This window comes from Anaerophaga thermohalophila str. Valhall, from assembly GCF_000250735.1.
Taxonomy (GTDB): domain Bacteria; phylum Bacteroidota; class Bacteroidia; order Bacteroidales; family Marinilabiliaceae; genus Anaerophaga; species Anaerophaga thermohalophila_A.
The window spans coordinates 1-47,126 of sequence record NZ_AHZV01000331.1 but is presented as its reverse complement, the minus strand read 5'-3'; the positions used below and the strand labels follow the sequence as shown (position 1 = coordinate 47,126).

Below are 47,126 nucleotides of genomic sequence, written 5' to 3'. Positions count from 1 at the left end.
TTAAGCTGCCCCGGAACGAAATCAGTAATATTGAGAATTTTGTCATCCGGAATGAACCGGCAAATCTGGATTTTGCCGACTTGTTGATGGCCAGGGATGATGACCCCGGATTTCAGAACGCGAGATTTATTCATACCCCCGGGTTGCATGGCGCTATTATCATTCTCAGGGTCAAAAGCGCTGATCTCTATTTTATGAGATATACAGGTAACCAGGAGATTTTTCTTAACGGGCTGGTCATCAACACAAGAAGAATTTATCTTTTCCCCAACGGAAGCTTCATCCGGGTTCCCAAGGGTAAACCCATCTATTTTACCGATGTTGTAGGTCATTTCATGACCGATACTAATGTCCCGCGCATTACGTATGAAGTTAAAGATGTAGAATTCCGGTTCAAAACCGGTGATATTGGTGTCCGGGATATTCAGATGGCCGAAGAGCAGGGAAAGCTCATCGGAATTATGGGGGCCAGCGGTGCCGGAAAAACAACTTTGCTCAATGTTTTGTCAGGAATAGAGGCGCCCACAAAAGGACAGGTGCTGATCAACGGGTATGATTTGCATCGCGATACAGAGGAGCTTGAAGGGGTTATTGGTGTTATTCCCCAGGATGACTTATTGATTGAGGAACTGACCGTTTACGAAAACCTCTATTATAATGCCAAGCTGTGTTTCAAGGATAAGGATGAAGAGGAAATAAAGCATCTTGTCGATGAAACGCTGAAAAGTCTGGGCCTCTATGATCGCAGACATCTCAAAGTGGGATCGCCGTTAAATAAAATGATCAGCGGAGGACAACGCAAAAGGCTCAATATTGCCCTCGAGCTGATTCGCGAACCCGCCATATTGTTTGTTGATGAACCTACATCCGGGCTGTCGTCCCGCGATTCGGAAAACGTTATGAATCTTCTTCGCGAACTCTCGTTGAAGGGGAAACTTATTTTCGTGGTCATCCACCAGCCGTCATCGGATATTTTCAAGATGTTCGACAAAATGTACATTCTCGATACCGGTGGATACCCCGTGTATTACGGTAATCCGAGTGAATCGCTCATTTATTTCAAACGCCTTGATGCTCAAATAAACAGTGATGTCGGCGAGTGTCCCACTTGTGGCAACCTCAATCCGGAGTTGATTTTCAATATTATCGATTCGAATGTAATCGATGAATATGGTAATTACACCGATCAACGAAAAATTTCGCCCGAAGAGTGGCATCAACTGTTCAAAAAAAACATCCAGATACCGGAGGTTGAGACTGTTCATGACACACCTCCCCGGACTCTGAACATTCCATCGTGGTTGAACCAGTTCAGGATATATACTTTGCGCGATTTCTTCTCCAAGATCAGCAATACACAATATATTCTGCTGAACCTTCTGGAAGCGCCTTTGCTGGGGTTTATCCTCTCCTATCTGGTAAGATACATTGCCGATCCTGCCTCTAATAACTATATCTTCCGGGAGAATGAAAACATACCGCCTTATATTTTCATGGGCGTTGTTGTTGCGTTGTTTTTCGGACTGATCATCAGTGCTGAGGAGATATTTAAGGATGCTAAGATATTGAAACGGGAGGCATTTCTTAACCTGAGCCGATCCAGTTATCTGATGTCTAAAATACTTATCCTGTTTACGATTTCAGCCATTCAGATGGTATTGTTTGTTTTTGTTGCCAATGCTGTACTGGGCATAAAAGATATGTATTTTGAGTTTTGGATTGCCTTGGTTTCTATCTCTGCTTTTGCCAATATACTCGGACTTATCATTTCGGCATCATTCAACTCGATTGTTACTATTTATATACTTATCCCCTTGCTGATGATTCCACAGATGGTGCTCGGTGGTGCCATGTTTACATTTGATAAACTCAATAAAGATTTTACAAGTCCCGATGTGGTCCCGGCCATTGCCGAATTTATGCCATCACGTTGGATTTATGAAGGATTAATGGTGCATCAGTATAAACACAATAATTTCAAGAAAAATATATTTGAGGTGGAGATGCGCGAAAGTGTGGCAGACTTTAAACAGGTTTATTATATTCCCGAGTTGAGAGATATAATAGCCGAAACAGAACGTTATGTTAATGGCGAAGAGAATATTTCCCGTGAACAATACGAAAGTAATGTCCGGCTTATCTATAATGAAGTATCTAAGGAGTTGAAACGGGTTCCTTCGGTAAATTTCGATAAGCTTGACAAAATTATGCCCCAGGGTTTTTCAACACAACTGGCCAACGAAATTAATGATTATCTCGACCGGCTTTTGGAATATTATCAGAATGAGTTCTACAAAGCCAATACCATTAAAGAGCAGTTTCTATCGGCAAATATTGAGGCCGATCTTGAAAAATTTGAAAGAATCCGTGACAATTATTTTAATGAGAGCATCAATGATATCGTTAGAAAAGTATTTGATAAAAATAAGATACTTCGAGAAGATGATCACCTCATACAAATGGTTGATCCTATTTATCAAAAGCCTGAACCATCGCATTTTTTCGATTTCAGAACACATTTCTTCGCCCCGTCGAAACATTTTGCCGGCCATTATTTTGAAACATTGTGGTTTAATATAGCTATGGTATGGGTGTTGACGATAGGGCTCTACATTGTCCTGTATTTTGATCTGCTCAAAAAAGGACTTAATTTTGCGGGCAATATGAAATGGATTAAAAGAAAAGATAAGTAACCTTTTTTAAATCATAACAGTATAAAAAGAACGAAACGAAGTTCCGGTTATTTGGAACGAATTCCCGGATAAACCGGGGCAGATTATCAGGCCAATAATTTAGATAAATAAGTGTGGTATAAAATGCATATTTTTGTTAAAATCAAGGCGTTTTAAATTTTCGTGCCGGAGTTAACTCAGTTGTTAATGAGGATTTAAAAATTTAAAACACAACGAGTTTGGCAACAAAAATGCTTTTTAGACCGGACTCATAAATTAAAATCAAAAAACAATATGCTATGATCAGGAAATTAATAATTGCATTGGTTATAATTATTTCTGCCAATATGTTTTTTTCATGTGCAGGAGGTTCAGATAAAAAAGAAAAAGCTCAGGAAGATGAGTTAATGTTGCCCGATTCTTTAAAAGGTGACGCTCCGCTGAAGCTTTCCGAAGAGATTATCGGAGATGTTATTCAGAACATTTCATCTCCGGTAGAAATGGCCAATTTGATTAAATCGACCGGCGTCGACTTTTCACAACAAATCCTGAACAACCCTGAGAATATTTCAAATTACAGCACCAGCTTTAAGCGGGCATTGAATTTAGGCGTTTACAGTGCCGACCTGGGTTACATCAATTCGTACGATAAGAGTAATATTGTCGTATCTTATTTGCTCGCTGTCAAAAGCCTGGCCGATGGTATCAGAGTCGGGCAATTCTTTGATTTTGAAGGCCTGAAGCGTATGGCAACCAATTCCTCTAATTTGGACTCGCTGATGCAAATATCGGTTACCAGCTTTAACCAGATGGATTCCTATTTACGGAATCAGAACCGGAGTAACGTAAGCGCCTTAATTATTACCGGAGCATGGGTTGAAGGACTTTATATTGCAAGTGATGTCATTGAAAAGACCAATGATGAAGAGTTGATTTCGCGGCTTGGAGAGCAAAAGGAAATTGTTGATATACTCTATATAATCCTGAAAAATTATGAACAAAACAACAATTTCAAAGAGCTGATCAGCTATATCGAAGATTTGAAGAAACTATATAAAAACGTGAAGATAACCAGGGAAGTCGGTGAGCCAAAAACAATTGAACAAGACGGAATGCTTGTTATTGTCCAGGATGAGATAAGTCACGTCGAAGTTTCACCCGAAGACCTTGGCACAATAATTGAAAAAATTAAGGATATACGTTCCTATATAGTTAGCTAATAGGGTGATTACATTGTTTTGGTGTTTTAGACAAACAGGATTAAAGAAACCGGCCATTAACAAGTTTCATTTAAGATGAAAATAAGGAGGATTTTAGTGGCCTTTGAAAATAAAATTTAGAAAGATGAAAAAAATATTTTTTTCCTTCCTTTTCATGTTTGCACTGGGTTTGGCAGGACTTTACGGACAATGTGATCATGACGCCCTGTTAAAATAGGCTCTTAATGAAATGGGAAGCGGACAGTATATCAAAGATTTCATTGTTGATCTTAAGAAGGAAAACAACGACGGGAAAACAGGTACCGTAAAATACTCTGTTATCCTGAACAGCCGTAGCCAGTATAAATTTAATGTGGTGGACGGAAGCAGAAACTCCGAGAAAGTACTGATGGAACTTTATGATGGGGATAAGCTGATGGTGAGTAATAAAGCTCAGGGTAAAATGTATAAAGCTTTTGGTTTTATTTGCCGTTCAACAAAAGTTTATAGTCTTGTTTTCTCATTCCCTAATGGGAGCGAGGGCTGTGCAAGGGCAGTCCTCTCGCTTCAGAAACAATTTCAGACAGGAGAACAGGGATTTTGATTTTTATTTCGAAAAAAGTCGCTTTAGAAAACGAGATCAGGGTTTCAGAAAAAAAACGCCGGGGTTCAGAAAACGATCCGGCGTTTTTTACGTATTAAAGCAACCATTTTCTAAAATTTTCGTCTAAATATAAAGTTTTAGGTTGAATTCAAAATCTTTTTGGCTATGAGTATTAAGAGAATTTCTGTTGATCTGCCGGAACGTTTTCTGGCGGCTCAGGTCGTGTTACTGTTTACTGTCATCCTACTGTTTGTATTGTAGGTAATCCGCATTTTAGTGCAGTTTTTAATGTTTGAGTAGAATGTTTTTCTACTCTTTTTTTTGTCAAAATACATTCTTAATCCCGTTAAAGTTGGTTCTGAATTCGGTGGGGGTACAATTCTGTTTCTTTTTAAACGTACGGTTAAAATTTGAAATATTGTTAAAGCCGCATTCGTAGCATATTTCCGATATACTCCTGTTGCTTTCAATTAACATGCGCGTTGCATAACCAAGACGGATTTCATTGACAAAGTCAACAAACGATTTTCCGGTCCTCTGCTTGATCATCCTGCTAAATGAAACGACCGACATGTTCAGCAACTTCGCGGCATCTTCAAGCATAATTCTTTTGTTATAGTTTTCTCTTACGAAATTGTATATTTTTTCGATCTTGTCACTATTATAAAAATCATCCTGGTTTTGAAACGAAATATTGGTCAATAATCGTTGTTCTCTTGAAATAGCCAGATCATACAGCAACGATTGAAATTCCAGATACGAATCAAATCCTCTCTTTTTACTGATGTTTCTCAGCCTTTCAGCCGCCATAAGTGTAGTATGCCGTGAAAAGAGTATCCCGCGGTTTGCATTGTGAAGCAAATCTTTCAGCGGTTTTAAAATATTCTTCTGTAGCAGATGTTGCTGGAACAAGTCACGGGGAAACTGTAAAGTAATTTCGTGAAGAAGCTCTTCTCCCGTATTCCTGTAGTTTTCCCATCCATGATATAGATTAGGACCTACCATGACCAACTCCATGTCATCAATCTCTCCTATATGGTCGCCCACCACCCTTCTTGCTCCTTTTGCATTGGAAATAAAATTGATTTCATATTCCGGATGGAAATGAATCGGGAAGTTAAAGAGGTTCCGTTGACGATCAAAGACCAGAAAACAATCATCTTCCTGAAGGGGTGTTATCTCGCGGTGTATTTGGTTTTTCATGAATTTATAATTGGTTTAAGTTATCGGTATGATGGAATATGTCTATCGTTTAACTTATAATCTTCAGGTTTAAAGGACTGAATGAAATACTGCATTGAAATATAATAGTCCCCCCGAACAATTTTGTCTGCTTTTGAGAATTTTGATCAAATAAAAACAAAATTAGCTAAAATGATAAGATCGTACAATATATAAAGAGAATTAGATGTAGCGAAAATCAATCTCCTGAATCTTTAAACTGTTTGGTTATTTGGGTTCGACCTCATTTGACACATTATTTTTTCATTTTTAAATTGTAGATTAATGATAAGATACCATATAAATAATGAAAATTTTTTATCTGCCTTTTAGGGATTAAAAACTTTGAAAGTTAAGATAGCTGCAAAAAAAAGAAAAAAATACTGAATTATATAAAAAAAAGCAAAAATAGTATTAGGTTGATTTTCCTATTGGAAATATCTTTGAAAATCAATGAAAGAGTTAAAAATACACTAATTAGAGAAGTTGAGCATTAGGATAAATCAGAAATAAATGAATAGAAAGTGTTCTTTATACTCAAAATAAATTAGAAGCCTTTTTGGTTTCTTATCTTTTTTATATATTTGAAAATTAAAAAATGTTTAAAAGATAATTACTTTGTAAATTTAAATTTTAACTCTATGGCTATGAAAAAAAGAGTGCTATTTCTATTAATTGGCTTGTGTTTTAGCATTGCCTCATTTGCGCAGGTGCAGGTGAATGGTAGTGTGACAGACACACAAGGCGAACCCGTTCCAGGAGTTACTGTCTTGGAGCAAGGAACGCAAAACGGAGTCATTACTGATGTAGATGGTAATTACAACATCGAAGTTACTGGTGAAGAATCTGTTTTGGTATTTTCATTCGTTGGAATGGAAACCCAGGAGATCGTAGTTGGTGACCAAAGAGAGATTAATGTTGTTATGCAAGAGACTTTCACTGACCTTGATGAGGTTGTTGTGATTGGGTATGGTGTTCAACAAAAAAAGCTAAACACAGGAGCAACAGTTCAGGTTAAATCGGATCAGATTGTCAAGCAAAGCACAGTCTCACCTATGACTGCAATGCAAGGATTAACACCCGGGGTGAGCATTATTAAGGAGACAGGTGAACCCGGAAGTGGATTTAAAGTAAACATTCGAGGTATGGGTACTACCGGTGATTCTGAACCCTTGGTTGTAATAGACGGTGTTCCTGGTGGAAACCTTGATTATCTTTCTCCTGCAGATATCGAGTCCATTGATGTACTTAAGGATGCAGCGTCAGCTGCTATTTATGGATCAAGGGCGGCAAATGGTGTTATCCTGGTTACTACCAAAACCGGATCAAGAGGTTTGTCAAAAGGTGCCAAAAAGGCAACTATAACTTATGATGGCTCGTATGGAGTTCAAAATTTGTATAAAAAGTTACCTGTTGCCACTGCCCAGGAATATGCCGTACTTCTTAATGAAGCACGCGTCAACAGTCAGCAGCCATTGTTAGACTTTGCATCACTTGTCCCCGATTGGGAAAGGATTGAAAGTGGAGAATGGAAAGGAACCGACTGGTTAGAGCATCTGACAGTCGAAGATGCTCCAATTCAGAATCATGCGCTTAATATTTTTGGTGGTGGTGAAAATTCCACATACTCTTTAGGACTTTCATACACTGACCAGGAAGGTATTTTTGGTGGTCCTGTTAATTCTCAATACGAACGTTACTCATTTAGATTGAATAGTGATTATGCTCTGCTCAGAGATGCGTCTGACAGTTTTGATGTTTTGAAAGTTGGTGAAACATTGCGTTATTCCTATTCAAAGCGAAGTGGTATTGGAACCGGAAATCAATACTTAAATGATGTTTTTAGTTGTACTGTTGCAAGTCCGTTTTTGCCAATGTACGATGAAAATGGGGAGTATCATGATGCAATTCCATGGAATCCCCAGGAAGCCAATCCCATCGCTTCAATGATCTATCAGCGTGGTCAGAATGAGTCCAAGAGCTACAATTTGAACGGGAGTGTTTATTTAGAGGTACAACCTATTAAAGGACTTAAATACCGGAGTCAATTTGGATATAATATGAATGCCGGTTCATACCGTAGTTATACACCCACTTATTCCCTTAGTGCTACAGTTTTTAGAGAGCATGATCAGGTATCTCATAATTTGGACGCCGGTTATAGTTGGACCTGGGAAAATACGGTGAATTATGATTTTGATATCAACGTACAGCACTCATTCAACGTCTTAGCAGGGATGTCTGCTGAGAAGTGGGGGCTTGGCGAGCATATAGAAGGAACAAATATTGATGCTCTCCTTTCAGGATTTAAATATGCCTGGTTAAAAAATACTCCAGTCATTAATGATGACGGAACTACAAGTATGTCAAGTTCACCGTGGGGAGAAGGAGGCATATTGTCTTATTTTGGACGTGTTTCTTATGACTATCTTGAAAGGTATATGCTCACATTAATAATGCGTGCCGATGGTTCTTCTAATTTTCCTGAGGAAAATCGATGGGGATACTTTCCTTCTGTTTCTGTAGGATGGGTCTTAACCGAAGAACCTTTTATGGGAGGACTTGATGGAACTTTAGACTTTATGAAGTTAAGGGCTAGTTGGGGCCAGAATGGTAACCAGTCCATTGACGCGTTCCAGTACTTATCAACGATTTCTTATGAGAATGTCATTTATTTCTTTGGACCAGACAAAACAAATGTTTCAATTGGAGGGTACCCAAGTATTTTACCAAACCCGGATATAACCTGGGAAACTTCGGAACAGCTTAATATTGGAGTTGATTTAAGATTGTTAAGAAGTCGACTGGGCGTAACATTTGACTGGTACACGAAGACAACTAAGGACTGGTTGGTAAGAGCCGATAATCTCGCTTCCTTCGGAACCGGAGCTCCTTTTATTAATGGTGGTGATGTTGAGAATAAAGGGGTAGAATTAGCCTTAAACTGGACCGACAGAATAAGTGATTTTAGCTATGATATAGGATTGAATTTTGCCTATAACCAAAATGAAGTTACAAGAATTGCCAATTCTGAAGGGATAATTTATGGGCCTGGTAACATTCTTGGGCAAGGTACAAATGAAGTATTTAGAGCACAGGAAGGATATCCGATTGGCTATTTCCGTGGATATGAAACTCTTGGCGTTTTCCAGAATGAAGAAGAAATTCAGAATTATACCAATTCAGAAGGAGACATTATTCAGCCCAATGCCGTTCCCGGAGATTTAATTTTTGCCGATACAAATGATGATGGAACCATTAGTGATGAAGATAAGAAGATGATTGGAGATCCAAACCCGGATTATATTGTAGGTCTTAATATGAATTTTGCTTACAAAGGCTTTGATCTCAGCGTTGTCGGGAATGGTGCTTTTGGACATCAAATTGCACGCAGTTACAGGCGATGGAATGATTCTCCGACAAACAATTTTACAACAGATATTTTTGACAGATGGCATGGAGAGGGCTCTTCAAATAAATATCCAAGGTTAACATACGGGGCTCATCCAAACTGGCAGTATGTATCTGATATCTTCATTGAGGATGCAGATTACTTCCGGATAAGCAATATTACTTTTGGATATGATTTTACCCGCATTGCTCCGAATTTGCCATTTGAGCAGGCCCGATTATTTGTAACAGGGCAAAATGTATATACTTTCACTAATTATTTTGGAATGGATCCGGAAATCGGAACAAGTACGAATGATGATTATCCCTGGGCCAAGGGTATAGATATCGGATATTACCCGTCTCCTCGTACTGTTTTAGTTGGTGTTAGTGTTAAATTCTAAAACAATGAAGATCATGAGAAAATTAATTTATATATCAGTAGCAGTTTTAGGTGTTTTGCTACATAGCTGTTCCGATAGTTTTCTTGATACGGAACCTTTGACTCAGAAAACCAATACAACCTTTTATGAGAGTGAACAAGATATGAAGCAGGCTTTAACAGCCGGATATTTTGTATTGGTTGATTGTCCTCAAGATTGGATTCTTTTTAACTACCCGTTTGTAATAGCCGAAATTTTGAGTGATGACCGTCTGGGAGGAATGGGCGATAATGACCCTGCTGTCAGAGCCATGGATGAATTTAAAGTGTCCGGGCCAAGCATGTTTGAAGGTATGTGGAAAAAGTATTATCAGGGTATTTTTAGAATGAATATGTTAATTGAAAACCTTGATAAGGCTACATATTCCTCTGAGGAATCCAAAAATCAGATTATAGGTGAGGCTTATTTTTTGAGAGGTTTGTTTTATTTTGAGCTGGTAAGGATGTTTGAGAATATTCCGCTTGTTTTGGAATCAGCTCCGGTTAATGAACCGCAGGCCGATCCGAAAGAGGTTTATGCTCAGATTGCATCAGACCTCAAAAAAGCCATTGAAACTTTTCCCTCAACAACAAGAGGTGAGTTGGGCCGCGCGAATAAATGGATTGCAGAAGCATTAATGGCTCGAGTATTTTTGTTTTATACTGGGTTTTATGAACAGCCAGAACTACCTCTTGCAGGAGAGGAAGCTGGTTCTGTATCTAAAAATCAGGTTGTTACCTGGCTTGAAGATGTGATTGACAATAGTGGTTACGAGTTGATGCCCGACTTTCGAAATCTATGGCCTTATGCATTGGCTACCTCAGAAAATTCTGACGAACCGTTTAAATATGCTGAGGATAATAATTTGGATTGGTATGGCGAGGCAGGAGAAAACATAGAAAATATGTTTATGTTGAAATTTTCTACTTTCGCCGATTGGGGAACAAGTATTTATTACAGTAACCAAATGAACTTGCTCAACGGCTGGCGCAGCTATAGTTACAAAGGCGTATTTGGTGAAGGATGGGGAATGGGAACCGTCAATACCAAACTTTGGGATGAATGGCCCAATGATGATTTGAGAAAGAGAGCTTCAATACTGAATGTGAAGGATGATGGTGAAATTGCTATTCATGGCGTGGATAACTATGGTTATGGTGAAGATTTTCATGATAAGCAAATGGATGAAACCGGTTTGTGGCAAATGAAATATCGTCCGGTTAACTTGCATAATGATGGAGAATGGGCAAATTATAGTGTAACTCTTTATGGTGCTGAAAAGGATTTCCAGCTGGATAACATGCAGGATATAGTTTTGATTCGTTATGCTGATGTTTTATTGATGCACTCAGAACTGACAGAAACTGTAGAGGGTATTAATGAAGTTAGAGATCGTGTAGATTTAGAGCCGATAGGGTCCTATTCTCTTGAAGCACTGAAGAAAGAAAGACGCTATGAATTAGCCTTTGAGGGCGTGCGTTACCATGACGTTTTAAGATGGGCCGGACAAAGTAATCTTCAGGAAGTGAAAGAGGTAATCGAAAGTCAGGATGGTGTTTCGATTATAAATAATGGTGTTCAGACAGAAAAAAGTATGAATTTCCGAGTTGAAACAAGAGGATTTATACAAATTCCACAGAGGGAAATAAGTTTGTCTGATGGTGTTTTAGAACAGAACCCTGGCTGGGGACCCGATGCACCGGTTTACTAAGAAAAATGGTGTTAATTGTTATTTGAACAGAAAAATTTTGAGATATGAAAAAGGCAATTTTATATAGTTTTATTGGATTTTTTGTACTTGCTGTTGCATGCGATCCAATAGAAGACAGAGATGAATTAGGAAGGAAAGTTCCTGCCTCTGAGTTTGATTATTCCATAACCCAGGATCCGGAAAACGATTATCTCGTTACGCTCGAAAATAATACTCCGGATGTATTGTTTTCCTGGGATTATGCATGGGGCGTTACCACAAAGCAAAAAGCAACCGTCAGGATGTTGGTACCTGGAACCTACACTATTAAAATTACTGCAACCACTGATGGAGGTATCGTGTTCGATGAATATGAAATAACCGTGAATGATTCAGACCCTGAGGCGTTTCAAGAACCTGAATGGGAGATGTTGACCAATATGGCTGAAGGTAAGTCCTGGGCCTGGGATTTGAGTTTACCTGGAGCTGCGGGGAATGGTGGATACGCCGGATGCTTTGCTCCTTGCTGGTGGGTGCTGGATGCAAGTGGCCTTGAAGAGCAGGGTGTACTTAATGATTACATGACTTTTGATCTTAACGGTGGTCGTAATTTGAGGCGTGTTGCTGAAAGTTTGCCTGAACCAGGAGCTGTTACCGGTTCTTTCGATCTGAATATGACTGAAAATGTGCCGGATTGGAGTGTTGGGACGCTCACTACAAAGAATGTTACAGTTCCTTTTGGATGGGATATTAACAACAATAATTCTCCCTTCTATACGTATCATATTTTGAAGATTACTGACACTGAATTACATCTGGCAGCAAGCCAGCCTGGTGTCGGTGCCTGGGGAGAAGCTTGGTTTTATATGTTTGCACCTAAAGAAGATTAGAGATGAATCTTTTCTTAGCTTTTTTTTATTTAAGCCAAGTTTGAGGTGAGATAAATAAACAGCATTTCAATGAAAGAGGGTGTTATTTTGCATCCTCTTTCACTTTTTTTGAGCCGATGCAAAATATACAGTATGTACAAATTGAAGATTACAATAAGGATTATTATTATTATGCTTGTTTTTGCATGTAATAGGGAAAAGCTCTTTGTAATAAAAGGGAAAGTACATAATGCAGCATTTGAGGGAGAAAAGGTATATCTGGTTTCTTCTGATGCTCCGGTTACCAAAAATGTTGATTCAATAGAAGTAAAAGACGGCAGGTTTCAATTTGAGATACATTCCGATTCGCAAACGGCTAAGATTATCAGAATACCTCCGAAATATCCGGATATAGTTCAGGACTTAGTTGTAATACCCGAGGAAGGTACTATTGAAGTTGAACTTGCTCAAAGAAGCAAAGGAAAGGGCACGCCTTTAAATAATTGTATTCAAGCATGGAAGCAGAAAAAAGAAATGTATGATTCTATTCAATGGTCATTATATCGACAAATAAAAACCGCGTGTTTATCTGACTCGGAGAAAGATAGTATTGAAAGTTATATTAATGAAACAAAGGACTTGTTTATTGATGAAGTAATGTGCACTATCGACAGTAATCTTCATAACGGCATCGGATTGTTTTTATTTAAAATTTATTTTCATTCTTTTCCGGCTGAATTTAAAAACAAAGTGCTTTCTGAAACCGGTGATTTATACTTTAAAAAAGACAAACAGTTGGAGAAAATAATAAGACCTAACTGAATTCAGTATAGAATGACGAAGATGGGTGTTTATTTTTATAAGGTTCAAATATTTGTTGTGGCCGGTCTGTTTATTATTACAACCGGGCTGTTATTTGGAATTTTTCATATTGAGCAACTTGTTTATCGAGAACAATTACAATTATTTCAGGATAACAATTTTTTAGAAAAGCTAATTGTCCCTGGAGGATTATCCATTTTTGCCGGGGAGTTTTTTCTTCAATTTTTTAAGCTTCACATAGGGGCACTCTTTGTTACGGTGTTTTTTGTTACGATAATTATTATCTTTTTGTTCAGAATCTTTTCATTTGTAACTAACAAAAATACAGCCATCTTCTTTTCCTTGCTCCCCGCTGCGGGCTATGCATTATTGTTATTAGATAGATTTTTTTATTTTTCCGGATTAGTTGCCTTTTTATTGAGTATAATAGGAATCGATATTTACATCAGAGAGAAAAGAGGTTGGAGAAAGTTTATACTTGGATTATTACTGGTTGTATTCACTTATTGGTTTGCGGGAGGTGCTGTTTTTACTTTTAGCTTTTCTGTATTTTTACTCGAAATAGTTTCAGCCGACAGCCGTTCATCATTCCGTGGAAAGCTGTTTTTTGGCGTCTCATACATAGTATTGTCTTTTTTGCTTCCTGCCTTGCTACGAAATATTTTGTTCTATGAAAATGTTTTGCAGAGTTTTGTTTCAGAAGCCTTTTACAGAATCCCTGTTTTTCTTCCCGTTGAATTAATCCTTGCACTGCTGTCTGTTCCTCTTCTTATTTTCATTGCAGCTTTTTTTGAGTCGGCTAATATATCTTTTCCCCAAAGGATGGTTTATTTTTTAAGCTTGTTTATGATTATTCTGTTTGGGGGAATTTTCTATTGTCTTAATAATACCAACGAGGAGAGAATACGCAAGTTAGATAATCTTGTTTTTAATAAAAAATGGAATGAAATTGCCATACATGCCAGGAAGCAAGGTGTTCCAGATAGCAAAGAAGCCTCTGTGGCTGTAAATCTTTCTCTTGCAAAAGAGGGACGATTAACAACAGATTTTTTTAAGATTCAAGGTCTCCAGCCGGTTTTTGTAATTCCTTATGAAAGGAAAGGGATGACACCATTCATGGCAAGTGAACCATACTATTACCTTGGATTAAACAATTTTGCCAGGATGATGGCTATGGAAACACTTGAATCTACTGTTGATGCAAAGTTGCCGGTAAGAGCTGTGAAACGAATCTCTGAGACGTTTCTGATTTCCGGAAATGATAAATTAGCCCAAAAGTATCTCGGATTGTTAAGTGAAACCATGTTTTATTCAACCTGGTCAAAAAGACATTTATCACAAATTAGAGGAAACGAAAGTAAAACAGAATTTTTATCTCAGGAATTAAATGAAATACGTTCTCGTTTACCGGACGAAGACTTCTACTATAATGAAAAGCACTTCGAAGTGGCACTTTTGTATTTATTGCGCGCAAACAAACACAACAGAATGGCATATGAGTATTTAATGATGCATTATTTGTTAAATAAGAATTTTGACAGCTTTATTAATTTTTTGTCAATTTATTCCTTGTTTAAATATGAAGAAACCCCGCTTATTTTTCAGGAGGCAAAAGCTTATATTCAGACTTTAACTTCTGATGATGTTCCTTTACTGGATGTTGTAAATATCAGCAAAAATGTAGAGGAAAAGTTTAATATGTATATTAGTGAATTTAGAAAAGGTGGGAACAAAAGACCCGAAAGAATGAAAGATTTGTTTGGAGATACATATTGGTACTATCTTCATTTTGGCAGAAATGACAGCTGAGATGAAACAGGGGCCACAAAAGAGTGTATTAATGACGGTTATGGTGAATTTATGTTGGATTAATTAGTGTCTGTCCAGAAAGTACCATTTGCTGCATTACGCTCGTCGCCAAAATACTCATTTACTAAGGTAAACTCTGTTTTTGGCGGCTTCGCAAGCCTTGCAACCGGCACTTTCTGAACAGACACACATATTGTAAAAATTTATGCGAGTTTATAGACACGCACTAGTCATGAAGAGAGTTAATGGAACCATCGCTTTAAGTTTGGTTATTGCCATATCTTTTTTTGGCTGTAAAGAAGGAAAGCCTGATTTATCAAATGCTTTTGAAACTGGGATTCTTCCTAAAGTATTTCCTGAATATGATGGTGTCACGGTACCCTGGAATATTGCTCCGCTAAATTTTAAATATCTGGATAGCTGCCGGTACTTGTATGTAAATGTTTCTTCTTCCTACAGCGAAATGGATTATTTTTTCGATAGTAATAAGGTAAAGTTTTCAGAAAAAGATTGGACTAATTTTTTGAGTAACAGCAGAGAAGATTCTGTTTTCATTACTGTTTATTCTCGAAATGGCAGCAAGTGGACAAAGCATAATCCAATTCGTTTTTATGTGTCTGAACACAGGATTGATAAATTGTTGCTATATCGACGGATTATGCCGGGCTATCAGACATGGAACACAATGGGGGTTTACCAGCGGGAGTTGAGCAGTTTTAAGGAAAAATTGATTTTGGATAGTGAGGTAATGCCGGGAACATGCATGAATTGCCATAATTTCAGGGACAATAAGGCCGATTCATGGATGTTGCATTTAAGAGAAAATTATGGTGGCACCATCATCTTTTCAGATGGAGATTTGAAAAAAATCCAAACTAAAACGGATCATACTTTTGGCAGTGCCGGATTTCCGGCCTGGCATCCATCCGGAAATTATATCGCATTTTCAGTCAATCAGGTAACCCAGATCTTTCATGCTATAGGAGATGTACGAGCACATGCATTAGACATGAAATCAGATATGGTAATATATAATGTGGACAGAAATGAGTTTTTTACTTCTTCTGTTTTGAGTTCTCCAAATGCGTATGAAGCTTTTCCTTGTTTTTCACCAGATGGTGAGAGGCTGTATTTTGTAAGTTCTCCTTCTGGAAAACTACCTGAAGAGCAAGAGGAAATGAAATATAGTCTTTGTTCTGTTTCTTTCGATGAGTACAAAGGGATAATTGGAAACGACGTTGATACCATTATTTCAGCAAGAACTTTGGGTAAAAGTGTGTCTTTGCCTCGGGTATCACCTGATGGCAAGTACATAATGCTTACTACTTTGGACTATGGAAATTTCCCTGCATACAATCCTGAAGCTGATTTATATATCTATGATTTAACGAAGCGTGAATTAGTTGAACTGAAGGCTTTTAATAGTGATAATGTTGAAAGTTGGCACTCGTGGTCTTCTAACGGACATTGGGTTGTTTTTAGCAGCAGAAGACGTGATGGTCTTTTTATGGATGCCTGGATTGGATATGTTGATGAGAAGGGAGCTCCACAAAAGCCCTTTTTATTACCACAGAAAGATCCGGATTTTTACGATTCTTTTTTGTTTTCATTTAATGTTCCGGAATTTCTAAATGAGCCTTTTGAAATATCTCCTTATCAGATAGCAAATGTTGCAACAAAATCTAAAGGACAACAAGCTGAATTTGAAAACAGTCATTAAATGAAGTTGAAGAAACACAGACAAGAGTTAAATGTTATTGATAAAATGTTTGAGAAAAACGTCCCAGGGGTTATTGCGACATTAATCGTTTGGGCGTTCATTCATTTCTCATTTCAATATCATTTCTTTTTAAAAGAACAGATAGCTTTATTTGCCTTCGACTCTCATCATATAACAAGTTATTTCGGGAAACCGGCTTTTTTTGCACGATTTTTAGGAGATTTCTTCAGCCAGTTTTTTTATCTAAGGGGAATGGCAGCAATAATTGTGTCAGTAAGCTTTTTGCTGATTTTTTTACTGACAAAGAAGGTGATTCAAATATTCTCCGGGAAACCATTAAGTGGTTTTTATGCTGTTTTTCCCCCGGTTTTTGTTCTCCTCTTGATATTTAATGTAAATTCTGACCTTTCTTTTTTGATGTCTTATTTGTTGGCACTGCTTTTATTATGGGGATATTTTTTATTACCCTTAAAATGGTGGCGACCGGTATTGCCAATTATTCTTTATCCTGCATTGTATGTTACTTTGGGTGGAGTTGTTATTCTGATTGGTTTTTTGGTTTTACTTTATGAATGGAAGCCTTTATCGGAAGACAAAATTACTGGCTTCCAGCTTAATAAAGGAAGAAAGATTTTATCTTTTTTAGGGGTCATTTTTTCAGCAGTAGTTCCTCTGTTATTTCGGCAGTATTATACAATTTCTGTTTTTCAGGCATATTTCTTTCCTTTTCAGAACGAGCTTATTTCATTGTTTTGGATTATTATACCTTTCATTTCTTTGATTCTTTCTATCTTATTATTTGCGTTAAATAAAACATTTAAAAATAGGGCTTTACAACTGTTCATTGCCTCTGTGTTTATTGCAATTATTTCTTTTGGTTTTCATTCCAATGTGAATCTTAGGATTGAGAAGCTTCTTGCTCTTGACTCTGAATGGTATTTTGGGAATATTGACAAGATGTACGAGTTTGCAGAATATTATGATTACAAAAGTAGTGTAGGGGCTTATTATTGTAATTTGGCGCATTCAGCGAGGGGCGAACTTGCTGAAAAGTTCTTTAGCATCAATCAAACAGGTCCTAAAGGGTTGATTCTTCCTGTGAGTAATAAGGGCAGTTACTTGCCCATTATTTTTAGTTAATGAGGTGTATTTTCATATCGGTGATGTCAATGCTTCTCAACATTCAGCACTACAGGGAATGATCTTTGCCCCAAATAATTATAGTTCAAGATTGTTAAGAAGATTAGTGCAAATCAATATAATTAACGGGGAATATAAAGTTGCAGAAAAATATTTAAGAATTCTTGAAACCACTTTATTTCACAAGAAATGGGCAAAAAGATTGCTTGAAGTGCTGTATGACGAAAGCAGGATTGCCCAAATATCCTGGGTGAAAGAGAAAAGACCTTTGGTTCCATCAAGTGAAGATCTTCGTCGGCCTAATGAACATATTAAGGCTTTAAATTTGCTACTTGAGGAAAACCCAAAGAATCAGAAGGCATTACATTATAAATTGTGCTATCATCTTTTGAGTAAGGATGTTGAAGAATTTGCTTATACCTTTTTCGAATACAGGGATATATTGCTTCGAGGAAGAATACCGAGAGTTTATCAGGAAGCGTTAGTGGTCTATTATATTAATAATCCTGATCTTGAAATATGGTCTGAAATTCCTGTTGAGCCTGCAACTATCAGTAGATTTGCTGATTATAATAAGCAATTTGAACGATATGAGGGTGAAGGGTTAAAACTGAAAGCGAAATTTGAGGAAACTTATTGGTTTTATTATCATTATGCAGATGCAGAAGAAGATTAATGTGCATATTATTTCTATTTTGTTGAGTGGAATAGGGCTGATTTTGAGCTTTGGTTGTTCAGAACCGGATTTATCCGATGTTTCATATGTCGATCAAAAGCCTTTGATATACCCCGATTATACAGATATTGTAATTCCTCCAAATATAGCTCCGCTTAATTTTATGGTTCCAGATAGTATCGATAGGGTTGTTGTGACAATGAGGGGTACTGAAGACAAAATGAAAATTGAAGGAAAGCATAAAATTTTTTTCAGGATCGACCGATTTAATAAATTTTTAGAGGCACATAAAGGAGACACTCTGTGGATTGAGGTATCTACTTTGAACAGGAAGAAGTGGTCTAAATATTTGCCATTTTTTTGGTATGTTGCCAACGAACCGATTGATCAGTGGCTTAGCTACCGGCTTATTGAGCCAGGGTATGAGGTATGGAACAAGATCAATTTAAGTTTAAGGAATGTCAGTAACTTTGAAGAAAAAGTGTTAGCAGACAATAATCAGCTGGATGGAGCATGCATGAATTGTCATATCGGTAATCAAAAATTACCCGGTAAATCATTCTTTCATTTGCGGCATCCGGAGAGAGGGGGCACTATTATCAACGAAAATGGGGATTTACGGAAGATAGACACTTCCACAGAGGGAACAATTTCCTCGGGAGTGTATGGAAATTGGCACCCTGGTGGACGCTTTATCGCTTTTTCAACAAACATTATAATCCCTGAATTCTATTCTACTAATGATATGAGAATGGAAGTTTATGATACTACCTCTGATTTAGTCGTGCTGGATATACGAAAAAATGAAATCTTTTCGGGCAATTCTATTAGCAAACCGGGTCAATTCGAGACTTTCCCTGAATTTTCTGCAGATGGAGAAAGATTGTTCTTTTGTGTTGCCGATTCTGTAGTGTTACCTGAAGGTTATAAGTCTTTGAAATACAGTCTTTGTTCTGTTGACTTTTTTGAGGAGACTCGTTCATTTGGCGATTGTGTTGACACACTTTTTTCGGCAAAAAAACATGATAAAACAGTAAGTGAACCTCGGGTTTCTCCGGATGGACAATATTTATTGTTTACAGTTTTTGATTATGGAACATTTCCAATATGGCATCCGGAAGCCAGATTAAATTTAATTGATTTGAAGAATGGAGAAATTAATGAACTTCCGGAAATTAATAATAATAAAAAGTATTCAAACTCTTATCATTGTTGGGCATCTAACAGTCGCTGGATCGTTTTTGCAAGTAAACGGGATGACGGTCTTTACGGGAAACCCTATTTTGCATATATAGATAAAGAAGGGCAGGGACATAAACCTTTTGTTCTTCCCCAAAAAGATCCGGAATTTTATGACTATTTTTATAAATCTTTTAATATCCCTGAGCTTTTTTCGATACAACCAGGTTTCGAAGCTGAAGATATTGAAGATATTTTTTCAATGTCATCGGAGAAGGTAACTCCTGTCGGCATTGAATACAATGGGTCTGTTCAATGATTTTTCAGTCTTATTAGTGACTGTCTATAAAGTGGGAAAAGTTTCCTACTTATCATGTGTCTGTTCAGAAAGTGTCATTTACTAGGCTTGCGAAGTCCGAAAATACGGAGTTTACTAATCGTAAATGAGTAATTTTCGGACGAGCGTAACACAGTAAATGGCACTTTATGGACAGACACTTATTAGGGAGGATATTAAAACTATTATGATATGACGGTTCGTTTAAAAATGTGGATTTCTTTTTTTAAAACATATCACCGACAATGGTTTCTTTTGTTTTTTAGTTTATTAGTGATTGTTTTTTGGCAATTTGGTTATCCTTATTCTCTTTTTTTTCAGGAGCCGCTTCAGTTGTTTCTTTTTAGCCGGGATTATTTTTTTAATTCTATATCTACGGCTGGTGGATTGTCGGGATATTTAGGAGAGTTTTTCACACAATTTTACATTATTCCTTTTGGAGGACCTGTTATTATACTATTCTGGCTTTTGAGTTTGCAGCAACTTTTTTGGAAAATCTTAAAAAGATCGGTTCCCGGAGCAAGTCATTTTTACATACTAAGCTTTTTGCCCTCTATATGGTATTGTACAATATTAAGTGAAGAGTTTTATCTTTTGAGCGGACTTATTTCCGTTGTAATTGCTTTGACCGGAGTTTTGCTGTATACGGCTATCAGGGATTTCAGGATACGCTCAATTGTGGGACTGCTGATTGTTCTTTTAGTTTATTTTACTGCCGGGGGTAGTTATATTCTATTTGTGTTATTTACATTGTCGTTTGAATTTGTTAAAAGGGGAAGTAGTATAGGAATAAAGGGATGGTTATGGAGTTGCTTAGTCCTGGAAATTTTGCTTGCTGTATTTTTACCGGTCATTTATAGGTTACATTACGATCCGGTGCCTGTGCTTCAGGCATATATAACAGAACATTTTCATAAAATATCCACGGTTTTCCCATTTCCTGTTGTCTTGATTTGGATTTTGATAGCAATTTCATTGCCAATAGTTCTTTATTTTGACAAAAAAATTATAAACAGGGGAAGAAGAAATACTCTTTATATTATTCAGGTTGCTTTTTTATTGTTGGTTTTTTTAGGCGGGCATAGTTTGTTCGCTAATCCCAAAGCAGAATATATTAAAAAACTTGATTATCATGTTCGCCATAATAATTGGGAAGAAATAATAAGTCTATGTGAAAATCGCCTCCCCAGGAACGCGTTTGCGGTGAATTATTTAAATTTGGCCCTTGCAAAAACCAACCAATTAGGCGAGCGGTTATTTCATTTTGAGCAAATTGGGCCGGTCGGACTATTTCTTCCATATGAGAGGGAACAATTAAGCGCGATGATCGGGAATGAAACTTATTATCATATTGGATTAGTCAACGTCTCGCAGCAATATATTTTTGAGGCAACCGAGGCGATGCCGGACTTGAGAAAGTCCACCAGGTCATTGCAAAGATTGACGGATGTTGCAATTATCAATGGTGATTATGAATTGGCTAACAAATACATTCAGTTGCTCAAGAAAACATTTTTCTATAAAGACTGGGCTGAGCAAGCCGAAGACTATCTCTACAACGAAAGCAAAATTAATAATCATCCCGACTGGGGTGAAAAAAGAAGACTAAGGCCTATACAGGACTATTTTTTCTCAGTGGAGAATATGGATCAGATATTACTTGCTCTTTTGCGAGATCATCCGGATCACAAGATGGCTTTTGAGTATCTTATGTCTTATTATCTTGTAAGAAAAGATATCGAATCGTTTATGAAATATGTACATCTTGGGCATGAGATGAATTACAAGTATCTTCCGGTAGCTTTTCAGGAAGCAGTTTTGTATGTATTGGGACTTAAATCACAAGAGGCTGTGGAACAAAGTAATTTTCCTATTGAAGAGAGGACAAAGAACCGATTGTACGAATATGTGGATATTTATACCCGTTATCCCAATGCTCAGAAATTATTAGAAAAGGAGTTTTCTGATTCATTTTGGTATTACTATCATTATCGATGATAATTGAAATCATGACAACAAGGAGGGAGTAATTATGAGACGATTTTTTATAACAGCAGGATTTATACTGTTGATAGTGGCCTGTAGCCAAAAGCCTGAAAATGCTTTTCAAACTTCTGAATATCCTTCAATATTCCCGGACTATGTTAATGTAACTATTCCTGTTAATATAGCTCCGTTGAATTTTAAACTTACTGATCATTTCTCTGAGATATATGTCGAGGTTAGAGGAAAAAATAAAGTATTGGTTTCAGAAAGTAATAAATATGCTGATTTCGATAAAATCGAATGGGAAACATTGTTAGAGAGTAATGTTGGTCGTGCGATTGGGGTTAACGTTTTTGCGAAGAGCGACAGTGGATGGATTGCATTCAACCCCTTTTCTGTCTTTGTTAAAAAAGAACCAATTGACCCATATCTTGTCTACCGATTGATTGCTCCCGGGTATCAGGTGTGGAGCAGTATGGGAATTTATCAACGTTCACTTGAGGATTTCAGGCAAACAGAGGTGGTTACTAACAGACTTTTTCCTGGTGCTTGCATGAATTGTCATTCCTTCCGTGAACGAGATCATGAACAAATGATGTTTCATCTGCGTGGAAAGAACGGAGGAACTTTTATTACCAATGATTCCGGGGTGATTAAAATTAACTCAAAACCAGACCAGTTATATTCCGGGTTTCAATATCCTTATTGGCATCCGGGAGGTCGATATATCGCATTCTCTATTAACAAAACAGCTCAGGCTTTTCATGCAACTAAAGAAAAGAGAATTGAAGTTTTTGATTCAAAGTCTGATGTTGTTATTTATGATACTCGGGACAATAAGGTTATTACAGATAAAAAATTGATATCGAAGGACTGGTTTGAGACCTTTCCAACCTTTTCTCCTGATGGGAAGTATTTGTATTTTTGCTCATCAAAAGCAACAAAAATGCCTGCTGACTATCAGGATGTAAAATATAATCTTTGCAGAATTGAATTTGATCCAGCAACAGGGGAGTTAGGAACAAAAGTTGACACCCTGGTTCGTGTTTCCGACACTGACCAGAGTGTTACATTTCCAAGGATATCACCTAATGGGAAATTTTTAATGTTCACTCTTGCAGACTACGGCAATTTTTCAATTTGGCATAAAGAAGCCGACCTTTATCTTCTCAATCTTGAGACAGGGAGGTATAGACCACTTGAGCAAGTTAATAGCAATGATACCGAGAGTTATCACTCATGGTCTTCTAATTCAAATTGGGCGGTGTTTAGCAGCCGTAGAGTAAATGGGCTATATACAATGCCTTATTTTGCCTGGATAGGAAATGATGGAAAAGCGGGCAAACCATTCTTGCTTCCTCAAAAAGATCCGAATTTTTATTTGAATTCATTTTATTCTTTTAATATTCCCGAATTTGTTGATGATAATATCTCTTTGTCAGTAAAAGAAATTGAAGAAGCCTACAACATGGAAGGAATAAAAGTTCAATGATTGAGATTTGTTGAATGTAGTGTCCACAAAAGGGAAAAGGAAAGGGGAAAATTTTTGTTATTTAGAAGTAAACTTATTAGAAAGAGATTTTTAAGAATGAATCGAACCTATCAAATAATTACCCCTGCAGAAGAGCAGGATATAGAAGGAGAATGGCAAAGCTGCCTCGCCCAGCTCAGGGAAATGGGCAGAAGCAATAAATTATTCAAACTGGTGGTTTTTATTGATGCCGAAGAGGAAGAAAAGTATCTGCGCTATCGGACTATCATTATCAATGACATTATTGAGCAATTTAAAGATGAAGTCCCGGCACATACAGTTTTGGCCCAAAAACCGGAAAATGGATTTCATGTCACCATAGAAGCGGGAACAATGTCCTCTGGTGAGGTTGAAATAACTTTTAAGGAAGTGAATGATTTGTTCTATACTGTTGTCAGAGATTCATTCCATAAAGAGATTTGGGCATGTGGTATGGGAAGTAAAAATTTTTCTTCAGGGGATGTCAAAGAGGATTCTTCCGGAGCTTTTACCGATATGCTTCAAGTTCTCGAGAATGAGGGCATGAACATGGACAACGTTGTCCGTCAATGGAATTATATCGGACACATACTTCATATAGAGCGCAGGGGAGGAAAAGCAATACAAAACTACCAGGTATTTAATGAGGTAAGAAGTCAGTATTATAAGAAGTACAGGAATGGGAAAGATTTTCCTGCTGCCACTGGTATTGGAACATCGGCTCAAGGAGTATCTATCGATTTTTATGCAGTTGAAGAATATAAAGAAGTTATAAATGTCCCTGTTGATAATGAGCATCAACAGAATCCTTACGCTTATGGACAGGATGTTCTTGTAGGAGTAGCCTTGTCAAATCGTAACAAAAAAGAACCTCCGCAGTTTGAACGGGCCCGTCTGCTTGCCTTCCCCGGTAATACAACATTGTTTGTCTCAGGTACGGCATCTATTGTCGGCGAGAAAACTGTAGGAGTTAATGATTTGAAGAGACAAATTGATACAACCGTTAGGCATATCAAAACCCTTACAGATTCAAACAATATAAAAAAGCATGTTCCCGATTTTGTAACTACTTCAGCTAACTATCTGTTGCTCCGCATCTATGTTAAGTATGAAAAAGACTTCGCACTGGTTCGCAATATGTGTGAACAGATATATCCGGGAACACCCATGGTCTTTGTCAAAGCCGATGTTTGTCGTGATGATCTGCTGGTAGAAATTGAAGGAGAAGTAATGTTTGGGTTAAAACATTAGAAGGGGTGCTAAATATTTGGTTTTCTGGTATAGTGAATGAAGCACGCTAAAAATTATGCAATTGATCTATTTTAGTCACTACATGTTGTTTTAACATTATCATCATTTTTGACTGTTTGAGCCAAAGTGTATAATTTTTATTGTTAAAAAATATCAATATAACAAAAATACTTCCTCGGTGTTTCCTCCCTTATTTTACTTTATTTACAGCTTACTATGCCTGATATGAATTCGACTACTCCTTTGTAAGTTCGGTAACTTAGGTAACAACATATATTTCTCTTGTTAGACATTTTTTTCTGAAACATAGTTTCATTTCAATAATAAAGTCAAAATTTAACTACTCGTAAAGACAAACTATTTTGATTATTATTCCACCTATAGCGCGGTGATAATATGAATCCTACATTAATTCACTCATATCATTCATAATTTTTAATGATAAAATAGTATGTATAATTAAACCGAATTTTGTATTTGACTTCGTCTTGCTTTAATTTCTTTCTTTGTAGATCGTATTTCTTGTATCCCTCATCTTGTTTTAAATGATGCAATAACAATGTGTAGCTCTATTCTCTTTTATATTCACGCTTTTTCTTTTCAGGAATACAATTTATTAAATTTTGATAGAAAGTGATAAAATAATATTAGCAATTAAGTATTTGTTAACATACATTTGTATTTATATAAAAGTGTATTTTTCACAGCTAAACTCAGTTGAATTTTAATTTTTTACTTATGAGAAAAAATCTGCGGTTTTTTTTAGTGATGTTTTTTCTTGCCTTTCATTTTTTAACTTTTGGGCAGGAAAGAACCGTAACGGGTAACGTTACCGATGAAACCGGGGCGCCACTACCCGGTGTTTCCGTCCTTATTCAGGGGACTACATCCGGTACCATTACTGATATTGACGGAAATTACAGTATTACTCTTGAGGAAGGACATGATGTGTTAAGATTTTCCTTTATCGGGTTTAAAAACCAGTCCATTGAGGTGGGAACCCGGTCGGTTGTTGATGTTCAGATGGTACCTGAAACAAGGGCCATAGATGAAGTTGTGGTTGTTGGTTACGGTACAATGAAAAAAAGCGATGTTTCCACAGCCAGTGTTTCTGTGAGTGGGGATGACCTTGAAGAAACCATGTCGGCCAATCTTGATCAGGCCCTTCAGGGACGCGCTGCCGGCGTAACGGCTATTACTACTTCCGGCCAGCCAGGTGCATCTGTTTCTATCCGGATACGGGGGCAAAGCACTTTGAGCTCAGGTGCGGCAGAACCTCTCTATGTAGTAGATGGAGTACCTATCCAAAATGTTATTCAGGGTAGTCATGACGTTGGAATTGGCGACCGGCTTGGGAATGGTCCGGTTAGTACTTTTGGCGGCGGATTGTCAAGCATCAACCCCTCTGATATTGAATCCATGGAAATTTTAAAGGATGCTTCCGCAACCGCCATTTACGGTTCAAGAGGTGCCAATGGTGTAGTACTCATCACAACAAGGAGAGGGAAAACCGGTGAACCGAGGTTTAACTACAATTTTGAGTACGGGATTCAGGAACAAGCCAAACGGATCGACGTATTGAATTTGCGTGAATATGCAGAATACAGTAACAATATTGCTGCCGAAACTGACGGAAGGGAATCCCGTGAGGAATTGTTAGACCCCGGCTTGTTAGGTGAGGGGACAGATTGGCAGGAAGCTGTTTTTCAATCCGCTCCTATGCAGAAACATCAAATTAGTGCCAGTGGCGGAACAGAAAAGAGCCGGTATTTTATTTCCGGTAGTTATTTTGACCAGGAAGGTATAGTAGTTGGTAGTGGATACGATCGTTTCACCGGGCGTGTTAATCTTGATGTTGAATTGAAGGATTGGTGGGATGTCGGAACAAATTTAACTTTCGCACAGTCGGAGGATGACCTGGGGCTGAACAACAGTGACGAAGGAATCATTAACGTCGCTTTAAAGACTTCGCCCGATGTTCCTGTCTATAACGTAGATGGATCGTGGTCTGGTGATGAAAGAGAAGGATCGCCAGGCAAAATTAATCCAATCGCTAAAGCGCTTGATGAAGAAATAAGACTTGAAAGGACCAATTTTATCGGTAATATTTATAGTGATATTACTTTCATCGAAGGCCTTGACTTACGTACCGAGGCTTCTCTTAATATTGGCAACACGGATGCATATACGTTTCTTCCAACCTATCAGTACGGAAATGTCAGTAATACACAAAACAGTTCGCGCTGGCAATATAACAAAAACAGATACTGGGAGTTGAAGAACTATTTAACTTATAGCAGATCGTTCGGCAATCACAATCCAACAGTTATGGTTGGACAGGAAGTATCTGAATCTTCATGGGAATACCTGAGTGGAACAAGTAATGCCCTGCCTAGTAATGAAGTCCACTCGCCAAGTCTCGGCGAGAATAACACCATGACTGTTGGTTCAGGTTTTGGAAGCGGTTCTATGGCATCCTTTTTTACCCGCGCCAATTACAATTACAACAGAAAATACTATTTAACTTATACCTTCCGGTATGACGGCTCTTCAAATTTTGGTCCTGAAAACAGATGGGCGCCATTTCATGCAACATCTGCTATGTGGAGAGTTTCGGATGAGCCATTCTGGGATGGTATCAGCCCTATTGTAAACAGCTTTAAGATACGTGCAGGCTGGGGGCAGACAGGAAACGCGGATATCGGCGGTTACCAGTGGGGAGCATCGATTACAAAAATGCCTACCGGACTTGGAATGGGGTATCGGCAGAGTAATATTGCAAACCCCTATATCCAATGGGAAGAGCAGGAACAGTACAACCTTGGAATCGATTTTGGCCTGTTTAGAAACCGTATCGATGTTGTTATAGATCTTTATCACAAAACATCGACAGACATGTTGATGTCCATGCAGTTACCTTCCTATATGGGTACAAGGGGTAATGCTTCGTCACGCCTGAATCCTCCAATGGGAAACTTTGGAGAAATACGTAACAAAGGGGTTGAGATTACTTTTAACGCCGTTCCTGTTGCCCGGCCATTGTTCATGTGGGAGAGCAATATAACCTTTACAATGAATGATAACACATTGTTGGGCTTAACAGATTCTCCATCAGCCCATATTGAAGGATATGGACAATGGAGTGACGTTGTAACCCTTACCGAGATAGGGCAATCTCTTTATGGTTTTTATGGCTATAAGGTAGATGGTATTTTTACGAGTAAAGAAGACATTATTAACAGTCCACGTCAGGAAGCTTTTCCATCAGTTAACGAAGATACAGGCGAACTTATATGGGATCGCGCCACCACTACGTGGGTTGGCGATCTGAAATTTAAAGATATTTCAGGTCCCAATGGTAAACCTGACGGTGTCATTGATCAATACGACCGAACGTTTTTGGGGTCACCCTGGCCAACCTTTTCTTATGGCTGGAATAACACTTTCCGGTACAGGAATTTGGAGTTGACAGTTTTTATAAACGGAAATTATGGCAATAAGGTACTGAACTATATCGGAAGAAGTCTTACAAGTATGGACAATTTGTGGGACAACCAACTTTCAGAAGTTACCGAACGAACCATTCTTGGACCAATTGAGGATGTTGAAGGATGGTACAACGATATCGATAATGTTCAGATTGTTCAGATGGGGAAAGATAATATGCCAAGAGCCATCGCCGGAGATCCTAATGATAACACAAGAATTTCTGATCGGTACATTGAAGATGGTTCCTACCTGAGATTTAGAAACGTGTCGCTTTCTTATTCTGTCCCTAAAAGAATTATTAACCGATATGGTGTAGACAATCTGAAAGTCACTGCCGGGGTTCAGAACTTGTATACTATTACAAATTATTCCGGGTTTGATCCCGAAATTGGCGCCAGCCAGACAAGTGCGAACGTTTACGGACTTGACAACGGCCGTTACCCGGCACCTCGCATTTTTATGTTTGGATTGGACGTTGCGTTTTAGAAGATTTCTGAATAGGATCCCGATATTTTAAAAGTTACCCAAAAAACTACGGGTTATTGTTGATGAAGGTTCCTGTTGGATTAAAACAACAAAAATTGATTCGTATGAAGAATGTATTAAAATATAAAACAATTGGAGTCCTGGCAGTTTTACTTCTTACTGCTACATCCTGTGAAGATTTTTTGCACCGACCTACAGAGGACTCCTACACAATTGATAATTTTTATCAAACGGAAGAACAGTGCTTTCAGGCGGCCAACGTTCTGTATAACTCGCCATGGTATGATTTTCAAAGAGGTTTTCTATGGATCGGAGATCAGTTGGCCGGAAATATTTATACCGGAACTGAAACCATTTATCAGAATTTTAACCTGAACTCAACCAATGAGGATTTGGTGAATGCATCCAATTCTTTATGGCTGGTTAACGGACACTGCAATGCGGTTATAGAAAATATTGCTTCCAAATCTGGTTCCGGTGTCAGTCCGGAAGTAAAAAATACGGTTACTGGAGAAGCGATGACTTTTAAAGCGTTAGCTTACTTTTACCTGGCAAGAATATGGGGTGCAGTTCCGATAATTCACAGTAATACTGAAATAATTGGTGCCGGAACAGCGACAGACCTTCGAAGAAACAATCTTGAAGATGTATATGAGTACATTGAACGAACCCTTTTGAGGGCCATTGAGTTGTTGCCTGCCGATAACCGGGAAGGACGAATTAATAAGTATTCTGCAATGGGCCTGCTGGCTAAAGTCTATCTGACCAGATCCGGGCTCGGAATGAACGGAAGCAGGGACCAGCAGTATCTTGACCTTGCTAAACAATATGCTAAAACTGTAATTGATGAATATCCCGGTACGCTTGAGCCTGTATACAGTAACCTTTTCCGTATTAGTACCGGTAATTATAACTCAGAAAATCTGATTTCGTGGCGGTGGACTATTTCTAATACATGGACCTCTCAAAACTCCATTCAATCCGATGTAGCGCTTAACAATTTTACCGGTATTGCCGGTGATACATGGGGCTCATGGCGAGGTGTTACAATTGATTTGCAAAACCTGTTTGGAGAAGATGCTCTTAGTCCAACGCGCCAGAATGATGATACAAGACGAAAAGCAACCATGATGATGTGGAACGATCATTATGATTATTTCTGGCGGCATGTTGGTGGATTCACTGCAACGATGGATAATGACAATAATGTTGCAGGTGCTACTTTTGGTGTCCCGACAGGTGCGTTCATGGTAAAGCACATTGTAGGACATTATGAGGGCGATCATGCTGCTGAAAACGGCAACCTCGGACAACGTATGGCAACCGACCTGGCAACGCATATATTGCGATTAGCGGATGTTTATCTCATTTATGCTGAAGCTATTTTGGGGAATAACGAGTCGACTACTGATACTGAAGCGTTGAAATATTTTAATGCTGTGAGGCAAAGAGCTATACCAGATGCCGATCCTGTTACGAGTCTTACATTTGAAACAATATTCAATGAAAGGAGAAAAGAATTTGCAATAGAGGGCGACAACTGGTACGACTATGTCAGACTCTCATACTATAAGCCTGAATTAGCGCGCCAATGGATTAATCAACAGGAAAGGGGCAGTTACGAAGGAGATATTTATGGATATTACAAAGGTGAAGTCGATGCTTCAGAAATTGCCGTAAACTCATTTAAGGTCAATATTACACGCGATGACTTTACTTTGCCGTTCCCTGATATTGATTTGTCTATGAACCCCAATTTGAGTAAGGAGCCGGTACCGTTCGATTTTAGTACCATTCCTTATTAGAAAAACTCACAGGCTATTAGACCAAAGACATAGGTTATTCATGAATTGAGCATGTCGCAATATGAATATGTATAAAACCTTGTATGGGAGTTCCATTAGACCTTAAAAATCAATTTTTATTCTGATATAATTATTAGTGAATCAAATTAATGATTGGATACAGTGTGAAATTGAGTTATAAAATAAATAAAGACAACAACTTAGATAATATTGTGTTATGAATAATATAAAAGAGCCTTTAAAAAGAAGTACTGCATTTAAGCTTTTACTCCTTTTAATAGCCGTAATGTTGACCGGGACTGTTTTTCAGTCCTGCGAAGACAATTCGGACAACGGAACCGGTGATATGCCGGAGATTAAATATGTCCGGGTTACAGACCCGCTGGCCTCAGATTCCTTGTTGGTCAGTGCATATTTGGGAAGTACGATCGCCCTGGTTGGCGAAGACCTTGGTAATGTGGTAGAGATATGGTTTAATGACCAGAAAGCTGTACTCAATGTCAATTATATAACCAATGATGCCATTATTGTAACTATTCCGAATACCATTCCGGAAGAGGTTACGGATCAAATCAAACTCGTAACACGGGGAGGGTTGGAATATACATACGATTTCCAGGTTCAGGTGCCGGAGCCTCTTCTTACTTCTATGAAGTGTGAATATGTGCCTGCAGGCGGCGTGGCTATTATCCGTGGCAACTATTTTCTGGGTAGCGAAGAGAAGCCTTTGCAGGTATTTTTCCCGGGAAATATTGAGGCAGAAGTAGAAAGTTATACGCTTAAGGAGATTCGTGTTATTGTCCCCGAAGGAGTTGGTTCGGGTCCTGTTACCGTTAAATCGATGTATGGCTCAACGCGTTCTTCGTTTTACTTCCGCGACGATAGAAACGTCTTTCTTGATTTCGACACAATGTTTGGTGCCGGGTGGCGTTCGGGAAACACGCAAGGTAGTAATCCCGAAGGTGTTTCAGGTGATTATCTGGCACTTTCAGGCACTCTTACAGACTGGGGCTGGGTGGAAGACAATCTGGCCATGAACCTTTGGGGAACCTGGATTAATAATCCGCTTCAGAAGAACCCCTTATTTGAACTGGGGGATAATAGTCTTTCCGATATGGCATTAAAGTTTGAAGTTAACGTGGTTAATCCCTGGGCAGTGGGTTATCTGCAATGTATTTTTACACCACAGGATGTTCCTGACGTTAACGGAGGTAACAGCTATTACAGTGATGCCGGTCTTGGACGTGCTTTGTGGCGACCATGGTTCGAACAGCAGGATAATTTTCAGACTGAGGGATGGATAACCGTTTCTATCCCAATGACTGAATTTAGGTTTTCTCATGATGCTTCTGTCAATGACCTCTCATTGACATATCCAGATGATTTTGGCGGCTTTACCTTCTTTGTATGGGGCCCTGCATTAGAAGCTGACCTGGAACAAGATTTGTTCTTTGCCATTGATAATGTAAGAGTAGTGCCAAAATAGTTCATAATTTATTAATCTGATCGTTATGCAAACAAAATTCAATAAATATATACGGTATTCATTCAGTGCACTGATGCTTATTGTACTGGGTGCCGGTATGCTTTTCATATCATGTGAAGACGATGATGATGAAGGCAATGATAAAGTTGAACTCTTCAGCTATGGGCCAATGCCTATAGCCAGAGGAGCAGAACTAAGGTTCATCGGTGACAATCTTGATAAAGTAACGGCTATAATTATTCCTGACGGCATTGAAATTGATGCCTCGGAATTTACAACCCGCACAACCGAGTTAATAACACTTACCGTGCCACAAAATGCCGAAGAGGGATTGGTTGTATTGAAAACACCCCAGGGTGATATAACAACTAAAACACCTATAGGCTATTCAGAACCCATCTCTATTGATGAATTCACTCCGGCAACCATTCGGCCTGGCGAAGTTCTCACCATAAATGGAGATTACCTTAATCTGGTGAAAGAGGTGATCTTCACCGACCGTGTAGTGGCCGATACGTCATTTTTCGAATCACAGAGCCGTAAAGAGCTGAAAGTAACGGTTCCTGAAGCCGCTCAAACCGGTATTATTGGTGTTTCAAACGGGGAAGAGGAGCCGGTAATTGTTTATTCCGAAAGTGAGTTGAACATTACTTTGCCTGTATTTGATGAGATTTCGCCTAATCCGGTTAAGGCTGGCAGTGAACTCACTATTTCCGGTTCCGATCTTGATCTTGTTGTATCTTTGAAGCTTGGAGGAGATATCGAGATCGGCTCTGATGATTTTGTTAGCCAGAGTGCTGACCAAATAGTTATTTCTGTTCCTTTAAATACCCGGGATGGAAATATTGTGTTACTTCCTCTCTCCGGCGTTGAAGTAATTTCCGGAACAGAACTTCAAATGCTTCTTCCGACCATCAATTCGATTGTGCCGCTAACATTAAAAAACGGTGAAGATATAACGGTTACCGGTGAAAATCTTGATCTTATTTCTTCTGTCGTATTTGAAGGAGGTTTTGAAGGAGTCATTGCTGAAGGAGGGACACCTGCCGAAATTACTGTTACTACTCCCGATGGGGCTCTTTCAGGTGCAGTTGTTTTCAATACTCTTGCACAGAAATCAGTAACAGGCGATGAGCTTAACTTTCTTGCCCCTTCTCTGACATCGTTTAGTCCTTCAGAAATAAAACCAAATAATTTGCTAACCATTACCGGCGAAAATCTGGATTTGGTAGATAAGGTGATTTTTTCGGGCGGTGTTGAAGGAGAAATTACCAGTCAAACAGAAACCGAAATAATCGTTACTGTGAAAGTAGGTTCTGAAACAGGTGTCATTACTCTTGTCGCTATTAACGGCGTTGAGGTTGAATCTTCCGGACCGGTTACAATCCTTTCCAATCTTCCGGACGTGACCGGTTACGAGGAAAGCAAGGCAACACCTGGTCAGATTCTGACTATTCTGGGCTCGAATCTTGATTTAATAAAGGAACTTGTTTTTCCGGGCGAAATTAAGGCAACTGCCTATGGTGAGAAAACCGACACCCGCGTCGAGGTTTATGTGCCCGAAGATGTCCCCACAGGGAACGGCCAGATTCGCGTTATTACTTATGAAGGCGAAGAAGGCCTTTTACCCGAAATTTTCTTTGGAGGTGTCGATCCGGTTCTTTATCCCGGTCTTGTCTTTAATGATTTTGACGAAGAAGGACATAGTCTGGATTGGGACAATTGGAGCGGTATCAGTGCATTGATGGATGATGGTAATGGCGTATCGGGCAAATACCTGAAGGGTGCAGCCCAGCTTGGTGCATGGGACTGGAAATGGGTATGGGGATGTAATCATAATGATGTCTTTCCAAAGCCCGAAGTGGATGCTGATAATCATGTCGTCAAGATTGATGTAAAGATCGAAGGGGCTATTAGTGATGATTCAAATAATTTCCAGTTAAAACTTGCTGGCAAGGATTCCCAATGGTTTAAACTCGGCATCCAAAATGATGACGGAACCTGGGGTACCGGAGACGGTTGGGTTACTGTAACCTATAATCTTAATGATATAGGAATCACTGGTGATATCACCAACAGCGGTGATTGGGGACTCATTACTCAACCTCCCGCCGGTTTGGATTTCACCAGGATTAGTCTGGATAATTTCAGATTTGAGCCGGTTCCGTAAAGAATGATTCTTGTGTATTTCAAGAAGGTTTCTAAAAAGACTAATTTTTACTCTGTGGGACTCTGTGCCAACTCCGTGTATCTCTGTGAAACAATGAATTGCACAGAGTATCACAAAGTACGCACAGAGTATCACAAAGTACGCACAGAGTATCACAGAGTTTTTACACAGTCGCTATTCTTTAACTAACTCAAATAATGGAAGTATGATAAAAAGAATATGCATACTTTTTTGGGCATTTCCTCTTTTTGTGTATTGTTCGAATGATTCGGAAGAAAAGAAACCTCCACCTGTTGTAGAGTCAACATCGCCTGTCGACGGGGCCGTGGATGTAAATGTTTCGGCAGAAGTTTCTGTTACTTTTGACGAGGTTGTGGAATTGGTCGAGAATCACGGTATTTCTGTAAATAGTAAACAGGTTGCGGCAGATGCTTCCTTCAAAAAAATATTGATAGATGCAGCTCTCGAATATGGAACTCAATACGAGGTGACAGTTCCGGCAGGGGCCGTCGTCAACACTTTTGGGATTCCTTCAGAGCATGACATTACATTTTCCTTTACTACCCGGCCTCCTGTCGAAATCACCTCCGACCTTGTTGTTTCCAATCCCACTCCTGAAGCCAAAAATGTCTACAACTTCCTGAAAGAGAATTATGGTTCAAAAATTATTTCAGGAGCTATTGCCAATGTAAGCTGGAATATAAATGAAGCAGAATGGGTGTATTCACATACCGGCAAGTATCCCGCAATGAACACATACGATTATATTCACCTGAATTGGGCACCTGATAACTGGATCGATTACTCCGATACACAGGTTGTTGAAGATTGGTGGGCCAACAATGGATTGGTAGGTGCCTGCTGGCACTGGAATGTTCCATTATCCGAAGGAGCATCGGAATATACCTACAGACCTGAAGAAACTACTTTTCATGCTGCCAACGCTACAATTGATGGGACCTGGGAAAACGACATTGTAAAAGCCGACCTCGAAGAGATAGCAGGGTATCTGAATTTATTGAAGAACAAAAATATCCCCGTGATCTGGCGACCGTTGCATGAAGCAGCCGGGAATATCTATGAATACGACGGCGGCAAAGCATGGTTTTGGTGGGGGGCTGATGGCGCTCAGGCCTTTAAAAATTTATGGGTATATATGTTTGAGTATTTTGAACAGCAGGGATTGAACAATCTCATCTGGGTATGGACCACACAGGCAAAAGATGATGAATTTTATCCCGGAGATGAGTATGTAGACATTGTCGGCAGGGATATTTATAATAATAATGATGCCGATGATATTGCATCACAATTTGAGGCAATACAAGACGCTTATCCTACCAAGATGGTCACTTTAAGTGAAATGGGAAGTGTTGCTAAAATTTCCGATCAGTGGAACAATGGCGCATTATGGTCATGGTTTATGCCATGGTACGACTATGAACGTACCAATAATCCCGGTGATACAGATTTCAGCGAAACCAATCATACGCATGCAGCCATAAGCTGGTGGGAAGACGCGGTTTCTCATGAGGCTGTGATTACCAGAGATGAAATGCCCGATCTGAAATAACGTTAGAGGTTAAAAATAGTATAGATTGAGTTTATTACCCCGAACCGGATATTCATTTGTTTGGTTCGGGATTTTTGTTGCTAAATAATAATGATATATGGCATCTTAGAAAACAAAATGGTTTTCCTGATAATGCCTCTTTTGTAGGTGATAAGTCATCCTGCAACGATTACAAATGGACGAATTATACAAATAACTGAAAGAATTGTACTTGTAACTAAGGTTTAAAATCCGGTATTTTGTTGGAAATTAATCCGAAGGATGATTGTGTTAAAAAAAATATCTGCAATATGATTACTAAAAAGAGTTTGTTTGTTGTCTTTACTTTTATTTTCGGGTTTGGCATTCAAGCCCAAAAATTTGAAGAGTTGGCACTTACTCCGCCAATGGGCTGGAACAGCTGGAATAAATTTGCCTGCGATATTAATGAAGAAATGATTCGTGGCATTGCGGATGCCATGGTAGAAAGTGGGATGAAAGAAGCAGGTTATAAATATATCGTCATTGACGACTGTTGGCATGGCCGACGGGACAGTTTCGGCTTTATCTATCCCGATTCCACACGTTTCCCCAATGGAATGAAAGCGCTCGCCGATTACGTTCATTCTAAAGGACTGAAGCTGGGCATTTATTCTGATGCCGGAACTGAAACCTGTGCCGGGTATCCCGGAAGTCGTGGTTATGAGTACCAGGATGCACTTCAATATGCAAAGTGGGGAATCGACTATTTGAAATATGACTGGTGCAATACCGAAAATATAAATCCTGTCGGGGCTTATACCACAATGCGTGATGCGTTGTACAAAGCAGGTCGGCCTGTTGTGTTCAGTATGTGCGAATGGGGCAACAATGAACCCTGGAAGTGGGCCGAAGACATTGCCCACCTATGGCGTACCACAGGAGACATCTTTATTTGTTGGGACTGCAAACACGAACACGAGGGTGGCTGGTACTCCTGGGGTGTAATGAAAATCCTGGATATGCAGGAGGGATTGCGCAAATATGCCGGTCCCGGCCATTGGAACGATCCTGATATGCTGGAAGTCGGCAACGGCATGTCGGTCAATGAAGACCGCGCGCATTTTTCAATGTGGGCCATGCTGGCTGCTCCCCTTATTGCCGGAAACGACCTGAGAAATATGTCGGAAGAAACCATTGAAATCCTTACCAATGAGGAGGTCATTGCTGTCGACCAGGATTCACTGGGTGTTCAGGGCTTCAAATACAGCAGCAAAGACAGCCTGGAAACCTGGTTTAAGCCTCTGGACAATAATGAGTGGGCTGTTTGTTTCCTTAACAGGCGTGCAGAACCGGCAGTGGTTGAATTTGACTGGGAGAATGAGAATGTGGTAGATGAGATATTTGGTTACGAGGCCAAATTCAATGAGATTACATACGCAATACGCAATCTCTGGACCAGGAAAAATATTGGCAAAACCAAAAGGGCTTTTAAGGCCACTGTTCCTTCACATGATGTGATCATGCTACGACTGAAACCCTTAAAATAGCCGAAGAGACAGTCATTTCACCAATATCTCAGACTAAATTTTACACTGATGAAACGAGCATGACAAGGTTTGTCACAAGAGAACATGTATAAACCCAATCATGCGAGTTCCATCAGACCAATAACTTAGACTAATTTTATACTGATGAAATTGTTTTTCTTATTCCTGTTGGGGAATGTTTTGCTCTCATGTGTGACCAGGCCTTCTGAAAATTTATCGCATAATCCTGCCGATAAGCTGTTTGAACAACTTAACGCGATAAAAAATAATGGGATACTTTTCGGACACCAGGACGACCTGGCTTATGGTGTTCACTGGAAATATAAGGAAGGACGCTCTGATACATACGAAACCGCCGGCGATTATCCGGCTCTGTTTGGATGGGAACTAGGCGGTCTTGAATTGGGACATTCTGTAAATCTGGACAGCGTTCCTTTTGAAAAGATGCACGAGTTCGTTCTTAAGGGGTACCAAATGGGTGCTGTCATTACATTTAGCTGGCATCCATACAGTGCGGTGGATACCACTAAAAGCGCCTGGGATAATGATCACAAGGTGGTTAAGCATATAATCCCGGGCGGCAGTCATCATGAAGTATTTAAAGATCATCTTGATAAGGTAGCAGCTTTTTTTTCGTCACTCAGGACAGAAGAAGGTCAACAAATACCGTTTATTTTCAGACCCTGGCACGAAATGGATGGTGGCTGGTTCTGGTGGGGCAGTAGTTTGTGTACCCCTGATGAGGTTAAAAAACTTTTCAGATTCACGATCGAGTATTTGCGTAACGATAAAGGTCTGAATTTCCTTTCGGCCTATTCTCCCGACAATCATTTTAACAGCGAAGAGGAATACCTGACATGGTACCCGGGAGATGATATCGTAGATATAGTGGGGATGGATAATTACGGTGATTTTCGTGTTGGGAGTGAAAATTTAGAAGCCGCCCGTCAAAAACTTGAAATTGTCGTCGGGTATGCTGAGAAAACCGATAAAATTGCCGCTTTTACAGAAACAGGCCTTGACAGAATGACAGATAATAAGTGGTTTACACAAAAGCTCGGTGAGGCATTCCCAAAAGGGAGTGAGGCTGAAAAAATTGCCTATGTAATGCTTTGGAGGAATGCCGATACGACCCATTTTTTCAGTACTTACCCGGGACATTCCTCGGCTGCTGATTTTAAGAAATTCGTCAGGCGTGAAAAAGTTTGGTTACTGGAAGACTGGAACAGATTTAAGAAGGAGAATAAGCTTGAATAATTTACGGGGTTACAAAAAGAGTCACGAACTCACAACTTCAGATCAGACACACATATTGTAAAAATTTTTAGCGAGTTTACAATACTCCGTTAAACTTTTGCAATACCCTGCAAACCAATTGTTTGTGCTTACAGAGATTTGTTTATTAAAATGCAGTATATCAAGATTGTACGGATCATCTTATATCTAAAAATCTAAAAATCTAACGATCTATTGAGTTTACAGACACGCACTAAATATTGGCTATGAAGAATGAATTATTTAACGAACGTCTTGAAAGAGTGTCACGGGAGCATGAAAAATTGCTGACAAGGCCGAATGAACCGTTGTTTAGCACAAATGGAATTTATAATCGTTACAAGTTTCCCATCCTGACACGCAACCACGTACCCCTTCACTGGCGATTTGATATGAATCCCGAAGCCAATCCGCATTTTATGGAGCGCATTGGGTTTAATGCAACTTTTAACGCCGGAGCCATTAAGTGGAACGGGAAATATGTTCTGGCGGTTAGAGTTGAAGGCAACGACCGGAAATCGTTTTTTGCTATTGCCGAAAGTCCAAACGGCGTTGATAATTTTCGTTTTTGGGACAGACCTGTTACTTTGCCACAGAACGAACTACCCGATACCAATGTCTATGATATGCGACTTACCAGGCATGATGACGGGTACGTTTACGGGGTGTTTTGTTCCGAACGTAAAGACCCTGATGCCCCTGAAGAGGATACGAGTAGTGCGGTTGCTGCTGCCGGAATAGCACGAACCAAAGACCTGATAAACTGGGAGCGCCTTCCCGATCTTGTATCAACAACAGGCCAACAGCGTAATGTGGTTTTATTTCCACATAAAATTGATGGTAAATATGCATTCTATACGCGACCGCAGGTCGGTTTTATTGATACCGGGAAAGGCGGTGGTATCGGATTTGGTCTGGCCGACGATATCGAACATGCAAAAATAAAAGAGGAAGTAATTGTTGATGCCAAACGGTATCATACTGTTTATGAGGTAAAAAACGGACTCGGCCCGCCACCGCTTCGTACCGGTAAGGGATGGTTACATCTGGCACATGGGGTAAGAAACACGGCAGCCGGATTACGGTATACACTTTACTTGTTTATGACCGACCTTGAAAAGCCATGGATTATAACTCACAAACCTGCCGGTTATTTTATGGGGCCGCTTGGAGAAGAACGTGTGGGGGATGTTTCCAACGTACTTTTTTCAAACGGCTGGATTGCTGATGATGACGGCAAGGTCTTTATTTATTATGCTTCTTCGGATACCCGTATGCATGTTGCTACTTCTACGATCGATCAATTGGTTGATTACTGTATAAATACGCCTCCGGATAGGTTTTATAGTGCCCGTTCGGTAGAGACAATTAACGGGTTGATAGATAAAAATAAAACCTTTGAAAGCACTCAAAAGAAAAAATTAGCATGAACCAGAAAGACGAATTGCTGAACGATCTTCGCAAAGAATTGGAGGATATACTTCTTTTTTGGCGTTTGCATACCATCGATCATGAGCATGGAGGCTTTGCCGGAGAAGTAGATGCAGAAGGGAAAATTATAGCACAGGCGGACAAAGGTCTTGTTTTAAATGCCAGAATTTTATGGGCTTTTTCTGCTGCTTACAATTTTTTCAAAGACGAACAATACCTGGAACTGGCTCATCGGGCCTTTGATTATTTGGTTAACCATTTTTGGGACAACCGGTATGACGGACTTTTTTGGGCCGTTAATTTTAAGGGCGAGGTGATAAATTCAAGGAAACAGATATACGGACAGGGATTTGGAATCTATGCCTTTTCAGAGTATTTTAAAGCATCGGGGAGTCGCGAAAGTTTTGATCTTTCAGTAAAACTGTTTGACTTGATAGAAACACACAGCTTTGATCCTGTAAATGGAGGCTACCTGGAAGCATTGTCGCGGGAATGGGGGCAAATGAAAGATATGCGATTGAGCCCCAGGGATGCCAATTCACCTAAGAGCATGAATACTCATCTTCATATTCTGGAGCCTTATTCCAATCTGTTTCGTATCTGGCCTACAGATGAACTGCGAAATAAAATGAAAAGCCTGGTGAGGGTCTTTCTTGATAATATTTTGAATCAGGAATCGTGGCATCTTCATTTGTTTTTCGACATGGATTGGACAGTGCAATCTGACATTGTTTCTTATGGGCACGATATAGAAGGGGCATGGCTCATTAATGAAGCAGCCGGATTGATTGGAGATGACCATCTGGAAAAAGAAACATGCCGGAAAACATTGCAAATGGTGAATGCGGTAATTAAAGACGGGTGGGCTCCCGACAATTCTCTCTATTATGAAAAAGACCTTAATAAAGAAGAGTTGCACAAAGACCGTCATTGGTGGGTTCAGGCTGAAGCACTCGTGGGGTTCATGGATGCTTTTGAGCATACAGGAGAAACGGTGTATTACGAAATGTTCAGGAAAGTCTGGAATTACATTAAAAATCATGTAATAGACCATGAAAAAGGCGAATGGTTCGGGATTATTAATGACAACGGGCAGCCCGATCGCAACGGTCTGAAAGCCGGGTTTTGGAAATGTCCGTATCACAATACCAGGGCGCTGATTGAAAGTATTCAACGATTGCAACATGTTGCCGCAGAAAGTAATGAGGATTCATGATGAGTGCACATCTACAAAGTCAATCGTCAGTCAAACAATATTCTAAACGCAGAGACGCAATGACGCAAAGTTTTTATTATGAGAGAGTTGTGGCTTATGGTATTTACTGTGTAAACAATTAATTACCAAACAACTGTACAAGTTTAACAGAGTATTGTAAATGAAACGAGCATGACAAGGTTTGTAACAAGAGAACATGTATAAACCCAATCATGCGAGTTCCATCAGACCAATAACTTATACATAATTTATACTGATGAATTATCTCATATCTTATAATCTAACGATCTATTATGAGTAATACCGTCATAAAATTGAAGGAAAAAATTGCATACGGTTTTGGTGATGCTGCCTCATCGATGTATTGGAAGATTTTCACTGCTTACCTGGCTATTTTTTATACCGATGTATTTGGTATTCCTGCAGCCGCTGTAGGTACCATGTTCCTGGTTACACGTGTTTGGGATACCGCGAATGATCCCATTATGGGAATTATAGGAGACCGCACTAACACCAGATGGGGTAAGTTTCGTCCTTATCTGCTCTGGATGGCCGTGCCTTTTGCTATAATCGGTGTTCTTTTGTTCACAACGCCCGATCTTAACGTAAACGGGAAGATTATTTATGCTTATGTTACCTACACGCTTATGATGATGGCTTATACTGCCATCAATGTCCCTTATGCCAGCTTACTGGGTGTGATGACAGCCGATTCTGACGAACGCACCAGCCTGGCTTCTTATCGTATGGTTTTTGCTTTTGCAGGAAGTTTGCTGGTGTTCGCCATCTTTCAGCCTACTGTCGATTTCTTTCATCATGTTCTCAATTTCAGCGAACAGACCTCCTATCAGCTTACAATGACAATTATCGGTATAATTGCAGTAGGCTTTTTTCTGATGACTTTTTCATGGACACGTGAACGTATTCATCCTCCAAAAAACCAGCAAAGCAGCCTGAAAGAGGATTTTAAGAACCTTCTTGGCAATGTTCCCTGGTTTATCATTCTGGGAGCTGGAGTAATGACATTAATTTTTAATTCTGTTCGTGATAGTGTGGCATTGTACTATTTTAAATACTACGTTATTGATGAAACGGCTTTGGCCATTTCTTCTGCAACTTTTACCTACAGCACCCTTTATTTGTTCCTGGGACAGGCTGCCAATATGATAGGGGTTATTATGGCCAGACCTGTTTCAGCCAGAATCGGGAAAAAGCGGACTTTTATTTATGCCATGTTTATAGCTGCTTTGCTGAGTGGCATATTCTATTTTTGTAATCGCGAAAATTACTTCTTTATATACCTGCTTCAGGCATTGATCAGCTTTTGCGCAGGGATTATTTTCCCGTTGATGTGGTCGATGTATGCCGATGCAGCGGATTATTCTCAATATAAAACCGGCCGTCGGGCAACAGGTTTGGTATTTTCAGCTTCCAGTATGTCACAAAAGCTCGGATGGACACTGGGCGGATCCATCACCATGTGGCTTCTTGCCCTGTTTGGTTTTCAGGCTAATGTGAATCAAACACCCGAAACAATCGAGGGGATCAAATATATGATGAGTTTCATTCCGGGTATTGCAGCCCTGATCTCCGGCGCTGTTATGATTTTTTACAAGCTGAGCGACAGTAAAATGGATGAAATTATTGCCGAACTCGAAAGAAGAAGGGCGGCAGAAAGGAATGATATTACTGAATAAAGTCACAATACTACGTTAAAGTTTTACAGATGCCTGGTAAAAAATTGTTTACACAATTAATTACACAAACCACAATGCTCTCATAATAAAAACTTTGCGTCATTGCGCCTCTGCGCTTAGGCTTTTCTTAACTGACTATTGAAAAAGAACAATGGAAAATAAATTTGAAACAGGCTGCTGAAAAAGTCAGCAGCCTCTATTTGTACCCCTTCGGCGACACACCGAATTTAGCCTTAAAACTTTTAGAAAAACTCGATAAACTGGTATAACCGACGGCATACATTATTTCGGTAATGTTTCCATCTTTGTTTTTGAGCATATTGGCAGCCTTTTGCATGCGGTAGTTGTTGATGATCCCGCGCGTGGATTGTCCGGTTATGGATTTTAGTTTACGGTAAAGATGAGTGCTGCTCATCCCGAGTGTTTCACTGATCATATCTACCGAGAAGTCGGGATTTTCAACATTTCTTTCAACAATCGACATTACTTTTTTCAGGAAGCGTTCGTCGGGGTGTTCTTTCTCGTACGTTTCGTCTGGAGAAATCAATAACCTGTTTTTGATATACCGGGCCATTTGTTCTTCACGTCTGAATATACTTCTGATGCTTGATCGCAGAAACTCAATGTCGAAGGGTTTGGTGATGTACATGTCGGCTCCTTTGTTCATGCCTTCGGTTTTATCGATATCGAGTGTTTTGGCCGTCAGCAAAATTACCGGGATATGGGCGGTAGCTGATTCGCTTTTCAGGTATTGGCATAATTCGGTGCCGCTCATTACCGGCATCATGACATCAGAGATAACCAGATCGGGCTGTTCTTTCTGTGTCAGTTCTATTCCCCGGGCACCGTTCTCAGCAAAAACCAGTTGATACTCCTGTTCCAGGTTCATTTCAAGGTAGTCCAGAAAATCGGGGTTATCATCAACAACCAGAAGTTTCTTAGCCCCTTTGGGTAGCGTTATCGGTTCTTTTTCAACGGATGTCTTTCCGGGATAAATATGGTTTTCCGTCCTCTCAACCAGCCCTGTCGCATCAACATAAGGAAGTTGCAGAGTAAATTTGCTGCCTTTACCCGGAGTGCTTTCCAGCTTGATGTTACCGCTATGCAACCGGGCATATTCCATCGACAGAGTCAGGCCTATGCCTGAACCTGAGCCTGCGGGCTTGCTTACATTGGTCTGATAAAACAGATCGAAGACATGTTTTCGTTCATCCTCGGAAATGCCAGGGCCCGTATCATTTACACTGACTTCAATGATTTTTTCTTCGTTATCAGTTTCTGAAACCTCCAGTTCTACTATGATCCTGCCGCCATCGGGTGTATATTTAAAAGCGTTGGACAGAAAATTGAACAGAATGGTTTCTACTTTTTCCTTGTCAATTCGACAATTGAGAGATGACAACCGGGTGTTAAAACGGTAATCCATTTGATGACGGCGGGCCAGATCGTCGAAGGAGTTAAAAACTTCTCGTGTGAAATCCACCAGCTCTGTATCTTCCGTCACAATTTGCAGTTCGGAGGATTCAATTTTTCTGAAATCGAGGAGCTGATTAATAAGCTTATAGAGGCGACCGGCGTTGCGATGGGCGAGTTCTGTCATGTGCTGTAATCTGGTATCACTGATGCCGGCGTTAACCAATTGTTTCAGAGGGGAAATTATCAGCCCGAGCGGAGTGCGGAATTCATGAGAGATATTGGTGAAGAACCGTATTTTAGCCTGATAAAGTGCTTCGCTGTGCTGTTTTTCAATCTTAACAATTTGCAGTTCATTTCGAAGCCTTTGACGGTAACTGTAAACCCGGAAAACAAAATAAGTCATCCCCACAATAATAAGTACATAAAGAGTTAGGAATACATTGCTCAACCAGATAGACGGGGAAATATCGATTTGCAGCTCCCGGGAATTGCTCCAAATACCGAGATGATTGGTGCCCTGAACTTCGAACGTGTATTCACCGGGCTTCACATTGGCAAATACGGCAAAATTGTTGTTCCCACTGTTATATATCCAGTCATTTTGTGCCGGTTTCAGCCGGTACCTGAATTGTCCTTTGTCGGGGAACAGGTAGTCCAGCGTGGAGAACTCAAAAGTCAATGAGTTTTGTTTGTATTTCAGATTCAAGGCATCGGCGTAAGCAATGTCGGTTTGTAATATCCCGGAACCGGAAGGAAGTATGTTTTGATTGTTAATCCGCAGTCCTGATATCCGAACCTGTGGTTTCATACCTGGAAGATCGATTTGTCCCGGATCAACTTCCACGTAAGCATTATCTCCTCCAAATAAAATATGACCGTTTGTGGTTACTGCACTGCAATAAGAATAGAATCCTTTGAACGGAGAACCGGGATTTACCGGAATAGTAATTATTTCATTATCACGGGTATTAATTCTCACAATGACATTTTGGGTGGTTCCCCAGAGATTTCCGGACGCATCCTGTTCCAGGTTGATCAATTTTTGCGGCGTTGTGATGTTTATATCCGTTTTCAGTATTTTCCCCGATTTTGTGTCATATTTTAGTAGCAAATCTTCTGCCGCTATCCAGATATTATCATTATGAGCGGAGAGCAATGCCGTAATGGTTTTTCCGGATGTCTCTTTGGCAACAGCCTCGATTAGTGTTTTTTCGAAAGTGTTGCGGTTTATTTCCCATAACAGAGGTCCGCTGCCATAAAAAATTTTCCCTTTATGGGAGAGTAGTCTGCCTTCACCGTCTTTATCAGCCCGTTTGAACGTTATTTGCTCTGGAGAATTTCCCGTTTCTGACACCTTAAATACACCTCCCTCCCAGGCGCTCACCCAAAAATTTCCTTTACTGTCCTTAGCAAAACCACTGATGTAGTTTGACGTTAGGCCATTGTTACGGCTTGCGGTTAATGCGTACATCTCCTTTTTTTCAGGATCCCAGATGTCGATTCCACCTGCCGTTCCTATCCATATCCGAGCTCGGTTATCCTCTTCAAGAGCATAGACATTGTCCAGTAATAATCGTCTTTCGGGGCCGGAGGTGGTCGAGAAAGTTTCTCTTTTCCCCGATGCGGAGCGCTTAACCACCCCGTGTATAGTGGCCAACCATACATTTCCGTTCCGGTCGGTGAGGATATCCCTTATCTGGTTTCCGATTCGCGGGTCTTCAAAGCTGAAAAACTCTTCATGCAGCTGGTAATAGGGTTCGCCCCTGTCAACCAGGCTTACCCCGCCCGATGTTATTAACCACAGACGTTGCTGACGGTCTTCATAAATCTCCCAGACTACGTTGCTTGCTATGGTGTTTCCAACCATCGGATCGTGATAGTAAGTACTTACCTTTCCGGTGTTAGTGTTAAGTATGTTCAGGCCAAAATCGGTGCCTAACCACAACAGCGTGTCGTTCTGGATATGGATGGTTTTGATGACTTCATTGCTGAAATTCGTATTCGAAGTATTGAACAGTTCATATTCCGCGGTACGTGTATTAAACCTGGCCAGGCCTGTTTCTGTACCTACCCATAGTAATGAATCATTCGTCTGCGGACAGCCATTGATCGAAACCACGAGATTGTTCTCAAGCAAGGGTTTATAATTTCCTTTAACATTAAAAGAGACAATGGTGTCGCTGCGATATCTGTTCAATCCGTCGTATGTTCCTATCCAAATATCGCCGTTCTCTGATTCGTAGAAAGAACGGATGGTGTTGTGAGATAATCCCGAGTTGGAGCTGTTGTAGAAGGTGTAACGGTTCTCTTTTTCATCAAACTTCAAAAGTCCGCTTGCAGTGCCTATCCATACATTGCCTTTGGTGTCGGCATACAGTGTTCTGATAACCCTGTGTTTTCCAACATTTATTTGTTCTATGCGAAAGTTCCTGACATCGATGGTACATAATCCGTCCCAGGTTCCAACCCATATCCGTCCGTTGCTGAAAGCCAGCGCTGAAATATTATTGGAAGGCAGGGAGCCGGCAGTCCCTGTTTTTTGAAAGGCGATCATTTTGAAACCGTCGTAGCGGCACAATCCCTCTTCTGTGCCTATCCAGACAAAACCATACGGATCCTGTACGATGGAATTGGTTACATTCGATGACAGACCTTGTTCTATTGTCAGGTTCGAAAAATAGAGCGGATGAACGGAACGAGCTTTTTCTGTATCGAAAGAGAATAATACCCACAGCGTGATTATTCCTTTAATGAAGAGACTTTTTATGATCATTTGAGTATCCTTCCTGTTTTTCTCCGTCCAATTTTAAAAGAAAAACACTACATCAAAATTAGAAATATTTTAACACAATTCATCTTGATGATGGATTAAAAACAATTTCTGTAAGAAATGGACAATAAGTGTAATTAGCTCATAAATAACTTGTAAGATGATTGAAGCCATGGTATATGCGATAAATGTAAGAAACAGACAATAATTGGAAGGATGAAGACAAATACACTTTTTAATGCTTTTTTATATTTGATTTCGTGAAAATGTATACAGTTAATAAATCGTTAGATTTTTTGATATAAGA

27 protein-coding genes are annotated in these 47,126 nt (G+C 39.5%); 25 read left to right on the top strand and 2 right to left on the bottom strand.

Features of this window, described 5'->3' with window-relative positions; translation table 11 throughout:
• The 3 genes from OQ5_RS21470 to OQ5_RS21465 all read left to right on the top strand — a co-directional run.
• On the top strand, nt 1-2,693 hold a 2,693-nt coding region (locus OQ5_RS21470; protein ID WP_016778644.1), incomplete at its 5' end, for an ATP-binding cassette domain-containing protein.
• A gap of 278 nt (nt 2,694-2,971) precedes the next feature.
• Complete coding sequence (locus OQ5_RS0117055) at nt 2,972-3,892, top strand: hypothetical protein (RefSeq protein ID WP_016778643.1); 921 nt, start codon at nt 2,972-2,974, stop codon at nt 3,890-3,892.
• A 229-nt stretch (nt 3,893-4,121) separates the two neighbouring features.
• Nucleotides 4,122-4,475: a hypothetical protein gene (locus OQ5_RS21465; RefSeq protein ID WP_016778641.1), complete on the top strand. Its 354-nt coding sequence runs from the start codon at nt 4,122-4,124 to the stop codon at nt 4,473-4,475.
• A gap of 324 nt (nt 4,476-4,799) precedes the next feature.
• On the opposite strand, the gene OQ5_RS0117040 is transcribed toward OQ5_RS21465, so the two are convergent.
• Nucleotides 4,800-5,678, bottom strand: a complete 879-nt coding sequence (locus OQ5_RS0117040) for a helix-turn-helix domain-containing protein (RefSeq protein ID WP_010419997.1) — start codon at nt 5,676-5,678, stop codon at nt 4,800-4,802.
• Between the two features lie 659 nt (nt 5,679-6,337).
• Here OQ5_RS0117040 and OQ5_RS0117035 point away from each other — a divergent pair.
• The 22 genes from OQ5_RS0117035 to OQ5_RS0116925 all read left to right on the top strand — a co-directional run bounded on the left by OQ5_RS0117035 (nt 6,338) and on the right by OQ5_RS0116925 (nt 42,633).
• Nucleotides 6,338-9,490, top strand: a complete 3,153-nt coding sequence (locus tag OQ5_RS0117035) for a SusC/RagA family TonB-linked outer membrane protein (RefSeq protein ID WP_016778639.1) — start codon at nt 6,338-6,340, stop codon at nt 9,488-9,490.
• 13 nt (nt 9,491-9,503) lie between these two features.
• Nucleotides 9,504-11,219, top strand: a complete 1,716-nt coding sequence (locus OQ5_RS0117030) for a RagB/SusD family nutrient uptake outer membrane protein (protein ID WP_016778638.1) — start codon at nt 9,504-9,506, stop codon at nt 11,217-11,219.
• 44 nt (nt 11,220-11,263) lie between these two features.
• Nucleotides 11,264-12,088 (top strand): hypothetical protein, encoded by an 825-nt coding sequence (locus OQ5_RS0117025; RefSeq protein ID WP_016778637.1) that lies wholly within the window; start codon nt 11,264-11,266, stop codon nt 12,086-12,088.
• Nucleotides 12,089-12,220: 132 nt separating this feature from the next.
• Complete coding sequence (locus OQ5_RS0117020; protein ID WP_100221951.1) at nt 12,221-12,889, top strand: DUF4369 domain-containing protein; 669 nt, start codon at nt 12,221-12,223, stop codon at nt 12,887-12,889.
• Between the two features lie 12 nt (nt 12,890-12,901).
• Complete coding sequence (locus OQ5_RS0117015; protein ID WP_016778635.1) at nt 12,902-14,698, top strand: DUF6057 family protein; 1,797 nt, start codon at nt 12,902-12,904, stop codon at nt 14,696-14,698.
• 232 nt (nt 14,699-14,930) lie between these two features.
• The gene (locus tag OQ5_RS21460; RefSeq protein WP_016778634.1) at nt 14,931-16,418 is read left to right on the top strand and encodes a TolB family protein; all 1,488 of its coding nucleotides are present in this window, start codon (nt 14,931-14,933) and stop codon (nt 16,416-16,418) included.
• Nucleotides 16,419-17,558 carry a DUF6057 family protein gene (locus tag OQ5_RS0117000; protein WP_026055365.1) on the top strand — a complete coding sequence of 380 codons (1,140 nt, stop codon included), beginning with the start codon at nt 16,419-16,421 and terminating at the stop codon, nt 17,556-17,558.
• A gap of 4 nt (nt 17,559-17,562) precedes the next feature.
• Entirely contained in the window at nt 17,563-18,234 is a 672-nt protein-coding gene (locus OQ5_RS0116995; RefSeq protein WP_141638893.1) for a DUF6057 family protein, read from the top strand.
• Nucleotides 18,218-19,732 carry a TolB family protein gene (locus OQ5_RS0116990; RefSeq protein ID WP_044108025.1) on the top strand — a complete coding sequence of 505 codons (1,515 nt, stop codon included), beginning with the start codon at nt 18,218-18,220 and terminating at the stop codon, nt 19,730-19,732. The genes OQ5_RS0116995 and OQ5_RS0116990 overlap by 17 nt, the downstream gene beginning before the upstream one ends.
• A 210-nt stretch (nt 19,733-19,942) precedes the next feature.
• Nucleotides 19,943-21,748 (top strand): DUF6057 family protein, encoded by a 1,806-nt coding sequence (locus tag OQ5_RS0116985; RefSeq protein ID WP_010420019.1) that lies wholly within the window; start codon nt 19,943-19,945, stop codon nt 21,746-21,748.
• 178 nt (nt 21,749-21,926) lie between these two features.
• Nucleotides 21,927-23,228, top strand: a complete 1,302-nt coding sequence (locus OQ5_RS0116980; protein WP_245531747.1) for a TolB family protein — start codon at nt 21,927-21,929, stop codon at nt 23,226-23,228.
• Between the two features lie 96 nt (nt 23,229-23,324).
• Entirely contained in the window at nt 23,325-24,497 is a 1,173-nt protein-coding gene (locus OQ5_RS0116975) for a pteridine-dependent dioxygenase (protein ID WP_016778632.1), read from the top strand.
• Between the two features lie 738 nt (nt 24,498-25,235).
• On the top strand, nt 25,236-28,472 hold the full coding sequence (locus OQ5_RS0116970; RefSeq protein WP_016778631.1) for a SusC/RagA family TonB-linked outer membrane protein: 3,237 nt from the start codon (nt 25,236-25,238) through the stop codon (nt 28,470-28,472).
• Between the two features lie 104 nt (nt 28,473-28,576).
• Nucleotides 28,577-30,277, top strand: a complete 1,701-nt coding sequence (locus tag OQ5_RS0116965) for a RagB/SusD family nutrient uptake outer membrane protein (protein WP_026055363.1) — start codon at nt 28,577-28,579, stop codon at nt 30,275-30,277.
• A 217-nt stretch (nt 30,278-30,494) separates the two neighbouring features.
• Nucleotides 30,495-31,763 (top strand): glycan-binding surface protein, encoded by a 1,269-nt coding sequence (locus tag OQ5_RS0116960; protein WP_010420032.1) that lies wholly within the window; start codon nt 30,495-30,497, stop codon nt 31,761-31,763.
• A gap of 25 nt (nt 31,764-31,788) precedes the next feature.
• Nucleotides 31,789-33,933 carry an IPT/TIG domain-containing protein gene (locus OQ5_RS0116955; RefSeq protein ID WP_016778630.1) on the top strand — a complete coding sequence of 715 codons (2,145 nt, stop codon included), beginning with the start codon at nt 31,789-31,791 and terminating at the stop codon, nt 33,931-33,933.
• A 205-nt stretch (nt 33,934-34,138) separates the two neighbouring features.
• The gene (locus tag OQ5_RS0116950) at nt 34,139-35,506 is read left to right on the top strand and encodes a glycosyl hydrolase (RefSeq protein WP_016778629.1); all 1,368 of its coding nucleotides are present in this window, start codon (nt 34,139-34,141) and stop codon (nt 35,504-35,506) included.
• Nucleotides 35,507-35,796: 290 nt separating this feature from the next.
• On the top strand, nt 35,797-37,014 hold the full coding sequence (locus tag OQ5_RS0116945) for a glycoside hydrolase family 27 protein (protein ID WP_026055362.1): 1,218 nt from the start codon (nt 35,797-35,799) through the stop codon (nt 37,012-37,014).
• A 144-nt stretch (nt 37,015-37,158) separates the two neighbouring features.
• Nucleotides 37,159-38,271, top strand: coding sequence for a glycoside hydrolase family 26 protein (locus tag OQ5_RS0116940; protein WP_016778627.1), 1,113 nt, complete (start codon nt 37,159-37,161; stop codon nt 38,269-38,271).
• 245 nt (nt 38,272-38,516) lie between these two features.
• Nucleotides 38,517-39,719, top strand: a complete 1,203-nt coding sequence (locus tag OQ5_RS0116935; RefSeq protein WP_016778626.1) for a glycoside hydrolase family 130 protein — start codon at nt 38,517-38,519, stop codon at nt 39,717-39,719.
• Entirely contained in the window at nt 39,716-40,936 is a 1,221-nt protein-coding gene (locus OQ5_RS0116930; RefSeq protein WP_016778625.1) for an AGE family epimerase/isomerase, read from the top strand. Before OQ5_RS0116935 ends, OQ5_RS0116930 begins: the two co-directional genes overlap by 4 nt.
• A gap of 293 nt (nt 40,937-41,229) precedes the next feature.
• Complete coding sequence (locus tag OQ5_RS0116925; RefSeq protein ID WP_016778624.1) at nt 41,230-42,633, top strand: MFS transporter; 1,404 nt, start codon at nt 41,230-41,232, stop codon at nt 42,631-42,633.
• A gap of 196 nt (nt 42,634-42,829) precedes the next feature.
• On the opposite strand, the gene OQ5_RS0116920 is transcribed toward OQ5_RS0116925, so the two are convergent.
• Nucleotides 42,830-46,822 (bottom strand): hybrid sensor histidine kinase/response regulator transcription factor, encoded by a 3,993-nt coding sequence (locus tag OQ5_RS0116920; RefSeq protein WP_016778623.1) that lies wholly within the window; start codon nt 46,820-46,822, stop codon nt 42,830-42,832.
• Nucleotides 46,823-47,126 lie beyond the last annotated feature (304 nt).

Excerpts from the sequence above, each read along its gene's own strand:
- OQ5_RS0117030 (WP_016778638.1), top strand. The coding sequence starts at position 9,504 with ATGAGAAAATTAATTTATATATCAGTAGCAGTTTTAGGTGTTTTGCTA.
- OQ5_RS0117040 (WP_010419997.1), bottom strand. The coding sequence starts at position 5,678 with ATGAAAAACCAAATACACCGCGAGATAACACCCCTTCAGGAAGATGAT.
- OQ5_RS0116965 (WP_026055363.1), top strand. The coding sequence starts at position 28,577 with ATGAAGAATGTATTAAAATATAAAACAATTGGAGTCCTGGCAGTTTTA.
- OQ5_RS0116990 (WP_044108025.1), top strand. The coding sequence starts at position 18,218 with ATGCAGAAGAAGATTAATGTGCATATTATTTCTATTTTGTTGAGTGGA.
- OQ5_RS0117015 (WP_016778635.1), top strand. The coding sequence starts at position 12,902 with ATGACGAAGATGGGTGTTTATTTTTATAAGGTTCAAATATTTGTTGTG.
- OQ5_RS0116955 (WP_016778630.1), top strand. The coding sequence starts at position 31,789 with ATGCAAACAAAATTCAATAAATATATACGGTATTCATTCAGTGCACTG.
- OQ5_RS0117020 (WP_100221951.1), top strand. The coding sequence starts at position 12,221 with ATGTACAAATTGAAGATTACAATAAGGATTATTATTATTATGCTTGTT.
- OQ5_RS21465 (WP_016778641.1), top strand. The coding sequence starts at position 4,122 with ATGGGAAGCGGACAGTATATCAAAGATTTCATTGTTGATCTTAAGAAG.
- OQ5_RS21460 (WP_016778634.1), top strand. The coding sequence starts at position 14,931 with ATGAAGAGAGTTAATGGAACCATCGCTTTAAGTTTGGTTATTGCCATA.
- OQ5_RS0116950 (WP_016778629.1), top strand. The coding sequence starts at position 34,139 with ATGATAAAAAGAATATGCATACTTTTTTGGGCATTTCCTCTTTTTGTG.
- OQ5_RS0117055 (WP_016778643.1), top strand. The coding sequence starts at position 2,972 with ATGATCAGGAAATTAATAATTGCATTGGTTATAATTATTTCTGCCAAT.
- OQ5_RS0117000 (WP_026055365.1), top strand. The coding sequence starts at position 16,419 with ATGAAGTTGAAGAAACACAGACAAGAGTTAAATGTTATTGATAAAATG.
- OQ5_RS0117025 (WP_016778637.1), top strand. The coding sequence starts at position 11,264 with ATGAAAAAGGCAATTTTATATAGTTTTATTGGATTTTTTGTACTTGCT.
- OQ5_RS0117035 (WP_016778639.1), top strand. The coding sequence starts at position 6,338 with ATGGCTATGAAAAAAAGAGTGCTATTTCTATTAATTGGCTTGTGTTTT.
- OQ5_RS0116940 (WP_016778627.1), top strand. The coding sequence starts at position 37,159 with ATGAAATTGTTTTTCTTATTCCTGTTGGGGAATGTTTTGCTCTCATGT.
- OQ5_RS0116945 (WP_026055362.1), top strand. The coding sequence starts at position 35,797 with ATGATTACTAAAAAGAGTTTGTTTGTTGTCTTTACTTTTATTTTCGGG.
- OQ5_RS0116970 (WP_016778631.1), top strand. The coding sequence starts at position 25,236 with ATGAGAAAAAATCTGCGGTTTTTTTTAGTGATGTTTTTTCTTGCCTTT.
- OQ5_RS0116960 (WP_010420032.1), top strand. The coding sequence starts at position 30,495 with ATGAATAATATAAAAGAGCCTTTAAAAAGAAGTACTGCATTTAAGCTT.
- OQ5_RS0116925 (WP_016778624.1), top strand. The coding sequence starts at position 41,230 with ATGAGTAATACCGTCATAAAATTGAAGGAAAAAATTGCATACGGTTTT.
- OQ5_RS0116935 (WP_016778626.1), top strand. The coding sequence starts at position 38,517 with ATGAAGAATGAATTATTTAACGAACGTCTTGAAAGAGTGTCACGGGAG.
- OQ5_RS0116920 (WP_016778623.1), bottom strand. The coding sequence starts at position 46,822 with ATGATCATAAAAAGTCTCTTCATTAAAGGAATAATCACGCTGTGGGTA.
- OQ5_RS0116985 (WP_010420019.1), top strand. The coding sequence starts at position 19,943 with ATGACGGTTCGTTTAAAAATGTGGATTTCTTTTTTTAAAACATATCAC.
- OQ5_RS0116975 (WP_016778632.1), top strand. The coding sequence starts at position 23,325 with ATGAATCGAACCTATCAAATAATTACCCCTGCAGAAGAGCAGGATATA.
- OQ5_RS0116930 (WP_016778625.1), top strand. The coding sequence starts at position 39,716 with ATGAACCAGAAAGACGAATTGCTGAACGATCTTCGCAAAGAATTGGAG.